At 54.8% G+C, this 57,671-nt stretch carries 40 protein-coding genes and 2 pseudogenes; 17 read left to right on the top strand and 25 right to left on the bottom strand.

The features are described from left to right. Positions 1-44: 44 nt before the first annotated feature. Positions 45-209, bottom strand: a complete 165-nt coding sequence (locus tag ACIQ2T_RS01500) for a hypothetical protein (protein ID WP_397589278.1) — start codon at positions 207-209, stop codon at positions 45-47. A gap of 129 nt (positions 210-338) precedes the next feature. Between ACIQ2T_RS01500 and ACIQ2T_RS01495 the strand changes: the two genes are divergently transcribed. Next, positions 339-2,297: a sialate O-acetylesterase gene (locus ACIQ2T_RS01495; protein WP_397589277.1), complete on the top strand. Its 1,959-nt coding sequence runs from the start codon at positions 339-341 to the stop codon at positions 2,295-2,297. A 267-nt stretch (positions 2,298-2,564) separates the two neighbouring features. Here ACIQ2T_RS01495 and xylA read toward each other — a convergent pair whose 3' ends face one another. Then, complete coding sequence (gene xylA, locus ACIQ2T_RS01490; RefSeq protein WP_397589276.1) at positions 2,565-3,881, bottom strand: xylose isomerase; 1,317 nt, start codon at positions 3,879-3,881, stop codon at positions 2,565-2,567. Between the two features lie 11 nt (positions 3,882-3,892). Further along, on the bottom strand, positions 3,893-5,338 hold the full coding sequence (xylB, locus tag ACIQ2T_RS01485; RefSeq protein ID WP_397589275.1) for a xylulokinase: 1,446 nt from the start codon (positions 5,336-5,338) through the stop codon (positions 3,893-3,895). 290 nt (positions 5,339-5,628) lie between these two features. Here xylB and ACIQ2T_RS01480 point away from each other — a divergent pair, with 290 nt between their 5' ends. Further along, the gene (locus tag ACIQ2T_RS01480; RefSeq protein ID WP_397589274.1) at positions 5,629-7,035 is read left to right on the top strand and encodes a sugar porter family MFS transporter; all 1,407 of its coding nucleotides are present in this window, start codon (positions 5,629-5,631) and stop codon (positions 7,033-7,035) included. Positions 7,036-7,554: 519 nt separating this feature from the next. Further along, positions 7,555-8,571, top strand: coding sequence for a LacI family DNA-binding transcriptional regulator (locus ACIQ2T_RS01475; RefSeq protein ID WP_397589273.1), 1,017 nt, complete (start codon positions 7,555-7,557; stop codon positions 8,569-8,571). A gap of 187 nt (positions 8,572-8,758) precedes the next feature. On the opposite strand, the gene ACIQ2T_RS01470 is transcribed toward ACIQ2T_RS01475, so the two are convergent. The 4 genes from ACIQ2T_RS01470 to ACIQ2T_RS01455 form a co-directional block, all read right to left on the bottom strand. Next, positions 8,759-10,015 (bottom strand): alginate lyase family protein, encoded by a 1,257-nt coding sequence (locus ACIQ2T_RS01470; RefSeq protein WP_397589272.1) that lies wholly within the window; start codon positions 10,013-10,015, stop codon positions 8,759-8,761. Positions 10,016-10,020: 5 nt separating this feature from the next. Then, a complete protein-coding gene (locus tag ACIQ2T_RS01465; protein WP_397589271.1) occupies positions 10,021-11,271 on the bottom strand; it encodes a glycoside hydrolase family 105 protein in 1,251 nt (416 codons plus the stop codon). A gap of 61 nt (positions 11,272-11,332) precedes the next feature. Continuing rightward, entirely contained in the window at positions 11,333-12,391 is a 1,059-nt protein-coding gene (gene mgrA / locus ACIQ2T_RS01460; RefSeq protein ID WP_397589270.1) for an L-glyceraldehyde 3-phosphate reductase, read from the bottom strand. 5 nt (positions 12,392-12,396) lie between these two features. Beyond that, the gene (locus ACIQ2T_RS01455) at positions 12,397-12,816 is read right to left on the bottom strand and encodes a heme-binding protein (protein WP_397589269.1); all 420 of its coding nucleotides are present in this window, start codon (positions 12,814-12,816) and stop codon (positions 12,397-12,399) included. 185 nt (positions 12,817-13,001) lie between these two features. Here ACIQ2T_RS01455 and ACIQ2T_RS01450 point away from each other — a divergent pair, with 185 nt between their 5' ends. From ACIQ2T_RS01450 to ACIQ2T_RS01430, 5 genes are all read left to right on the top strand, one after another. Beyond that, positions 13,002-15,503: a glycoside hydrolase family 3 N-terminal domain-containing protein gene (locus ACIQ2T_RS01450; protein ID WP_397589268.1), complete on the top strand. Its 2,502-nt coding sequence runs from the start codon at positions 13,002-13,004 to the stop codon at positions 15,501-15,503. Then, on the top strand, positions 15,488-16,147 hold the full coding sequence (locus ACIQ2T_RS01445; RefSeq protein ID WP_397589267.1) for a hypothetical protein: 660 nt from the start codon (positions 15,488-15,490) through the stop codon (positions 16,145-16,147). Before ACIQ2T_RS01450 ends, ACIQ2T_RS01445 begins: the two co-directional genes overlap by 16 nt. A gap of 148 nt (positions 16,148-16,295) precedes the next feature. Further along, the gene (locus tag ACIQ2T_RS01440; RefSeq protein WP_397589266.1) at positions 16,296-18,611 is read left to right on the top strand and encodes a glycoside hydrolase family 88 protein; all 2,316 of its coding nucleotides are present in this window, start codon (positions 16,296-16,298) and stop codon (positions 18,609-18,611) included. Between the two features lie 11 nt (positions 18,612-18,622). After that, positions 18,623-19,111 (top strand): (2Fe-2S)-binding protein, encoded by a 489-nt coding sequence (locus ACIQ2T_RS01435; RefSeq protein WP_397589265.1) that lies wholly within the window; start codon positions 18,623-18,625, stop codon positions 19,109-19,111. Between the two features lies 1 nt (position 19,112). Next, positions 19,113-21,299 carry a molybdopterin cofactor-binding domain-containing protein gene (locus tag ACIQ2T_RS01430; protein WP_397589264.1) on the top strand — a complete coding sequence of 729 codons (2,187 nt, stop codon included), beginning with the start codon at positions 19,113-19,115 and terminating at the stop codon, positions 21,297-21,299. Between the two features lie 309 nt (positions 21,300-21,608). On the opposite strand, the gene ACIQ2T_RS01425 is transcribed toward ACIQ2T_RS01430, so the two are convergent. Further along, complete coding sequence (locus ACIQ2T_RS01425) at positions 21,609-24,950, bottom strand: TonB-dependent receptor (protein WP_397589263.1); 3,342 nt, start codon at positions 24,948-24,950, stop codon at positions 21,609-21,611. Positions 24,951-25,103: 153 nt separating this feature from the next. Between ACIQ2T_RS01425 and ACIQ2T_RS01420 the strand changes: the two genes are divergently transcribed. Genes ACIQ2T_RS01420 through ACIQ2T_RS01410 form a run of 3 tightly spaced genes read left to right on the top strand, consistent with a single transcriptional unit; the run spans position 25,104 to position 29,175 of the window. Beyond that, positions 25,104-26,642 carry a tryptophan halogenase family protein gene (locus ACIQ2T_RS01420; protein ID WP_397589262.1) on the top strand — a complete coding sequence of 513 codons (1,539 nt, stop codon included), beginning with the start codon at positions 25,104-25,106 and terminating at the stop codon, positions 26,640-26,642. Next, positions 26,606-28,165: a tryptophan halogenase family protein gene (locus ACIQ2T_RS01415; protein ID WP_397589261.1), complete on the top strand. Its 1,560-nt coding sequence runs from the start codon at positions 26,606-26,608 to the stop codon at positions 28,163-28,165. Before ACIQ2T_RS01420 ends, ACIQ2T_RS01415 begins: the two co-directional genes overlap by 37 nt. Beyond that, positions 28,162-29,175 (top strand): cupin-like domain-containing protein, encoded by a 1,014-nt coding sequence (locus ACIQ2T_RS01410; protein WP_397589260.1) that lies wholly within the window; start codon positions 28,162-28,164, stop codon positions 29,173-29,175. The genes ACIQ2T_RS01415 and ACIQ2T_RS01410 overlap by 4 nt, the downstream gene beginning before the upstream one ends. Here ACIQ2T_RS01410 and ACIQ2T_RS01405 read toward each other — a convergent pair. From ACIQ2T_RS01405 to ACIQ2T_RS01390, 4 genes are all read right to left on the bottom strand, one after another. Then, on the bottom strand, positions 29,172-30,674 hold the full coding sequence (locus ACIQ2T_RS01405) for a tryptophan 7-halogenase (RefSeq protein ID WP_397589259.1): 1,503 nt from the start codon (positions 30,672-30,674) through the stop codon (positions 29,172-29,174). The two genes, ACIQ2T_RS01410 and ACIQ2T_RS01405, sit on opposite strands and share 4 nt — an antisense overlap. Then, positions 30,671-32,194: a tryptophan halogenase family protein gene (locus ACIQ2T_RS01400; RefSeq protein ID WP_397589258.1), complete on the bottom strand. Its 1,524-nt coding sequence runs from the start codon at positions 32,192-32,194 to the stop codon at positions 30,671-30,673. The genes ACIQ2T_RS01405 and ACIQ2T_RS01400 overlap by 4 nt, the downstream gene beginning before the upstream one ends. A gap of 76 nt (positions 32,195-32,270) precedes the next feature. Further along, positions 32,271-33,431: an endo-1,4-beta-xylanase gene (locus ACIQ2T_RS01395; RefSeq protein WP_397589257.1), complete on the bottom strand. Its 1,161-nt coding sequence runs from the start codon at positions 33,429-33,431 to the stop codon at positions 32,271-32,273. Positions 33,432-33,446: 15 nt separating this feature from the next. Beyond that, positions 33,447-35,828, bottom strand: a complete 2,382-nt coding sequence (locus ACIQ2T_RS01390; protein ID WP_397589256.1) for a glycoside hydrolase family 3 N-terminal domain-containing protein — start codon at positions 35,826-35,828, stop codon at positions 33,447-33,449. 157 nt (positions 35,829-35,985) lie between these two features. Here ACIQ2T_RS01390 and ACIQ2T_RS01385 point away from each other — a divergent pair, with 157 nt between their 5' ends. Next, positions 35,986-37,038 (top strand): LacI family DNA-binding transcriptional regulator, encoded by a 1,053-nt coding sequence (locus ACIQ2T_RS01385; protein WP_397589286.1) that lies wholly within the window; start codon positions 35,986-35,988, stop codon positions 37,036-37,038. On the opposite strand, the gene ACIQ2T_RS01380 is transcribed toward ACIQ2T_RS01385, so the two are convergent. From ACIQ2T_RS01380 to ACIQ2T_RS01360, 5 genes are read right to left on the bottom strand one after another with little or no spacing between them, the layout of a single operon-like run. Continuing rightward, positions 37,030-38,664: a glycoside hydrolase family 43 protein gene (locus ACIQ2T_RS01380; RefSeq protein ID WP_397589255.1), complete on the bottom strand. Its 1,635-nt coding sequence runs from the start codon at positions 38,662-38,664 to the stop codon at positions 37,030-37,032. The two genes, ACIQ2T_RS01385 and ACIQ2T_RS01380, sit on opposite strands and share 9 nt — an antisense overlap. Further along, the gene (locus ACIQ2T_RS01375) at positions 38,661-39,536 is read right to left on the bottom strand and encodes an aldose 1-epimerase (RefSeq protein WP_397589254.1); all 876 of its coding nucleotides are present in this window, start codon (positions 39,534-39,536) and stop codon (positions 38,661-38,663) included. The genes ACIQ2T_RS01380 and ACIQ2T_RS01375 overlap by 4 nt, the downstream gene beginning before the upstream one ends. Next, entirely contained in the window at positions 39,536-40,666 is a 1,131-nt protein-coding gene (locus tag ACIQ2T_RS01370; RefSeq protein ID WP_397589253.1) for a hypothetical protein, read from the bottom strand. Before ACIQ2T_RS01370 ends, ACIQ2T_RS01375 begins: the two co-directional genes overlap by 1 nt. A 15-nt stretch (positions 40,667-40,681) precedes the next feature. Continuing rightward, complete coding sequence (locus tag ACIQ2T_RS01365) at positions 40,682-41,677, bottom strand: glycoside hydrolase family 5 protein (RefSeq protein ID WP_397589252.1); 996 nt, start codon at positions 41,675-41,677, stop codon at positions 40,682-40,684. A gap of 2 nt (positions 41,678-41,679) precedes the next feature. Next, on the bottom strand, positions 41,680-42,558 hold the full coding sequence (locus ACIQ2T_RS01360) for a sugar phosphate isomerase/epimerase family protein (RefSeq protein ID WP_397589251.1): 879 nt from the start codon (positions 42,556-42,558) through the stop codon (positions 41,680-41,682). A gap of 102 nt (positions 42,559-42,660) precedes the next feature. Between ACIQ2T_RS01360 and ACIQ2T_RS01355 the strand changes: the two genes are divergently transcribed. After that, entirely contained in the window at positions 42,661-45,159 is a 2,499-nt protein-coding gene (locus ACIQ2T_RS01355; protein WP_397589250.1) for a glycoside hydrolase family 3 N-terminal domain-containing protein, read from the top strand. A 34-nt stretch (positions 45,160-45,193) separates the two neighbouring features. Here ACIQ2T_RS01355 and ACIQ2T_RS01350 read toward each other — a convergent pair whose 3' ends face one another. The 4 genes from ACIQ2T_RS01350 to ACIQ2T_RS01335 all read right to left on the bottom strand — a co-directional run bounded on the left by ACIQ2T_RS01350 (position 45,194) and on the right by ACIQ2T_RS01335 (position 48,753). After that, positions 45,194-45,346 (bottom strand): hypothetical protein, encoded by a 153-nt coding sequence (locus ACIQ2T_RS01350; protein WP_397589249.1) that lies wholly within the window; start codon positions 45,344-45,346, stop codon positions 45,194-45,196. Between the two features lie 176 nt (positions 45,347-45,522). After that, entirely contained in the window at positions 45,523-46,518 is a 996-nt protein-coding gene (locus ACIQ2T_RS01345; RefSeq protein WP_397589248.1) for a LacI family DNA-binding transcriptional regulator, read from the bottom strand. Between the two features lie 113 nt (positions 46,519-46,631). Next, on the bottom strand, positions 46,632-47,918 hold the full coding sequence (locus ACIQ2T_RS01340) for an MFS transporter (RefSeq protein ID WP_397589247.1): 1,287 nt from the start codon (positions 47,916-47,918) through the stop codon (positions 46,632-46,634). Between the two features lie 28 nt (positions 47,919-47,946). Next, complete coding sequence (locus ACIQ2T_RS01335) at positions 47,947-48,753, bottom strand: 2-keto-4-pentenoate hydratase (RefSeq protein WP_397589246.1); 807 nt, start codon at positions 48,751-48,753, stop codon at positions 47,947-47,949. 116 nt (positions 48,754-48,869) lie between these two features. Here ACIQ2T_RS01335 and ACIQ2T_RS01330 point away from each other — a divergent pair, with 116 nt between their 5' ends. From ACIQ2T_RS01330 to ACIQ2T_RS01315, 4 genes are all read left to right on the top strand, one after another. After that, positions 48,870-49,898 carry a LacI family DNA-binding transcriptional regulator gene (locus tag ACIQ2T_RS01330; protein ID WP_397589245.1) on the top strand — a complete coding sequence of 343 codons (1,029 nt, stop codon included), beginning with the start codon at positions 48,870-48,872 and terminating at the stop codon, positions 49,896-49,898. Between the two features lie 75 nt (positions 49,899-49,973). Beyond that, positions 49,974-50,612: an RpiB/LacA/LacB family sugar-phosphate isomerase gene (locus ACIQ2T_RS01325; RefSeq protein ID WP_397589244.1), complete on the top strand. Its 639-nt coding sequence runs from the start codon at positions 49,974-49,976 to the stop codon at positions 50,610-50,612. Between the two features lies 1 nt (position 50,613). Next, the gene (kduD, locus tag ACIQ2T_RS01320; protein ID WP_397589243.1) at positions 50,614-51,369 is read left to right on the top strand and encodes a 2-dehydro-3-deoxy-D-gluconate 5-dehydrogenase KduD; all 756 of its coding nucleotides are present in this window, start codon (positions 50,614-50,616) and stop codon (positions 51,367-51,369) included. 10 nt (positions 51,370-51,379) lie between these two features. After that, a complete protein-coding gene (locus ACIQ2T_RS01315) occupies positions 51,380-52,390 on the top strand; it encodes a PfkB family carbohydrate kinase (protein WP_397589242.1) in 1,011 nt (336 codons plus the stop codon). Positions 52,391-52,754: 364 nt separating this feature from the next. Here ACIQ2T_RS01315 and ACIQ2T_RS01310 read toward each other — a convergent pair whose 3' ends face one another. The 4 genes and pseudogenes from ACIQ2T_RS01310 to ACIQ2T_RS01295 all read right to left on the bottom strand — a co-directional run. Continuing rightward, entirely contained in the window at positions 52,755-55,541 is a 2,787-nt protein-coding gene (locus tag ACIQ2T_RS01310) for a phosphoenolpyruvate carboxylase (RefSeq protein ID WP_397589241.1), read from the bottom strand. Between the two features lie 359 nt (positions 55,542-55,900). Then, positions 55,901-57,277 carry a cation:proton antiporter gene (locus ACIQ2T_RS01305; protein WP_397589240.1) on the bottom strand — a complete coding sequence of 459 codons (1,377 nt, stop codon included), beginning with the start codon at positions 57,275-57,277 and terminating at the stop codon, positions 55,901-55,903. An 81-nt stretch (positions 57,278-57,358) separates the two neighbouring features. Then, a pseudogene (locus ACIQ2T_RS01300) lies at positions 57,359-57,490 on the bottom strand (IS481 family transposase); the annotation flags it as partial. 72 nt (positions 57,491-57,562) lie between these two features. Next, positions 57,563-57,671, bottom strand: a pseudogene (locus ACIQ2T_RS01295) (IS5/IS1182 family transposase); the annotation flags it as partial.

The raw sequence follows: 57,671 nt of genomic DNA, 5'->3' as shown, positions 1-57,671 counted from the left end.
ATTCTGCGCATCCAATTCGCCGCCCTCAATCATTGCCGCTGCGTTCAATAGGCTACGCGCAAGAATGTCCACGCCGCCGATATGGCCATTGTTCGGTTGTCTTTGTGGAAGGAAGGTAGGTCAGTTTCTAATCGTCGGTGACGGAAAATGGGGGGGACAAACACTTTACCACGCAGCAATACTTCATCTTCGAAAATCTGTTGCGTCATCTTGTTCTTTAGCGGAGCCCAGTTCTGTTTTGTTACCATCCTCGCATCTCGCTGCTATGTGAAATCGCTTAACAGTAAAAATCGAAGATGATAGCGTTACCATTCGAGTCGGAGTAGAGAGGTTTTCGAATGATAACGAAGCGACGCCGTCTGGCGATCTGTGCTGCAATTTGTTTTTCCGCATCAGCACCATCCGCGATCGCAAAGCCCGCACTGCACAGCATTTTCACAGATCATGCGGTTTTACAAAGGGACCAGAAGATTGAAATATGGGGCACCGCAGCTCCATCCGAAACCGTGATTGTCACCATTGGAGAGAATTCGGTCCGAACCACAGCAGGTGCCAAAGGCGAATGGCGGGTACCATTGTCGCCGATGAAAGCCGGTGGGCCCTATGCCCTTATCGTCAGCAATGACGGAGGGGCATCGCAACAGCTGAACGATATCTATTTCGGAGACGTTTTTCTGTGTTCGGGTCAGTCGAATATGGAAATGCAAGTGAAGGCATCCATGAATGCCGAAACGGAAACTCTGCGTGCGGATTATCCGCAAATCCGGGCTTATACTGTGGCTAGGGCGAGTTCGCCCGCGCCTGTAAGCGACCTGCCACAAGGCGGATCATGGAAGGTGGCCAATCCGGAAAATGCCGGCGACTTTTCGGCCGCATGCTATTATTTTGCCCGCGATTTGCAGCCGCATGTCGGCGTTCCCATTGGTCTCATCAGCGCGTCTTGGGGTGGCTCCGCGATTGAATCCTGGATCAGTATGGATGGCTTGGCAGCGCTCGGTAAGGATGCCGAGCTTGCGATGTTACGCACCTATGCGAAGGATGAGAAGCTTGCTCAATATAACTTCGGGAAAAGCTGGGAAACATGGTGGAAAGGCAGCTTTCCGCAAGAAGCCGGACCATGGGCCGCAAAAGATCGGTCAGGATGGGCTGCCGTTCCTTTACCGATGCGTGATTGGAAAAAATGGGGGGACAGCGATCTTGCGCAGCATAACGGGATGCTCTGGTATAGCAAATCCTTCACGCTGACGCCGGATCAAGCGAAGTCCGGGACCATCCTGCATCTCGGGCAGATCGATGAAATCGACATGACTTGGGTTAACGGCAAGCCGCTGGCACAGAGCTTTGGCTGGGGAACCAGCCGGGACTACGCCATTCCGGCCGAAAGGCTGAAAGCAGGCCAAAACGAAATCATGATTAACATCTACAGCGGCTGGGACATGGGTGGCATGTTCGGGCCAGCCAACGCCATTCGTTTGGAAATGAAGGATGGTCAGTCAGTTGCGCTTGGTAATGGCTGGATGTTCAAAAAGACTCCAAACGGCGCTGACGAACCGCCGCGGGCCCCTTGGTTGGCAATTGGCGGGCTGACCAATATCGGTAACGCGATGATTGCTCCGCTCGCGCCTTATGGCTTGCGTGGTGCGCTCTGGTATCAGGGCGAGTCGAACGCTGGCGATGCCAAAGCCTATCGATCGTTTTTGACTGCGCTGATGGGTGACTGGCGCGAGAAGTTTAAAAACCCTGAACTGCCCTTTCTGGTGGTGCAACTCCCCAATTTTGGTCAGCCGGTGACTAAGCCGGTAAACTCCGGCTGGTCCGACCTCCGGGAGGCGCAGCGACTGGCGGTGCTTGGTGACAAGGCTGCAGGTCTGGCGGTGACCATCGATGCGGGTGAGAATGATGATATCCATCCGCCGAACAAACAGATTATTGGGCTGCGGCTTGCGCGGCTTGCACGTAATTTGGTCTACAAACAGAATGTGACCCCTAATGGACCCATAATCATATCCGCCACTCGGTCTAATCGCGGAATTGTCATGAGATTTGGTGGTATAGACGGCCGATTGATTGCGCGAAGCGGAACGTCACCCATTGCATTTGAGACGTGCGCCTCGGATCAATCTTCATGTCGTTTTGTCGATACCGTTATTGAGGGCGACACCATAATCCTTCGCCCCGCCGATGCCGATGCCTCTGCTGTTCGGCGTGTGCGCTATTGCTGGGGAGATGCGCCGGTGTGCAATCTCTACGATGCCGCAGGACTTCCCGCAGGACCTTTCGACGTGGACATCCAATGATCATATGACATTTAGCACTGCCTTTGCTTAGCCCCCGGTAGCCTGCGCTCAGCACCTTTAGACTATGTTAGCTCACCGGGGACATGATGGGGGCGATGCAAATGAATGGGCTAAGGCCAAGGCTGACAATATTGGATTTTCGTCATGAAACAGCGGACAACGAAAGTCGAACCATACAGTATTCGCACCTGAGGATTTGCCCCCAGTGTCGTGATTCCAGGGATAATTGTAACGCACACGGAATTGCACGCTCGTAACTGGGGCCTGTCAGATGTAGCGGCTTACGATATTCTCGACATATTCCTGACGTCCCGAGCGCGGCTTGGGGTTGATTTTGTCACCAACCGCCGCGTCGGAGATGGCTTCAAGGTTCGAACTGGGCAAGAGCAAGGTCTTGCCAGCGTCGCTGTTCCAGCCAGCATACCTATCCGATACGAGCGCATCCAATTCGCCACCCTCAATCATTGCCGCTGCATTCAATAGGCTGCGCGCAAGAATGTCCACGGCGCCGATATGGCCGTGGAACAGATCTGCCGCATCGATGCTCTGACGGCGCACCTTCGCGTCGAAATTGTTGCCGCCATTATGGAAGCCACCGTTTTTGAGGATGTAATACATCGCCGTGGTAATCTCACGGATATCATTTGGAAACTGATCGGTATCCCAACCATTTTGAGGGTCACCGCGGTTCATGTCGATCGACCCGAAAACTCCGAGATTAATAGCGCTGGCGATTTCGTGTTCGAAGCTGTGCCCGGAAAGTGTCGCGTGGTTAGCCTCGATATTCATTTTGACTTCCTTTTCCAGCCCGTTGGCGAGAAGAAAGCCGTAGATGGTCTCGACATCAAAATCATATTGATGCTTTGTCGGCTCATGCGGCTTCGGCTCGATGAGGATATCGCCTTTGAATCCGATTTTGTGCTTGTGTTCCACCACCATTTGAAGGAACCGCCCAAATTGTACCTTTTCCTGTTTAAGGTCGGTATTGAGCAGACAGTCATAGCCTTCGCGTCCGCCCCACAGAACATAGTTCGCGCCGCCCAGACGATGCGTCGCCTCAATACAGTGACGCACCTGAGTTGCCGCAAAGCGGAATACATCTGGGTCGGGATTGGTCGATGCGCCCCCCATGTAGCGCGGGTGGCTGAACATGTTGGCGGTACCCCAAAGCAATTTCACTCCGGTTGCCGCCATTTTGGCTTCGATTTTGTCGACGATGATTGCAAAGTTCTTCACGTACTCATCAATGGTGTCGGCATTTGCCATGACGTCGACATCATGGAAGCAGAAATAAGGCAGGCCAAGACGCGTGAAGAACTCGAATGCCTCGTCCAGCTTATGATCCGCACGTGCCTGATCGATGGGGCCACCATGCCACGGCCGATTAAACGTGCCTGCGCCAAAGACGTCAAAGCCGTCCCAGCAGAATGTGTGCCAATAGCAAACAGCCATGCGCAGATGCTCGGCCATCGACTTTCCCATGACCACTCGGTTCTTGTCATAATAGCGATAGGCGAGCGGGTTGGTGGAATCGGTTCCTTCGAACTTGATGGGTTCGATGTCGGCAAAATAGCTGGCGGACATGATTTGTTCCTCTAAAATGATGCTTTGAGATTCTGGTAGAGCGAACGGAATTTCGGCATCCGTTCTGCGTAAAGATCTACCAGCCGGTGATCCGGAACTTCGACGTGAAGAATGGCGGGTGCGGTGCATATTTCCTCAATAGCGGCTCCAGTGTGAGCCAGTTGCCCCAGCCGCGCCGCGCCATAAGCCGGGCCGACTTCACCGCCGTCGCGATAAACAAGCGGTCTGCCAAGGACCGACGCCAAAGTTTTGCCCCAATAATGGGACTTTGCGCCACCGCCGATCACGGTGATGCTGTCGACATACGCGCCGCGGTTGGTCAAAGCGTCCATGCCGTCGCGCAAGGCAAACGCGACGCCTTCGAGCACAGACTGCCCGATGGTAGCCGCGTCGCTTTCATGGCTAAGGCCGAAAAGCACGCCCTTCGCATTGGGGTCGTTGTGCGGCGTGCGTTCACCTGAAAGGTAAGGAAGGAACATTTCGGTTGAAGCAGGTGCGCCGCGCGCCTCGATAGCTGCAAACATGGCGGTGGCATCAACCATCCCACACAAGTTGGCCGCCCAATCGACGCAGCTAGCCGCGCTTAGAATTACCGACATCTGGTGCCAGCGGCTTGGAAGTGCGTGGCAGAAGCTATGCACACCGGCTGCCGGAATTGGGCTGTAGCTGCCATTGGCAAGAAACAGTACGCCTGATGTTCCAAGCGACAGGAAAGCATCACCCGGACGGACGACGCCGACACCTACCGCGCCCGCTGCATTGTCGCCTCCACCTGCCGCCACCGGCACGCGGCCCATGCCCCATGCCTCGGCCACTTCGGCGCGAAGTTCCCCTGTAAACTCGTTGCCCTCAAACAACTTTGGCATGTGCACGCGGTTAAGCCCAGTTGCTGCCAGCATGACATCGGACCAGTCACGGTTGCCGACATCCATCCATAATGTGCCTGCACTATCCGACATGTCGGATGCCAGGTCACCCGTCATGTGCAGCCGGACATAATCCTTGGGTAACAGCACAGATTTGACCTGCTCGAAGATAACAGGCTCGTTCTCACGCACCCATTGTAGCTTTGGCGCTGTAAAGCCTGGCATGGCGCGGTTGCCGGTGATTTGGCCAAGATCGGGAATACTTGCCTCAAGCGCTGCACATTGTCCGTTGCTACGGCCGTCGTTCCACAGGATGGCGGGACGGAGCGCGCGGTTGTCGCTGCCGAGTAGGGTAGCTCCGTGCATTTGCCCCGACAGGCCAATTGCTTTTACAGCTTGGCGGCGCTGCAAATCGAGATCGCTGACCGCGTTATTGGCTGCCGCCCACCAGTCGGTTGGATCCTGTTCTGACCAGAGCGGATATGGGCGTGAAACCGACAGAGGGGAACTGGCACGTTCAACCACGGCACCACGCTCGTCCATGAGAATCGCCTTCACCGACGACGTCCCGATGTCGATCCCCAGATACATACACTCAAACCCTCGCCACCTGATGCATTTATCAATATCAGCAACTAAACGGTAGCGCTAACATTTTTCTGATATTTGGATCATAACATTGAATAAGTTGAGTTATCTTTAAAAACCCTTCTCACCGCTTTTTCGTTTGCGTTGTTATAGTGTAACTAGCATCCGTCACTTAGCCCCTCAGCGTTGACAGATGGGCAGTTTAACTGCAAACCGCTGACGATAGCGCTACCATCAGCGCAACATAAATGGGTTGCTGGACATCTATTCCGGCGCATGAGGAGGGAAATTTCATGACTGAGAAATCGGGAGAGCAGCTCAATATGCCGCTCATTGCCGCCATTGTGGGCGTTGCCACGATTGGCGGTTTCATGTTCGGGTATGATTCGGGCGCAATCAATGGAACGCAGGAAGGGCTAAAAACGACCTTTGGTTTGAGCGAAGGTGCGCTTGGCCTGACGGTCAGCGCGTTGCTGCCGGGCTGTGCCGTTGGCGCCTTCATGGCGGGGCGGCTTGCGGATAACATTGGCCGCAAAAAGGTCATGATGATCGCTGCGATCCTGTTCATCATCAGCGCCTTTGCATCGGGCGCGGCTAGTTCAGCGCTTATTCTTGCCGTTGCGCGTTTCTTTGCCGGGGCTGCCGTGGGCGCGGCCAGCGTATTGTCTCCGGCCTATATCAGCGAAGTGACGCCAGCAAATATTCGGGGACGACTGTCGAGTGTTCAACAGGTGATGATTATTGCCGGTCTGACAGGGGCCTTCCTAGCCAATTATTTTCTCGCACAATCAGCAGGGTCATCGCTTGGTGAGTTCTGGCTGGGCTATCCGGCATGGCGCTGGATGTTCTGGGTGCAGGCGGTTCCAGCCGTACTGTTTCTTGTCACGTTGCTTGTCATCCCGGAAAGCCCTCGCTTTCTAGTCGCGAAGGGCCGCCTTGCAGAGGCCGAACAAGTTATGACACGGCTGTTCGGGGCCGCCGTTGCAAAGACTAAGGTGCAGGAAATCAAAGCGTCGCTTGCGGGTGACCACGAACCCAAATTGTCCGATCTCAACGATCCTAAAACTGGTAAATGGAGGAAGATCGTCTGGGTTGGGATCGGCCTTGCCGTGTTCCAGCAACTTGTAGGCATCAACGTAGTGTTCTATTACGGAGCAGTGCTCTGGCAGGCGGTCGGCTTCAGTGAAGCAGACTCGCTCAAAATCAATATCCTCAGCGGAATGTTGTCAATTGCTGCGTGCTTGGTGTCGATTGGCCTTATCGACAAGATCGGACGTAAGCCTCTGTTGCTGATCGGTTCGATCGGCATGGCGGTGACCCTCGGGATATTGACCATCTGCTTCGCGAGCGGAACATTTGTCGATGGCCAGTTGGTTTTGCCCGGCGGTGTGGGAACGGTCGCTTTGATCGCTGCCAATGTCTATGTGAGCTTCTTCAACTTCAGTTGGGGGCCAGTGATGTGGGTGATGCTGGGAGAAATGTTCCCCAACCAGATACGTGGTTCAGGCTTAGCGGTAGCAGGGGCTGCGCAATGGACAGCGAACTTTGCGATTTCCATGAGCTTCCCGTGGCTCGCGGCGAATATCGGACTGCCGATCACTTATGGCTTTTATGCGGCGTTCGCTTTCATCTCGATAATGTTCGTGCTGAAATATGTTCATGAAACCAAAGGCACCGAGCTGGAAGATATGGTCGGCTGAACTGCCATCAAACTAACTTTGAAAGAGGCCGTTTTACGGCCTCTTTTTTTGCGGCACAGTGCCCGTTTATGAAATTGCGGCGTTATTCGCATTCGGTTGCGGCCGAAGCGCCTCGCGCACATGTGATCCTATCACTTTTTCAAGGTACGCATGATAGCTGCAAGTTCCTTTTGGTTTCGATCGAAGATGGCACCAGAACGGTTCACCTTGCTCTGCGGTCTAGCAGACGTTCGGAAAAATGCCTGAAATCTATCGCCAATGACGTGCAGCAGCGGCTAGCGGACATCGGCGTGAAGGCGGTCCACATCAATCCCGGCTGCTTATGAAAAAGCCGCTTTTATGGTGATTTGAATGGGTCAAGGTACGACGAACTGCTGAATGGCGAGATATTTTATACGCAAACCGAGGCTCAGATCCTGATCAAAGCTTGACGCTGGCACTGTAACGCGGAACAGCTTATTGGGTTATTGTTAATTGACGTGGCTCAGGTTGTCTGTCGTAAAAATTTAGGAGAGACTTTTGTCAAACTCTACAATCGTGGAAGTAGCCAAGCTTGCTGGGGTTTCGGTTACTACTGTCTCAAGGTGCCTGAATTCACCAGAAAAGGTGGGCAAAAAGACGCTTGCGAGGGTCCGTCGAGTAATTGAAGAGATTAACTTCAGCCCTAACATGCTGGCGCAAAACTTTCGCCGCGGTAAGACCAACATTATTCTAGTTGTTGTTCATGAAATTGGTAGCTGGCTGTTCGCTGAAATTTTAGAAGGCATTCGGGCAGTTCTCGGCACTCGTTATTCAATCATCCTGACAGAGTCGCGACCTGAGGTAAACGACAACAACTTTATTGAAATGTTGGTTGCCAAACAGGTTGAGGGCGTGATCCTCTTGTGCTCCACCTTGCCTTTCAGCAAGAAGTTGATTGAAAAAAACAAATCCAAATCGCTCCCGATAGTTATCGGTCTGGAGCCTATCAGCGCTGACCTTGGTCAGTTTCCGAGTGTGCATATCGACAATTATCAGGCTGCCTATGATGCAACGCAGTACCTTATCACCTCCGGTCATAAGGATATTGTATTTGTTTCAGGGCCAAAGCAATCCTTTGTCACGAAAGATCGAGAGTTAGGATTTTGTGCCGCAATTCAATCATCTAAACTACCCCTCGATGAAGTTAACATTGTTCATTCCGACCTGACGTCCAATGGAGGCGTCAATGCCGCCATAGAGATTTTCGCGCGATCAGTCATGCCGACGGCTATTTTTTGCGCCAACGATGACATGGCCCTTGGTGTTTTGGGTCTTGCCTCAAGGCGCGGCGTCAGGGTTCCAGAAGACTTGTCGATCATGGGCTTTGACGACACCCGATACGCAGCCATAGCTAACCCGCCGCTCTCGACGGTCCTTCAGCCCGCTAGGGACATTGGTATAGGCGCCGCGAAACGACTTCTGCGAGCGATCGATTCTCCTGAGGATAGTGCTGTAAAGGCGGAAATACTGCCTCACCGTCTGGTTATTCGAAGTTCGACGGGGCCGAGAGGTTGACCTCCATGGCTCCATAAAGCTCGTTGGTACAAGATGTAATTTGACGACGTCCGGGCTTGTCTTGATCAGTATTGTTTGGGAAGTTGTTGAAAAACGCCTCTTTTGATCGAATTGTTTAGATCATTGCCCTTTTTGGGCTTTCTTCCGTTGCCCAAGCGGCTCATATTTCTAAGAAAAATGTCGATAGTCACCGTTCGTGGCTCGACGTGATCATCGGCGCCTTTGAATGAGTCAGGGTTTCATGGAATATGTTCAATTCCGACATCCCATCAGGTTTCACACGCTCGGAAATGAGTCTTTCGGTAAATGGCAAGGGCAGTCCCATGCGGTGGCTGTAGTGGTTGAATCCTACTTCAAAAGTGTCAAATATATTGGCGGTCGCCATCGCACTCCTACAGGTCCCTTGCATGTTGCCTGTCAAAAGCTGACGAGCCATAAGCTCCATTGCCGCTGTGTACCGCCTCATATGAGGCGTGTATACATCGACACCTTGGTTCCACGCTATTTCGGCCGCGTGTAGGGCCGACGCTAACCCAAACTGGGCATGATGACCATTGTCGCGGCAGGTTTCCTGAGTTAGCCCATCGGCCCATTTAGTTGGGTGGAACCAAAACGCGGGACTATTGCCGCCATCACCTTCGATAGCGGCAGGGGTTAAATCCGACTCTAGAAAAATGTAGGCTTTACTTCGGACTTCTAGCCTTTGAAGGCCGCGTTTGAATTCGTCCTTGTCATCGTTGAATACCGCGATCGTCATCAGCGCGTCAATCTGAGTTAGGTCGACATTCCCATTCCAGCGACTGGGGGTTGAGAGCTTCGGGTAGAAAGCGCGCCGAAACATAGTTTGGAAAGCGGCTATGTCGTCAGCCTTCCAATCTGGTGATGTTCGCATGATCTCGGCGGCCTCGCCGAATAACACACCAATCCAGCCAGCGTGCAGCTTGTCTTGGTCGGTCGTCCCCACGAAACCTCGAAAGTCCGCCCACATTCTCAGTATGGCGCTAGATTGGCGCGAATATCTCCTTTTGCCGGTGAGGCGCCATGCCAGAGCGTTTGCATAGGCTTTAACAGCGTCTGATTTGGAGGCGGCTGCCTGAGCTTGGTCGCCGGCATCGATCACCGCAAGCGCTGCGCTGGCCGGCAGTGCTTTTTGTTCAACTTCTTGTAGGGTGCTGGTCCAAGGCTCCTTGCCTTCGTCGATCTTTGCCTTGACCCAGTCAAGACTGGCGGCTGTATTCATTGCCCCGGGGTGGCGAAATGCTGAACCGACGTCCGCGGAAATCGGTGAGGCGAGCCCCAAAGCCAGAAGGCTCATTACAGTCAACCATATCCCGGCGCGCAATTGTGTAAAAATTTGTGCTGAACCTAAAGTCATGGAAGATATGGATGCTAGTAATGATAGACTTAGAGGGATGTCGTTGGTTCTAAATTCGGCAATGATCATGCCTTTTACCGAGACTTCTGTCGATCATTCTTGGCTTCCGACAAGTCTGCAACCGCCGAGGCGGCGAGTAGGAAGGCGCCAACGCCATAGATTTGTGTGTCGTCAAAAGTGTTCATTTCCGGCCGATCACTGATGGGTTGAACCCATCCCAGTTTGCCATTTTTATGGACTGCACGCGTTAAGGCTTGCCAGCCACGCTCAACATTTGGTTGGTAGACCAACGGATCGAGCAGACCGGAATTTATGCCCCAAGCCAGACCGTAAACGTAAAACGCTGTGCCACTTGACTCAGGTAAGGTGTCTTTTGGAGCACCAAGAAGCGATGCGTTCCAATAGCCATCGGTCTTTTGTATGGAGGCAAGCTTGGCCGCCATGGTCTGGAAAAGCCCCTCGAACCTCGCCCGATCTGGATCGGATTTCGGCAGGTGCGTCAAAAGATTTGCTAGGCCAGCGAATACCCAGCCGTTGCCGCGGCTCCAGAATATCTTCTCACCGTCCTTGCCCCGCCGTTCGAAAAACCGGCTATCGCGAAAATACAGGCTGCTTTGTGCGTCCTGGAGATAGTCCGTCACGGCCCAGAACTCAGATTTGGCAAACGCCGCATAACGCGGGTCGCCGGTTGCCTTGCTAAGTTCAACCAAGGCTGGGGGCGACATGAACAGGGCATCGCACCAGCACCACCGATCAAAGCATAGCGGATCCCCCGCACCGGCGGGGCGCTCGACAAAGGCGAGGTCTGTTTGTGACGGATGAGCTAAGATCAGATCAAAAGCCTTCCGCATAGGCGCGATAGCTTCTTGTCCTGCTCCATTACGTGCAGCCCATAGATAAGCTTGCCCAACTGCATGGTCATCGGCATGATACAGACGACGTCCCAATTCCCAGCGATTGCTCTCGCCCCGCGCCATGAGGAATTCCCGATATTGCGGCTTGAGACTGCGATCGGCAAGATGCGTCAGACCGATGAAAAAAGCGCCTTGAACCCAACCTTTTGGGTCGGTAGAATCGGCAGCGTTCCTTGGATGCACCTGACCAGCTGCAAGCATTGCAATCTGATGATCTGCGACCTTTTCCGCTATGGTTAGGACGTTTTGTCTTTTTACTGAGTGCGGTAAGCCGGAACGCGCCATTCCTGTATTTGACTTTGATACAGGATCAGTTCCGACTGGCGCTTCGGGTAGGCCATTGTTTGTGAAGCCGAGGCTTGCGAATGAAACGATACTGGCGAGCAACAGCCGGACGAGATTTGATTTCATGATGCGTTCCTTCGCCTCATTCCCTGATAATGTGCTTTGAAGTGTTCTCTAAGCAAGGTGACTATAATTCGACGCAATCCGTTAGGTCGGACGAAACGCTCCAGATGTTGAGACCGCCATCGCCGGCGTAAGTATCAATGTCAGCGAGCTCATCTTTGCTAAATGCTAAGTTGCGCAGTGCTTTTAATGTGTCGGCAAGTTGGGCGACTGTGCGGGCACCAACCAATGCTGAGGTCACACGCGGGTCGCGAAGAACCCACGCTATAGCCATTTGCGCCAAGGTCTGCCCTCGCTGCTCCGCGATCGTATTCAAACCGTGTATTCGCTGCAAATTGGCTTCGGTCACCAAGTCGGGGCTAAAGGACCCAGCCTTGCCTGCACGAGCATCGGTAGGTACGCCATTAAGATACTTCTTAGTTAGAAGTCCCTGCGCTAGCGGCGAAAAAGCAATGCATCCAGTTCCCAAGTCATCCAGAGTTTCAAGGAGTTTGTCCTCGACCCAACGATTTAGCATCGAATAGGAGGGCTGGTGGATTAGGAGGGGAACATTATGACATGCTAGAATTTCTGCAGCACGAGCTGTAAGCTCCGGAGAGTAAGAAGAAATGCCAACGTACAAAGCCTTGCCTTGTTGATGCAATGTAGCAAGCGCCCCCATGGTTTCCTCCAGTGGAGTGTCGGCATCGACGCGATGTGAATAGAAGATGTCGACATAGTCAACGCCCATGCGCCTCAAACTCTGATCGCAAGAAGCAATCAAGTATTTGCGCGACCCGCCAACATCACCATAGGGCCCAGGCCACATATCCCAGCCAGCCTTTGTCGAGATGATCAGTTCGTCGCGGTGCGACTTGAAATCAGTCGCCAGAACGCGGCCAAAATTCTCCTCAGTTGAGCCGTATGGCGGGCCATAGTTGTTTGCGAGGTCGAAATGAGTGATCCCGTTATCGAATGCATAACGCAAGATCGACCTGCCTGTTTCAAAAACATCATCGCCGCCAAAATTTTGCCAAAGGCCCAGCGAGATGGCAGGCAGCTTCAGTCCACTGCGGCCGCAACGACGATAAGGCATGGTATCGTATCTAGTGGAGGCAGCGGAATAAGGAACGGGAAAGGCCATTGAAATCAATCCAAAGAAGCAAGAATTGCAGCTACGCCCATTTGCGCGATTTCGAAGTCTTCTTCACCGGTCAGGCCACTGACACCGACGGACCCAATGCAAGCCCCTTGGAAAAAGACCGGTGCTCCACCTTCCCACCCGAGATATCGGGAATCGCCATGATAATGAACGTCCCAACCGCCTTCCGCTGCGGCCTTGCCGAGATCACCACTGGGTTGGCGCAAGCGCGACGATGTGAATACCTTGTTGGTCGCGATGGTTGCCGTAGCGAAACCCGCGCCATTCATTCGTAATAGACCAACCAGCTCACCGTGACTGTCTGCAACAGCAACGCTTCCCGTTTTCTTGCGCGTCTTCAATTCGGCTATACACCGGTCAATAGCAATTCGCGCTTCGTCATCGCCTAACTGGAAATAGGAATTCATCAATAATGTCCCTGGTTGCGCTATCATTAGTTTGACTAACCAAAACATGAAAACGATGTCAATACTGCCGAGCTTCTTTATACCAAATCCATTGATAATCCCTTGCACTCGCTTTCAATATGGGGATATGTAGGATGGAAACGTTACCATATAAATATCAATAGGTGCTGTGTGAGAGGGCAAACATGCGTACTAAAAGTTTGAAAATCCGCTTGTGGATTATCGTGTCATCTCTTGCCCTAGTCGCGAGCACCTCTGCCGCAGAGTCCCGTCCTCGGTCCACGGCAACCGGCGCGACAGTCCATCCAAAGCTTTGGCCAGAAGCGAAGTCGCCCATTGGGCTCAGCGCATCGAAAGAGGCCAGGATCGGGCGCATGCTCGCCCAGATGAGCATTGAGGAAAAGGTCGGTCAGGTCATTCAACCAGAGTGGAAGACTATTAAGCCCGAGGAAGTGACCAAATATCACATAGGCTCGATTGAGAACGGCGGCGGCGCTGTGCCGGGCGGTAACAAGCATTCAACGGTCAAAGATTGGCTTGACTTGATAGAGCCCTATTATCAGGCGTCGGTTGTGCCAGGTAAGAAGGTCACTATACCCCTGATCTGGGCATCCGATGCAGTGCACGGTCATAATAATGTTTACGGCGCCACTCTCTTTCCGCACAATATCGGTCTCGGCGCTGCCCATGACCCTGAACTCTTGCGCCGCATAGGCGAAGTAACGGCTGCCGAAGTTCGATCAACGGGCATGGATTGGACGTTCGCTCCCACCATTGCTGTCGCGCGTGATGACCGCTGGGGGCGCAGCTACGAGAGCTATTCGGAAGACCCGAATATCGTTTCGCAGTATGCGGCCGCGATGGTTGCGGGCATACAGGGCACGGGGTCTGACTTCCTGGGGCCTGATCACGTTATTGCAACGGCCAAGCACTTCCTCGGCGACGGCTCTACGGATGGGGGCAGGGACCAAGGCGACTCCACAGTTTCGGAAGCGGACCTCTCCCGTCTGCATGGGGCGCCTTATGTTCAGGCCATCAATACCGGCACGCAATCTGTCATGGCCTCGTTCAATTCGTGGCACGGGGTCAAGTTGCACGCCAACAAGGCACTCCTGACTGACGTATTGAAGGGCAGGATGGGGTTTGACGGTTTTATCATGGGCGACTGGTTGGCTCACGGCCAGATACCCGGGTGCAGCAATTCTGATTGTTCGGTAGCTTTCAATGCTGGGCTGGACATATTTAACCAACCACAAGACTGGAAGGCTCTTTACGACAACTTAGTACGCCAGGTGAAGTCCGGTGAAATACCGAAGAGCCGTCTAGATGATGCGGTCCGGCGAATTCTGCGCGTTAAGTTTCGCATGGGCGTGTTTGATGCGCCGTCACCGGCCAATCGTGCGACGAGCCTCCAGCCCATTGGGACGCCGGCGCATCGCGCTGTTGCTCGTGAAGCGGTTCGGAAATCCTTGGTCTTGCTCAAAAACAATGGTGTCCTTCCGATACGTCCGAACGCAACCGTTCTTGTCGCTGGCGACGGTGCCAACAGCATCGCCATGCAATCCGGAGGCTGGACGTTGAGCTGGCAGGGTGCAGACAACGGTCCGAATGATTTTCCAGGTGCAACATCGATATATGAAGGCTTGAAGGCGCAGATCGAAGCTTCCGGCGGTCAAGCGCTACTAAGTCCGGATGGCACATCGCCTCAAAAGCCAGATGTTGCCATCGTCGTTTTCGGTGAAAAGCCTTACGCGGAGTTCATGGGCGATCAGAGCGACGTGGCTTTGCATCACAATAACGTCGAAAGTCTGGAACTTATCCGCAATCTCAAGAAGCAGGGTATACCAGTCGTCGCCGTCATGATGTCGGGGCGACCTCTGTACGTGAACCCCCAAATAAATGCAGCCGATGCGTTTGTGGAAGCGTGGCTGCCGGGCTCGGAGGGTGCTGGCGTTGCAGATGTTCTCTTGTCACGCCCTGACGGAACTCCCCAATATGATTTTCAAGGGCGGTTAAGCTTTTCGTGGCCCAAGCGCCCTGATCAAACGCCTCTGAACATCGGTGACGCAGCCTATGATCCTCAATTCGCTTATGGCTTTGGACTTTCTTACGCAACGCGGGTAGTAACGCCCATCTTGCCCGAGGTCGCCGACACGACGCGGTACGGCGAAAGGAACGTCTATTACACCAAAGGAGAAGTCTGGAACGGCTATAGGCTGTGGCTCGGCGACAGCAATGCGCCTCGCATGGACTATGTTGGAACCAAGACGACATTGTACGGTTCGGCAGGGTTAATGGCGGAGCCTCAAAGCGACGGGGCTGTGCACTTGGCTTGGAACGGCAAGTCCAAGGCTTGGGCAGAGATGGGGGCCAATAAACCATCAGACATTGCAAGAGAGGCCAACGGCGCCATGCTGCTTTCTCTCAACCTACGCATCAACGTGCCGCCGACGAGCGATGTCAGGCTCGGTGTGGGAAGCGCATCGGTACCAATTACTAGAGTTCTGAAAAGCCTTGCTCCTGGTGCTTACGCGACCATCGCGGTTCCATTGTCATGCTTCAAGGGGCAGGATTTGGCGGCCACTCCAACAATCTTGCACCTGGAAACAGGCGGTTCGCTTGACCTTTCTCTTGCTGACGTCAGGCTAACTGAAACCAAGGCGGGTGCCGCATGCCCCACGGAGTGAAAATCGCAGGCCGCGCGGCCCCACCGATGCTTGCCCTGGCTCTGCTTGTTGGTCATGCGATCGCCGCAAACCCGGCCGCCGCCAAAAACCCGCAGGCGTCAAAGAATTCCTCTGGCCAACACCGCGTCGTGGTCTGGAATGGCGAAACCGCAAATGTGGGTGGCGGTTGGGTGAACCCGACGCGATCGACCTTTGGTCCACAAACAATAGAAGCGCATAGCGGATCTTCGGCGCTCGAATTCAAATTCTCGGGCGACAACGAGTGGATTGGCGCAGGCTGGAACTGGTTCAACTTCAAGACCGGTGACGACATAGGTACCGATGTTTCGGGGCTAGAAACCTTTAGCTTCTGGATAAAGGTTCGGGGCAAGCCCGTTCAGTTCCGGCTCAATCTGCAATGCAACGGGGCGGTGCTTGATACGCCCGAACAACATTCCACGCGTATCGACGTCCTAACTTACGCGCCTGACATTTTTGACGGCAATTGGCATGAAGTGCGAGTTCCACTTCGAGATTTAGTTGAGTCCAAAGGCTTCAACCCACACAACGTAAGTCAGATACAACTTGATTTGACTGTTGGTGCTGACACGCAGAACAGCTTTTTCATCGACGACATCTCGTTCGACAATCGCCCATCCACGTAATCAACAACTGCGCATGAAAGGCGTCAACATATTCGTTTTCATATTTGCACGGATCATTCACATGATCCGCCACATTGGAAAGATTGCCGGGCCGAGCAAGTTTGCCTGTCCACCCGGCGCGCTTGACGGTCCTTTCTGGGAGAAATGAATGGCCATCTTTCGTAAAGCCGTTTCACTGGCATGCTGCGTATTGGCAGTCTGCGTGATGACCTCTGAGGTCCATTCGCGGGAACTTAGGCCCGCAAGCGCATCTGTGATTTCAGCGCCTTCAGCAATCCCTTGGAATCGACAAGAAGTTGTTGCACTGGCTGAAAAGGTCGGGAACTATCAATTGGCTACCATGGCAGCAGGCTTAAAGCCGAACCCCTCTGCCGCCTACCCCGACCCAAGAGGCTGGGAGCAGGGTGCACTGTTTGTCGGCCTCATGTCTTTGGCGGATCATTCGTCCCGGCCGGAATTCGCCGCAGTTATTCGCGCCCGAGGACAAGCCAACGGCTGGCGACTTGGTGACATGATCAATGACGCCGACGACCACATCATCGGATCGAGCTATTTCTGGGCATCGCGGCACGGTGCCGGTGACGCCGCGATTGTGCCGATGCGCGCGCGCCTCGACGAAATCCTGGCGAAGCCTCCGGTCAATGATCTAAACTTTGTTGGCAACGGTTTGACCTGCCGAGATCGCTGGTGCTGGAGTGATGCGCTATTCATGGCACCCCCTGTTTGGCTGGAAATGAGCAAGGTCACCGGCGATCTGCGTTACGCCAACTATGCAAAGAGAGAATTTCGCGCGACAACTGGCAAGCTCTATGACCCGGCATCGCACCTCTATTTCCGGGACAGCCGCTTTTTCGAGCGGCGCGGCATCAATGGAAAAAAGATATTCTGGAGCCGAGGCAACGGCTGGGTTTTCGCTGGTCTGGCGCGGATGATTTCGCTGCTTCCTGAAGGCGATGCGGACCGCACCTATATGGAACGCATCTTCAAAGAGATGGCAGTCGCGCTCATTGCTCTTCAAAAGCCTGATGGTTTCTGGTCTCCGTCCTTGCTCGGCGATGCTGCGGTCAGTCCGCCCGAGTCAAGTGGTACAGGCTTCTTCACGTACGGACTTGCGTGGGGTGTAAAAACTGGGTTGCTGGATCGATCCACGTACGAGCCCCATGTCCGCAAAGGATGGGCAGCTCTTGTGCGTTCCGTTCAAAAGGATGGTAGGCTCGGCTACGTTCAGTCGATAAGCGACCGGCCCGAAGCTGTAGTTTACGATGATACCCAGCTATACGGTGTTGGCGCATTTTTGCTCGCTGCTGGTGAGGTGGCCGACCTTGACCTTCCGGCACCGTCTGTCGTAGCAAGCCTTGAAGTCTATAACCCTTCTCGCTTTGATCAGGGGGCGGCCATTGCCCAGATCGCCATGGGGCTCCCAGAAAGTCGTGCTGGCGGATGGTCGGTGGAAACAGGCGGCGCCGTCTACCCGGCGCAATATGAACGCGGCATCCTAAGCTTTGTCATGCCGATCAAGCAGCATCAAACGTTGCAGGTCAGCGTTCGGCCGCAACCCGCACCTTTGCCCGAACTTGTGCACGCAATATTGAATGTACAAGACGGCGGGAAAATGGAAGACGGATTGCTTAAGGGCGGTACTTTTCACCTGCGCAAGTCCTACCAAGTCCCCGCTGAACATTTTATCCATGATGGCCTGATCGCCTTTGAAGGCATAGGTTGGGAGTCGGACAAGGTTGCCTACAGGCTTTACTTGGATGAACGTAGCGTCACCGACATTTACGGCAAGAAATTACCTAGACCCATCCTGCCGTCCATAGGACAAAACGAAGGCGACTATCATGTAATGAATGATTGGGGGCAGGACATTTTTCAGGTCGACAAGAGCCTGGGGAGTGGTGGCATCGGCATCGTGAAAAACGGCAAGGCCGAACAAATCGGTCCATCGACTATTGCGGCCGAAGTTGCTAATACCGCAATTACAGGTCATGCAATCGTAACGCATTCCGACTTCGATTCCGGCGGAGGTTCGTTGCGTGCCCACTACAAGATTTCATACGGGCAGGCTCTTACCTTTGTCGATGCTGCAGCAACCGGATCAGTTTCTCCCTTTGCCGCCGGCTTCCGCCATCATCCAGGGGTTCTGCTACTGAAGGGTGAGAAGTCAGAAGCATGGAGCTATTTTGCTTCATGGGGCGAGCAGGCTCTTACGAATGACAATCTGGGCCTAGCCATTTTCTTCAAGCCAAAGGACACAACGGGAGACGTGCGAGACGATGGGCGAACCTATTTCGTGACATTTAAGGATCCAGGTCATGTGCGCTATGCTTTTGGCGCGACTTGGGTGCAGGACTTGAGCGGCGTGCGCGATCTGAACGGATTCAACGCCTGGCTTGACTCAACGGTCGACGGGCTAAATCATCCGGTTGTCGTAAAGTTACTCTCGAAACACGACAAGGATTAAGGAAGAGTAGGATGATCACACTTTCGGTTAATGGCCAACCTCGACAACTTAAAGTACCAGACGAAATGCCCCTCCTTTGGGTGTTGCGGGACGAGCTGGATGTAAAGGGGACCAAATTCGGTTGCGGTGTTGCTCAGTGCGGTGCCTGTACGGTCCATATCGACGGAGAACCCGTGCGAGCGTGCATCACCCCGGTCGGCGGCATCGGTGACGGCAAAGTCGTGACTATAGAAGGCATAGCTGGCAGCCGCCAGGGACGCGCCATTCAGGAAGCTTGGCTCGAACTCGACGTTATTCAGTGCGGCTATTGCCAGGCCGGTCAGATTATGACCGCGACGGCTCTGTTGACCCAGAACCCCACACCTGACGACGCAGCCATTGACGTGGCGATGGAAGGCAATCTGTGTCGGTGCGCTACGTACAAGCGCATAAGGGCAGCGATCAAATCAGCATCGGGACAGCCCGTAGACGACACTCGCAACCGCGGCACGGAGGCCTGAAATGGAAACAACACGTCGGCTTTTTCTGAAATCTGGCGTCTTGGCCGGAGGAGGGCTTTTGCTTGGTTTCGGCTTGTCGGCCTGCACAGAAAAGGACGATCCAGGTCCAGTGACAGCAGTAACCGATTATGTCGCTATCTCGTCTGACGGCATAGTGACCCTCATAGCCAAAAATCCTGAAATTGGCCAAGGGGTCATGACCAGCCTTCCCATGCTTATTGCCGAAGAACTAGATGTCCTTTGGGCCAATGTGAGGATAGAAACCGCCGCCTCCGATGACAAGCGCTTCGGCGCTCAGTTTGCTGGCGGCAGTATGGCGACCGCTCTGGAATACATGCCGATGCGCCAGGTCGGGGCTGCAGCGCGTTGGCTTCTGATCGAGGCGGCTGCAAGACGTATGAAAGCCACGCATGACGCCTTCACAACAAAGGCTGGCAAAGTAAGGCACAAGGACGGCGCAACGTTTGACTATGGTGAATTGGCCGCCGAAGCCGCGCTTCTGGCTCCACCCGATCCTACTAAGCTTACGCTAAAGGACCCTAAAAACTTTTTGCTAATTGGCAAGACACAGAAAGGATATGACAATCCAAAAATCGTTAGGGGCGAACCGATTTTTGGCATCGACGTGAGCTTGCCCGGCATGTTGTACGCGGTTTATTTGAAGTCACCAGTTTATGGCGCGCGGCTCATCTCGTGCGATCTTTCCGCTGCGAAGGCCGCCAACGGCGTCAAAGACGTATTTGTGCTTAAGGGCACGGATCTGCATGGGCTGAAGGATGGTATTGCAATTGTCGCCACTAGTTGGTGGTACGCGCAGGCTGCGCGCGCCCTGCTTTCACCGGTATGGGATGAAGCCGTCGGTAAATTGCACGACAGTGAAATCTATTCCCAAACCGCCAAGACGCTGTTGCTAGGCGAGGGCGAGGTCAAAGAAAAACGCGGCAATGCTGACGCTGCTTTGAGATCGGCTACCCACACTTTTGACGCCGAATACAACGTGCCATTTTTGGCCCACGTCCCGATGGAACCGCAAAACTGTACAGCCGTGGTAAAAGCTGAGGGCGTCGAAATTTGGGCGCCGACGCAGCAACCTAATGACGGCAAGGCGCTCATTGCAAAGACGCTTTCCATCGATCCGGCCATCGTCACCGTCCATATGCGACGATGTGGGGGAGGCTTTGGTCGTCGGCTCGAGAACGACTACATGGCAGAAGCCGTCGCTATTGCGCAAAAGGCAGGTGCACCAGTCAAACTGGTCTGGGCGCGCGAGGATGATGTCGCTCACGATTTCTTTCGCCCCGGAGGTTACTACCGTGTCCGTGCCGGCGTTGATGCATCAGGTAAGTTGGCAGCTTATATTAGCCACAGTGTGAACTTCACCCGTGAAGGCAAGATTGTACAAGGCGATGAGGTCGCAGGTAACGCATTCGCTTTGACCGTCGCTCCACACACCCGTGTTGAGTTCTCCAAGATTGAAACCACCATACCAACAGGTTACCTGCGTGCACCTGTTTCTAACGCGCTTGCTTTTGTGCACGAGACTTTTTGCGACGAGATCGCTCATGGTGCGGGCCAGGATCCGATTGCCTTCCGTCTGGCCCATCTCAATGCCCACATTGATGATTACAACGGAGATCGGTTCGGGGGATACAATCCGGCGCGAATGCGCGCTGTCTTGAAGACTGTCGAGGAGCGTTCGGGCTGGAGAAGTAGGGCCTCCGGCAAAGGCGAGGGCATGGGCGTGGCAACCTATTTTAGCCACCATGGATATTTTGCTGAAGTTGCGAAGGTCAGAGTGACGGACGATGGCAAATGGCGCGTTCTCAAGGTCTGGGCGGTAGGGGATGTCGGAAACCAGATCGTCAATCCAAGCGCAGCCAAAAACCAAGTTGAGGGTGCCGTGATGGATGGTATTGGTTCTATGTCGGCAGAAATTACGTTCTCAAAGGGCCGAGCGGTTCAGACGAACTTTCAAGATATTCCGATGATGCGTATGCCTCAAGCGCCTGAGGTTGACGTGCAGTTTGTGCTTAGTGAATTTCCGCCAACGGGCCTAGGTGAACCTGCCCTGCCGCCTGTCATTCCAGCCGTTGCCAACGCGATCTTCGCTGCATGTGGCGTGCGCCTGCGTCAACTTCCTTTGACAGAACAAGACTTAAGGGCGGCCATTGACACGGCACGTACTTGATCAAGTTCCTGTCGCCATCTACCGCGAATTTTTCCTTAGCGATGTTGCCGCGTACGCCCGCCCTCGGCAGTTCGCGCGAGGCGTCCGAATTGGTGTGATTGGCGATGGCTTATGGCCTTGAGGTTGCGGTGCAGACCCCGGGGAACGAACTATTGTTTACCCTTCTCTTAAAACCTTGTTCGTTTCATAATCGGCCACTCCCTTAAGCTAGACGCTAATCGTGCTTGGAGGAGAGCCAGGTGGTTACAACGGCGCCGCCTGAGCGGGTCAGACGGCGCCATTATATTGCGATATTGTCACCAATCCGGCTTAGAAATTCGCCCGAGCGATGAACGAGAAGCGGCGGTCGTTCATGAAGTAGGAACGCGGTGCCAGTAGACTGGGGTTACCGGTATAGGCCTGCGAAGTCTTGGTCACCTCATTAAGCAGGTTAACGCCTTGGACCCCGATCTTAATGTTATCAGTCACGCTAAAGAATGCAGACGCATCCAACTGTCCAGTCGCCTCGTTGTAGATCGAATAATATGGGAAAATCACATCCGATGCAGTCAGCAAGAAGCGTGAGCGCCAGTTATAAGCCGCACGGAGCGAAACTGGTCCCTTTTCATAGAAGACAGTTGCGTTCACATTATGCTTCGATAGCTGTTCAAGCGGCAGATTGCCGGGAGCTACTGTGGAGTTAGCGGCCAGATTGCCGCCGTTTAGGAACGTATTCGGAAGCCCCTTGCTCTTGATGTAAGTATAGTTGGCCGACGTACCAAGACCATCCAGAAATCCGGGGAGGAAATCATAGGTCTGCTGATGGGCAATTTCGAAACCTTTTACTTTACCCTTCCCGTCAAAGTTGGCCGGGCCACGCACAAGGACGTTCTGCGTAACGCCGTTGTTGGTAATAGAACGATCGGTGACTGCCTGATAAAAGAAGTCACGGATATCTTTGTAGAAGACATCGAAGGTCAGCGAACCAACCCGAGCAAAGTACCATTCCGCCGTCAGGTCGAACTGCCATGCGGTTGCGGGCGTTAGGTAAGGATTGCCAGTTTGTGCCGTCAGATTTCCTGCACCATCTAGGCCGGTGTTCAAGAAGTTCCGAAGATAGGCATTATCAGGCCTGGTAAGTACCTTCGACGCCGCAAATCGGAAATTCACATCGTCTGAAACACCAAGTTTGGCATTAAAGCTCGGTAGGAAATAATCATAATTGCTCTGAGCAGAGTCAAATAGGTTCGATCCATTGGCAAATGTCTGAAGCGCAGCATATTGCGTCGCGTTCAACGTGCTGCATAAACCGCCAGCAGGAATTGTGCCCCCAATCCCGGGACGGGTAACCGGTGCGCAGCGTACACTATAGGGCTGCGAGATGCCAAGCTGCTGCTGCGTCCCAACACTAATTTGGCCATCAGACCTAATGTCCGATGAAACATACCGCACGCCGATATTTCCAGATAGCCGCATCCCGCCAAAGTCCTCGGAACCGAATTTCGCCTGTAGGTACAAGGCCGTGTCCTGCTGGCTGACCGGTTGGATATCTGAGGGCAGGAATGCTGTGCCAGCTGTCACACCACCGCGCTCCGCAAGCGGAACCCAACCGGCATTGCCGCCATTGGCAACCCAAGCAGCGTTGACCGATTTAGCAAAGGTCGAAGATCCGGCATAATCGCCAATCAGATCGCCATTATAGTAGTACGCGCCAGCTGGCCCAGGTGACTGTCCGCGAAAGAAGTCCGGAAAGGCGTAGAAGTCAGCATTGCCGCTGCCGACCTGGCTTACCGAAACCGGACTGTTGCCCGCCCACACTTCGCTCAGCACGCCCCAATTATAGGTGGTGTAGCGAACAGTCTGATCGCGGTCCGCATATCGAGCACCAAACTTGAGCTGACGTAGGAAAGAAGTTTCGTCAAAGTCATAGGCTAGATCACCGCGGAACTGAAATTCCGATCCGGTACTATTTTCGATATGGTCCATTGCCGAGCGCCAGAATTGAACGCGCTTGTCAGCAAAATATTGCGCATCTGACATTGCCCCAAGCGTCGGGTTTGGTCCCGCCCAGCTGTACCCAAGATAGTTCGGTTTGTGCGGGATCACCACTGGTAGGTCGCCGGTCAGATCCAGCTCCTGATCCGCCCAAGTTGAACCCATGATGCTGACGTCAAGATTTTTCTTTACCGACTTTGTGTAGTCCCCGTCGAGGCTAAGGCTCAGTCTGTCCGTCAACTTCGTTTGCAAGTTCAGAGCATAATCGGTGTTGGTGCTTTCTTCGTCAACTTCGCGACGTACAGCAACCTGCTGCAATCCACCAATTGGGACGAACGTATTTGGATTGCCGCGCCAGCCGTCACTTGGATTAGTTATATATCCCTTTTGGAACAGATTATTCTCGTCATAGGTGTAGTTCTGGAAACTGGCGCCAATCGGGCATTCTGCCCGGGTCGTGCCGTCGCCAAATGTCCCATCGGTCCTCAGTTCAGCTGGCCCCCGATTGTTTTGCAAGCAGCCGATTGGCTGGGTACCATATTCCGAGAGATCCGAGCCTGTTTCGAAAGTACGCTCACCCCATTTGTTGGTCGTGTGCGACCGAAGGAATTGCGCGGTCAGCACAGTATTGCGATCAATTGATTCGAACTGGAAGGCAAGCGCCTGACCGTCACGTGTACGGTCGAATTCCTGTGTGCGGAATTGACCACCAAGGGGAGCATAAGCCACCGAACGCAGATCTGCAAAACCATCTGCGCCGGTTGTTTGCGCTGCATTACAGTTGTTGGACTGAGCGGGTAAAAGTGTTGTGTTGTTGCTGCTAGGCAGACGATTTCGGCAGACTTGTGTGCCGCCTGCATTTGCCTTCAAGACATAAGCGCCGTCTCTTGTCTGGAAATTCGAAATCTGCAGGCCATCAGCTCGGCTTTTGATGCGCGAGTAGGAAAGATTGCCCAAGAGTCCAAAGGTACCAATGCCGGTTTCCCAGGTGTTGCTCAGTAGAAGGGAACCTGTAGGCGTCCATTCCTTCCGGAAATCGCCATAATTGCCCTCAAGGTTCAAACCAATATGAAAGCCCTTGTTATCGAAGGGTTTACGGGTGTTGAGGTTGACCGTTCCGGCAAGTCCGCCTTCAATCATGTCAGCCGTCGCATTTTTGCTGACTATGACTGAGCCTAACAACTCGGATGGAACATCCGCAAAGTTCAAGGCCTGTCCGCCAACACCTGCTGCAAACGAATCGCGCCCGTTGAATTCCGAGCGCACAAAGTTCAGGCCGCGAATAACGACACCCGATCCCTCTACTGAGAAGTGGTCTGGATCATTCGAACCAGCAAAGCGGTTAATCGCTACACCAGGAATCCGTTGGAGTGCCTCAGTTACGGAACGGTCGGGTAGAGCGCCGATGTCTTCCGCGGTAATGGCATCCACAATTGTGTCTGAATTCTTTTTGATGCTCTGCGCGTTTGCAAGGCTCGCGCGGATACCTGTGACAACAATGGCGTCTCCATTGTCTTCCGTCTCAGCCGCTGCTGCATCTTGTGCGTAGGACGGAGCGCTGGTCAGCAGCACACAAACCGCAAGCATTGATACACTGGACTTCAAAGGCAAAATCGGCACCGACCCACCCCCCAGTGCACGGATCGACTCAAACAAATTCAATGATTGCTTTTCCATGGCGTAACCTCTCCCAATTGATAGCGCTATCATTTTTACACATTGCGCTTCTGGTAGCGCTACCTATATTTCTATTTGGCGGTTGGCAAGGCCTGAATTAACGTACAAAAAGCGATCGAGAGAATTGTTTGGAAATGGGTGCAAAAAAGTCACATGAGCAATGAAAATCATGCAATCCGCGATATTGTAATCGTTGGCGGCGGCACCGCTGGCTGGATGGCCGCCGCGGCTTTTGGTCGTTTTTTGGATAATGGCCAACGCAAAATAACTGTTATCGAATCAGATGAAATTGGCACTGTTGGCGTGGGTGAGGCGACCATTCCGGCGATCCTGAATTTCAACCGCATGCTCGATATCGATGAAAATGAATTTTTACGAGAAACGCAGGGTACATTCAAACTGGGCATCGAGTTTGTAAATTGGGGTAGGCTGGGCGAAAGCTATTTTCACCCGTTTGGGCATTATGGTCAGGACCTACATGGCATCAATTTCCATCAGCTATATCTGCGCGAATATGCCCGCGGCGACCACCGGTCGATATCCGAATATTGCATGTCGGCCATGGCGGCAAAGCTGGGGAAGTTTGGACGGGCCAATGCGACCGCACGTTCGCCGGTTTCCGAGTTATTCTACGCCTTTCATTTTGACGCATCCCTTTATGCGAAGTTTTTGCGCCGTCACGCTGAGGCCAATCGGGTTGTTCGGCAGGAGGGCAAGATTGTCCGCGTTCATCGCCGCGACAGCGACGGTTTTGTCGAATCCGTAGAGTTGGCCGACGGAACGAAAATCACAGGTGAGTTGTTCATCGACTGCTCTGGCTTTCGCGGTCTGTTGATCGGCGACACGCTGGGTGTAGGTTATGAGGACTGGAGCCACTGGCTGCCGATGGATCGCGCGATTGCCGTTCCGACCGCCAATATCGGCCCACCTGACCCGTTCACCCGGTCAACCGCGCGGACTGCAGGTTGGCAATGGCGTATTCCGCTGCAGCACCGCAGCGGCAACGGGCATGTTTATTCGAGCCAATATCTCGACGATGACGCGGCCGAGGCGGTGCTGATGGCCAACCTCGAGGGCGAAGCTTTGGCGGATCCGCGCCGGCTGCGTTTCACCACCGGAAGGCGTGATCTCAGCTGGAGTCATAATGTCGTGGCGCTTGGCCTTTCTGGTGGCTTTCTCGAACCGCTGGAATCAACCAGCATCCATCTGATCCAGAACGGCATTGCGCGGCTATTTGCTTTGTTTCCAGACAAAAACTTCAATCCGCTCGAACGCGACGAATATAATCGCGGGATGCGCGATCTTTATGAGGATATCCGCGATTTCATCATCCTGCATTACAAGGCGACGCAGCGCGATGACACTCCGTTCTGGCGCTATGTCCGCGATATGGACATACCCGAGCCGCTAGCGCGCAAAATGGAATTGTTCAAAACACGGGGGCGAGTGTTCCGCGAGAATGCAGAACTGTTTAGCATGCCGAGTTGGGTTGCGGTGATGTTGGGGCAGAACATCTGGCCCGAGCACTGGGACACGCTGACCGATGCGCTCGATGAAAAGCGCGTAAGCGAAGCGATGGCGCAGATGCGTCGAGGCTATACAGCGACCGCCGATGCGCTGCCCACGCACGAGGAATTTTTGCGAAAGGCCGGGGCATGGGCCGCATCGGACGTCCGGATCGTGCAGCCATGAATGACTATGCCATTCGCAAAATGGTGATCGTCGGCGGTGGTACCGCCGGATGGATGACGGCGGCGGCATTTTCTCGAGTGTTCAGCGCGCTGCCGGGGCTGCACATTGAGCTTGTCGAATCCGATGCCATTGGCACTGTCGGTGTTGGCGAAGCAAGCATCCCTGATATCTGCCTGTTCAACAACTTGCTTGGCATCGATGAAAATGAGTTCGTGCGCCAAACCGGGGCGACCTATAAGCTCGGCATTGAGTTTGTCGACTGGACGCGGTTGGGGCATCGTTACGTTCACCCCTTTGGCCATTACGGCATCGATATGATGGGTATCGAATTCCAACATTTCTGGCTTAAGGGCAAAGGGCTTGGCGACAACAGCCTGCTCGACGCCTATTCGATGGCGGCGGTGGCGGGCAAAGCAGGCCGGTTCATGCGGCCGCATTCGGACCAGCCCAATTCGCCGCTCTCCAAATTCAGCTATGCCTTTCAGTTCGATGCGGGCCGTTATGCGAAATATCTGCGCGCTCGCGCAGAGGCGCAGGGCGTCAAGCGGACAGAAGGCAAAATCACAAAGGTCGAGCAGGATAATGAGAGCGGTTTTGTCACTGCGGTCGTTCTTGAAAACGGCACGCATATCACGGGCGACCTGTTCATCGACTGCTCGGGCTTTCGCAGCCTGTTGATTGGTGAAACGCTCGGCGTCGGGTTCGAGGACTGGACGCCGTGGTTGCCCTGCGACCGAGCGGTCGCCATTCCCTGCACGCATCCGGAAGGCGAATTGAGCGAACCGCTTACCCGCAGCACTGCGCGGCCCGCTGGCTGGCAATGGCGTATTCCGTTGCAGCACCGGATCGGCAATGGCCATGTTTATTCAAGCATGCATATGTCTTCTGACGAGGCAACTTCCTTATTACTTGCCCATCTTGACGGCGAGCCGCTGGCCGACCCCAACTATATCCGTTTCACTGCCGGACATCGGCACAAGGCGTGGGAGAAGAATGTGGTTGCGTTGGGCTTGGCAGGTGGCTTTTTGGAGCCGCTTGAATCGACTGCGATCCATCTGGTTCAGGCAGGCATTGCCCGACTGATGACGCTGTTCCCAACTCGCGAATTTCGCCGCGAGGAAATCGACCGCTTTAACCGCGAGTCGATTGAAGATTATTCGGAAATTCGCGATTTCCTTGTGCTGCACTACAAAGCAACCGAGCGCAACGATTCCGCCTTTTGGGACTATTGCCGCACGCTGGAGCCGCCGCCTGGGCTGGCGGACAAGCTAGCAATGTTCCGTTCGTCGGGCAGGGTGTTCCGCGAGAATAACGAGCTGTTTACTGAGACGAGTTGGCTGTCGGTGATGGTGGGGCAAGGCATGGAGGCAGACGGCTATCACCCCGCAGCCGATTTACTGCCAGATAATGAAACGATGAACCGTCTCGCGCATATCCGTAGCGTTGTTCAAGGCACGGCGGATGCGATGCCAACGCAGTCCGAATTTCTCATCCAACAGGGTAGTGTGATGGTGAAGGGGTGACGTGGCTGTCCGAGCCATTAGCGATTGCCGAAACCGGTAAAGCTGGTTTTACTGAATTTCACGAACATATCCGTCCCGCGGCAAAGCCCTTGGTGATGCGCGGTTTGGTCGCCGACTGGCCATGTGTAGCTGCCGGACAACGAGGCGATAGAGCGATGGTCGCCTATCTGAACGAATGTGGCACGACCCGCCCGGTAACCGCGCTCGCGGCGGCTCCGTCCGAGCAGGGGCGGCTTTTCTACAACCCGCAATTGACCGGATTTAACTTCATCAAGGGGCAGGGCCAACTGGCCAAATTCTTAGGCGACCTGATGGATGAAAATGCCAAAGACATGCCGCACGCAATGTCCGTCCAGTCGGAAGTCCTGCGCATCGTATCGCCGCGCTTTGCGCAAGCGAACCGGCTTGATCTGTTGCCCGATGTTGAAGGCCGCATCTGGCTCGGCAATCGCGTTCGGACGGCAACGCATTACGACCTGAGCGAAAATGTCGCCTGCAATGTAGCGGGCCGCCGCCGCTTCATATTGTTTCCGCCCGAGCAGATTTCTAACCTATATCTGGGGCCGCTCGAACTTACCCCTGCGGGAACGCCGACCAGCCTCGTTGACCCAATAAATCCTGACTTGGAGATCTATCCGCGTTTTGCAGAAGCATGGAAATATTCGCAAACCGCAACGCTCGAACCCGGCGATGCGATCTACATTCCCTATGGCTGGTGGCATGCGGTAGATAGCCTAGATACACTGAACATCCTCGTCAATTACTGGTGGAACAACCCGCATGAGGTTATGGCTCCGCCTTATGATGCGCTACTTCACATGATTGCGGCCTTCCGGCATCTGAACCCCGAACAGCGAGAGGTCTGGCGCAATATCGCCGAGTATTTTGCCTTTGGCGAGCATGATCCAGGCGCGCATTTGCCAGACGGATCGAAGGGCATGCTTGGGCCGTTTTCGCCGAAGCTAATCAGCAAGATGATGGCCTACATCAGAGCCTCGATGCAGCGTTAAACACCAGGCTGCGGCAATACAGACTCCAGCCATTCGCCATAAGGCGGCGCTGCATCTACCACTGCGCGCGCCGCATTTTCCGCCTGCTGCGTCAACGAGCGGTTCCGTTCAGCCGACTGGGCTAGCGCGTGGGCTGAGGGTGCCGAGGATATGCCCAGCGCCAGCAGCATAGCGCTCCACTCCGATGGCAGCACCGGCGCTTCTTCGAAAAAGGGCATCCGACCATGTCGCCGGTGCATGTCGATCAGCAGGTTGAACGACGGCGAATATGTGAGTTGCGACACACGCGCCGTAAACGGCGTGCCGGGCATTCCGAGCGCGGCATAATGGCTAGTCAACCAATCACGCAGCGACGAAGCCATCAGCTCCGCGCGGCGGTTATACTCTTCGCGTTCGCGTGGTTCGACGTTGCGCCCTGGGAGCAGTTCGAGCAACAAAGACAACTGTCGGTGGGCGAGATCCAGATTTGTACCGCCAATTGGTTCGAAACTCGCCGCTGCGTCGCCCAAGGCAACGACATTGCCGACAAAGGGCCGGACGAGTGCGCCGGGATGAATTGCCGCGGCGATGGCAGCGGAAGCGCCTGCCCTTATTAGATGCGCTTCCGCGTCGGCACTGCCCAGCGATGCGGGGAATGCAAATATCCGCTGCACCCCGTCACGCCCGCCAATCTCGTTCAACCAGCCATGCGGGGTCAGGGTCATCCGATCTTCGAGCGCCAAAACCGGTTCACCCGGCGCGGCGATCAACACTCGATCGCAGGGCAGATTTTCCCTCCAGCTGTCAAGCGTCGCGCCGTCCATCCTGCTCATCAACCAGCGCATAGGACCGCTACAATCGATAAACAGGTCGGCGGCAATCGCTCCAGCATTGTCGTCAAGAATGACTGCAGCGATATCGCCCCGTTCGCTATATTGCACATCAGCGGGAAATTTTGGTGCATATTGAATGCCAAGCTGCATCGCCTTTGCAATCAGCAGATTGCGATAGGCCGCGACATTCCATCGGAGCGCGTAATCAATAGTGGCGAGCGGTGAGTTGGGGTCGCCATCGGGTGGGCAAAAACGGCCCGTAGCGGCAAGCGCCGCGGCGGGTGTTAAAATCCTTGCTTCGGCTGCCTGACCGGGACTGCGGACGGCCTCAAAATGTCCCGTAAACGCGTTGCCAAGCGCCGGGTTACCACTGCCATAGCCGCTGATGCCCTCATGGGTCTCACTTGCCCAGCCGCGATAGCGAGTAACTAACCGGTGGCTCGCTCCAGCCCTTTGCACCAAATCCATTTCGGATATGCCGAGCCGGTCATGCAGCCGGTTGGTAAAGGGCATTGCTGTGCCAATACGGTCGGCAAAAGCAGCGTGATCTGCCGGACTCGGGATTACAGTTACCGTCGTGGTCGGTAGTGCCTGGCGCAGGGCGATGGCGGTCAGTACGCCTACCTGTCCGTCGCCAACCACCAGAATGGCGTGCGGCAGTTCGCGGGGCTGAGCAGCATGATTCATAGCTGCGGTGCCAATCGCTCGCTGCGCGAATGCAGATAGGCGCGATGGTCCGGCATGGTCGCGACTTCCATGTCAATTGCATGCTTCAGCGAAGACAGTGCGCGTGCCATACCGCCTGGGTCGGGAACCGAAACGCGCGGGTCGATGCCGTTGGGAAGGATGTTCTGCCCCAGAAAGACCGCTATCCAACTGGCGTCGTAAAACAACCCTTCGGAATATTTGGCAATGCGTCCTGTCCGTTTCCAAAGTTCCATCTTGCCCGCCAGACTGTCTGGCACCTGCATCGTGCGAACATGATCCCAAAATGGCGAATCATCCCGCGTTGTAGCGTGGTAATGCAGGATCAGGAAATCGCGGATGCGGTCATATTCCATGTCAACGAGCCGGTTGAACTCGGTGCGGTCCGCGTTCTCAATCTTGCCGTCCTTGGGGAATAATTCGATCAAATAGGTGATAGCCATTTGTGCTAGATAGATACTGGTCGATTCGAGTGGCTCAAGAAACCCGCTAGCCAGCCCGACGCCGATGACGTTTTTGACAAAGCTGTTCTTGCGCCGCCCGGCCCGGAATTTCAGGATGCGGGGATCCGCTAGCGAAGCGCCTTCGACCGCAGCGACAATCGCATCCGCCGCTTTGTCGTCGTCGACGAAGCTGCTCGCATAGACATAGCCGTTGCCGACACGGTGCTGCAACGGAATGCGCCAACGCCAGCCAGCGGGCATGGCTATCGCGCGGGTGTAGGGCTCGATTATCTCGCTAGCCGCGGCGCAGGGCATGGCTACCGCGCGGTCGCAAGGTAGCCAGTGCGACCAGTCCTCCCACTCCGCGCCGACAGCTTCTCCTAGCAACATGCTGCGGAAACCAGAACAATCGACAAACAGGTCGCCATTGACGCGCTGTCCGTTGTCTAAGAGCAGCGTGGTGACATTGCCCGTTTCACTGTCTTTCTGGACCTCAATAACTTTGCCTTCGATTCGTTCAACGCCTTTGCTGAGGGCGAATGTGCGCATATACGGACCGAACAAAGTCGCATCGAACTGATAGGCGTAGCCATAGGTTGAACCAAGCGTTTGATCGTTTGCGGGTGGACGAAACCGGTTTGCGAGCGCTGCTGCAACGCCCATTGAATAGTCGCTAATCGGACCAGCATCACCCCTTTGCTGCGCGGCGAGCCAATAATGGTGGAATGATATCCCCGCCAGCTCTTCACCGAAGCTACCGAATGGGTGGATATAGCTGTCGCCAATCTTACCGAAATCGCGGAAATCGATGCCCAGCTTGTAGGTAGCGTGCGTCTCCCGCATGAAGTCGGATTCGTTAATACCAAGGCTTTCGACAAAGCTGCGTAGGTGCGGCAACGTAGCCTCTCCAACACCGACAATGCCGATATCTTCGGATTCAACGAGGGTCACGCGAACTTGTTCCCCAAGCATGACCGCAACGCCGGTTGCCGCCATCCAGCCCGCTGTGCCGCCGCCAAGTACTATGACATGGATGGGTTTTGCGCCACCGTTACTCATAAAAGTATCCTTCCCCAATGGTCGTACTTAGGTCACTCCGCTATACTGCCGTTAGCTAACGGCCGCGCCAGTTTATTTATCGTGCCGATGCCGTCTGAAGTGCCGCAGCAAGTTTCGAGTGCAGTGGTTTGGGTGCAAAATCGGCACTATAAGGGCAGGCACGTTTAGCAAGTCCATCAGTGCGGAGCGGTTTGAACTCCTGCAACCATGAATATGAATCACACATGCCCCATGCAAGCACATCCTTGAGTTGCGGATAGTCCAACATGACTTCGAAATAGGCTTTAGCGTAGTCCGCAACCGACCGGTCCCGCGCCGAAATATCCCCGGGCAAAGCCTGATCGTTTACGTCGAATTCGGTGATCAATATATCGTAATTCATAGCCACCACCTCATCGAGAAATTTACGCCATTCCCGTTCCTGCCTCGGCCCAGTTCCTGTGGAGGGATCATATGTATCGATTCTGATATGCGATTGGATGCCTAGCGCATCGACTGGCACACCGCGCGCCCTGAACCCTTCGAGCAGCTTGAGCACGCCCGCTCGGTGTTTTTCATTGCCTGGTTCCCAACTCATGTAGTCATTGTAAACGAGCTGGGCATCTGGCAGTTGTGCGCGTGCGGTTTGGAAGGCGAGATCGACCAGCGCCTCGGTGCCGCCAATGGCCCGGGAAATTGCGGTTTGTGCCAGCGTTGAATCTTCCATTACTGTCTCATTGACAACATCATAGCTCAAGATGCGGCCGCGATAACGGTCGGTAACTGTCGTAATGTGCGTGGTCAGCAAGCGTGCTGCTTCAGTTGCCGGGTTGGTACCAAAGTCATAGGCCTCCAACCAGCTCGGCTGCCATTGCGGACGATGCCACATTAATGTGTGACCGCGCATTGCCATATTATTTTTCTCGGCAAAGGCCAGTATTTCGTCAAATGGCGCAAAGTTGAAAGACAATGGGTCGGGGCGTAACGACTGCCACTTCATTTCATTCTCGGCGACCAATATGCCGCAGTCGCGTTTCAGCAGCGACGCATAGCCTGTGTTTCGGAACGAGCCTGAACCGCTATGCCCCGCCCCAACCGCTGAGCCGAAGCGCATACCTTTGGCCTTCGCAAGCTTATGCAGACTGTCGATTGCGGACGCAGTGCCAACAGAATTGACAGGCGAGCTGTAGTTTCCTGAGCAAGCCGTTGTCGCCAGCGCCAGCACCGCCGCCAGACCCTCACGCCGTGTCATTTCCATTTGGATTCTCCCCGATCAAGGCGTGACGGTAAGCGTGACCGTTTTTAAATTGGCAGAGTCTGGACCCGCCATAATGTCGAACTCGCCCGGCTCCACGACGCGCTGCATCTTGTCATTCCACATCTGGAAAGTTTCGGGCGTGAGCGTGAAAATGACATTTTTGCTCTCGCTCGCTGCCAAAGTTACCCGTTTGAATGCCTTCAAGTCTTTGACTGAACGTGTGACTGAGCTAACTTTGTCGCGGACATAGATTTGCACGGTTTCGTCACCTGCGCGGTCGCTGGTGTTCTTAACCGGAACAGTTACGGTGACTGTGCCGTTTGCCGCAATTGTCGCCGATGAAAGCGTCGGTGCGCCAAGCTCAAATGTTGAATAGCTCATGCCAAAACCGAACGGGTAAAGCGGGGCCTTTTCATCAAACAGATAGCCGCGCCGTGCGGTTGGTTTATGGTTGTAATAGAATGGCAATTGCCCAGCGTTGCGCGGGAACGTGACGGGAAGTTTTCCGCCAGGATTGACGTCGCCAAACAGCACATCGGCTAAGGCATTGCCGCCCTGCTCGCCCAGATACCAGCCTTCAATTATTGCATTGGCTTCAGAGGCAATCTTGCCGATCGAAGCTGGTCGGCCATTTATCAGTATCACCGTAATTGGTTTTCCAGTCGCCTTCAGCGCATCGAACAAGTCCTGTTGCTCGCCCACCAGATCAAGGCTGCTGCGATCACCCAAATGGCTTTCTGCCCACCCCTCGCGGCTGGTCTGTTCGGTATCGCCCAACGTCAGAATGATCTGGTCGGCATTCTTTGCGGTTTCAACTGCTTCGGCAATCAGCTTGCGGTTAGCTGCCGGATCGGCAAGCTTGACCTCATCACCCCACCAATCGTCATCTTCGGTGATCTTCACACCTTGCGCAAAAACGACATTGGCGTGTTTGCCGGCCTTGGCCTTGATACCGTCGAGAATTGAGACGGTCACCGCCGGCTGGCCGTAATAGCCACCAAGCCGCGCCACGGCGGCACTTGGGCCGATGACTGCAATTGTTGCAGCCTTCGATGTTAGGCTCAAAGGCAGCATACCGTCATTCTTGAGTAGCGTGATCGAACGCTGCGCCGCTTTCAATGCCAGCGCCTTTGCCGCCGCGTTGTTGGTAATCTTGACCGCAGCATCGGCATCGGCATAGGGATTTTCAAACAGCCCGGCGCGGAACTTCATCGCCAGTATCCGGCCTACAGCCTGATTTATAGCCGCTTCGGAAACCTTTCCTTCGCGCACCGATGTAATCAATGTCGAGTAGGCCGCTCCTGTTGGCAAATCAGAATCCACGCCGGCCGCAAGCGCGAGTATCGCAGCCTCGGCTTTGTCCTTTGCAATGCTATGCCGACCGGCCAACTCATCAATCGCATAATAGTCACTGACCACGGCGCCTTTGAAACCCCATTCCCCGCGCAGTACATCGCCCAGCAGCCATTTGCTGGCATGGCTAGGGACGCCGTCGATTTCGTTATAGGAAGCCATCACCGCTTGAATGCCAGTACGCTTGACCACCTGCTCAAAAGGTGGGAAAAAATATTCGCGCAGCACGCGTTCGGAGATGGAAGCAGGGCCGATATTGGTTCCGCTTTCTGGCTGGCCGTGGCCCGTCAGGTGCTTCAGTGTTGCAAACACTTTGCCTGGAGCAAGCGTCGTGACCCTGCCCGTGCCTTGCAAGCCTTCGACGGCTGCCACGCCCAATTCGGCTGTGAGATAGGGGTCTTCGCCAAAAGTTTCCTCGATCCGGCCCCAGCGTGGGTCGCGGGCAATATCGACTACCGGTGACAATGCGAGGCTAACGCCGCGAGCGCGGATTTCGCGGCCAATGACGACGTTGATCTCTCGTATCAAGCCGGGGTCCCACGACGAAGCTAGGGCAATAGCCTGCGGGAAGCTCGTAGCGTCTAGTGCTGCGTATCCGTGCAAGCCTTCTTCGTGCATCAATATAGGAATGCCCAGTCGGGTTTGTGTCATCGCATGCTTTTGCAGCGCATTCACAAGGCGCACGGTGCCACGTACATCACGCCCCTTGACCTTGCGGGGTGACACTGGACCTGATGCGTCAGACGGACGAGCAAACTGACCGATGCCATAGGGGAATTTGGCTGACATTTTCACAGCGTCAAACTCGCCTTTGGCATCGAAGACTTCGGCCTTTGCATCCCAAACAGTCATGGTTTGGGCGACTTTTTCTTCCAATGTCATTTTCGCCAGCAGGTCATTTACTCGCGCGTCGATCGGCGCTTTGGCGTCTTTGTAAAGCGCTTCCGCTTCAACGGCCTCTGTGGCAGAAGCATGCACGGGGTAGATTGCGGTTGCCGCGATCTCAGCGGTACATAGCAATAATGCGGCGGCACCAGATTTCATCGTCGCTGTCTTCCCTGGCGCTTGAAATGATAACGCTACCATGAAACAAGCCGAAGGCGTCGTCAATCTCTGACATGGTGTTCACATCGCACTTGAAAAGTATTGCGGAGCTTGGCATTATAGCGTTAGAGTTCTCTCCGTGAAAATCGGCAACGTCATAAATCAGAAATCACAACGTGGGCATCAAGGGGGAGCCACGATAGCCGATGTCGCTTGCGAATCTGGGTTCTCGCCTATGACTGTATCACGTGTCATCAATGGTGAGAAAAATGTTAAGGATTCAACCCGCGAAGCAGTTCTAGCCGCCCTGAAAAAATTGCAATATTCTCCTAACCTTGCAGCCAGATCACTTGCTGGAGCCGAACCCATCCGGATTGTGATGCTCTACGGAAACCCAAGCTTCGCCTATCTCAGCCGCTTGCTCGTCGGCACTTTGGAGCAAGCCAGAAAAAGCCACGTCCAGTTGATCATTGAGCAATGCGATAGCGAGAAGGGCATCCGCGACGTTTTCAATGACCTTGTCGAAGGCGCCGTTGACGGTATTGTCTTGTCCGCCCCGCTGTCCGACTCGGCGACCGTTCAGGAATTGCTGGAAAAAACGGACATTCCATGCGTCGCGGTCAACAGCTGGTCCCCGCTCGATAAAATGTCGGTGGTCCATATCGACGATGTTGAAGCAGCTGCCACGATGACGCGGCACCTTACGTCGCTGGGGCATAAACGCATCGGCTTTGTCAAAGGGAACCCCGAACATAACGCCAGCCTGCAGCGCCTGAAAGGCTTCGAAGTGGCGATGGCAGAGGCAGGATTGCCCGTTGACCCCGCATTGGTGGTCGATGGCCTGTTTACATACAGGTCCGGATTGCAAGCAGCTGAGCAACTGCTAGATCTTCCTGACCCGCCGTCAGCCATTTTTGCGAGTAATGACGACATGGCAGCGGCCGTCATAACGGTTGCTCATCGGCGGCATTTGGATGTTCCACGAGACCTGACGGTTTGTGGATTTGATGACACCGACTTTGCATTGTCGATTTGGCCGGAACTCACCACGATACATCAGCCGATTGCTGAGATGTCGCGGGCAGCAGTAGAAATACTGGTTGAACGTATTCGCGAAAAGCGGTCAGGACGGAAACCAAAACGCGAGCAGAGGTTGCTCGATTTCACGTTCGTTCGGCGTGAATCGGATGGTGCACCACCTTCAAAGTGATGGTGGGCCAGCATAAGGGCCGATAATCGTTCCGGTGAATAGCAATCCGTTGAACTCAGTCGCAAGAACACGCCCGTCGGCGTCGGCAAGCAAAGTCTGCCATTCGCCGTCATTGACGGAATAGGTAAAGTCATAAGCGGCACCTTTGGCCGTGATGCGCAGCCGAAGACTTGTCCCGCCCTCGAACGATGTCTCAGCAAGAACGCGGTCCTTTCCCGCATCGTGATGGCCGCTGCGGACTGCAATGATTAATCGCGTGCCGTCTAATCCAAAGAAATATTGGTGCTGTTCATCGGCAATGGCAGCCAAGCCTGCGCGCTCGCCATCCTTGAGCCATCTCGAACGTAACCCCGTTTCAATTGTCGCATAAGCATGCTGTTGGCGCCGTCCGACAAAAGACGGTTTGCCGTCGGCGCCTATCGTCAAGGCACCTGGCGTTGAACTCAGGTCGATCCATTCGTCGGTCGGACCGCGCCGCATAAGCCAATCATGGCCAAGCGATTTACCGGTAAATTCATCGCGCCATTGCGACCAATTTGAATTCTTGGGCGCCGCTCCTAACTTAGGTCGCCGTGTGACGTGGGGCACCGCTTGGCCTTGGGCTAATATCACCGGCCACTCGCCGCTCCAATCGACCGGTAGCAGGAAGGTTTCGCGCCCCAAATTGGTAAGCCAACCTTCATATGGCCGGTTGCCGAGGAATACAGACCACCACTCACCGTTTGGCAGTTGCACAAAGTCAGCGTGGCCGGTTGCTGTAACAGGGAATGGTCGTTTGGGGTCAAGGTCGCGCTGAGTGAGGATTGGGTTGTTCGGTCCCGCCACATATGGTCCGGTTACCGATTTGCTGCGGAACACCGTCTGTGAATGTTCGCCCGACGTCCCGCCTTCCGCCGCGATCAGGTAATACCAGCCACCTTTCTTGATGATGTGCGGCCCTTCGGTCCAAATCGGCTTTTCCGCGGGAGATACACCCTTATCGACGAGGACGCGGCGTGGCGGGATTAGCCGCTTCGCCACGAGGTCATATTCTTGGATCCACAAGGCGCGGTGACCTTCATAGTCTGGGGCGCTCTCGGGCGGACCGTTGTAAGTAATCCACACCCGGCCATCGCCGTCAAAAAAGATATCCGGGTCGATGCCATCAATCTCCTTTAGCCAGACCGGGTCGGACCAAGGCCCTTTTGGATCTCGCGCGGTGATGATGAAATTGGACCCGCAATCGATGCAGGTGTTGATGATATAGAAAAGCCCCATGTGCCAGCGGATTGTCGGCGCAAACAAACCGCGATTTATGCCAACGCTTTCGATGTCAACCATGCCAGGCCGGTTAATTGCATTGCCGATCTGCTGCCAAGTGACGAGATCGCGGCTATGGTAGATTGGCAGACTAGGAAACCAGCCGAACGTTGAATTGACCAGATAATAGTCTTTGCCGACCCGGACGAGGCTGGGGTCGGGATGGAATCCAGGTATAATTGGATTGCGGTAATCCCCGGATGTGACGGGAATGGCGTCCTCGACTGGATCTCGGCCCTGATAGGACACATAGTCGAACATGGCTTGCGCGTGTCCGCGGGACGCAACTAGCAGCGCGGCTAAGCCGACTATCGAACGTTTAATCATGCGTTGACTGCCTTCAAGAGGATGGTCGCTGTGAAGTATTCACCGGGCGCCACGATCGGCATTGTGGGTAGTTCTCCGGGTAGATTGAGTGCGTTGTTGACATGCGGCACAGGCTCGAAACAAAAGGCACTACCGTCCTTTGGCACATAGACGACTGCTGCTTCCATATCTGCTGTGATCTCTAGTGCGAGCTGTCGTCCCGTCCAATGAATGCGGGTTTTGTCATCCCAACCGGCATAGCAATGGTCGATACTGCGTCCCGCAACTTTGCCGTCAGTGCTGAAATCGAACTCGCCATTGGGTGTTATGGCCTCGTATGGCATGGCGTCTTCGCCCGACATAAGCACGCGCGCGGCGGTGAAAGTTAAGTGTGCGCCATCCATATCAAAATAGGGATGATGGCCAAATGCGAGCGGGGCAGGTTCATCCGATAGATTGGTTGCGATAAGTTTCAATTCCAACATACCGGCACTTAGCGTGAATCTCTGTGTAGCTTCAAAAGGCCAAGGCCAGCGGGCGTCCGCATCGTGTTGCAGCTTGAGCACGCAATATGCATCGCTTCGCTCGGCTATCGTCCAAGCTTGTTTCCACCCCGTGCCATGGATCGCATGCGGTTCAGGCGCGAAATTGGGGGTTATTTGGATTTCGCGCCCTTTCCAAATAAACTGCGCATTGCCGATCCGGTTCGAGAACGGCACGAGCGGAAACGAGGCCATTGCAAGTGGATCGCCCGATGCGATGGCGTCGGCATCTGCGCGCCTTAACATTTCTTGTTCACCGACTGACCAGCCGATGATGCTCCCCCCGAGAGCAGGGCAAATGGTGGAGATATTGTCGCCGCAGACGATGCTGACTAGTTCAGGCAGAACCATTATTGGTTGCTGCTAGGTGTCAGCTGCGATGTGTTAATGACAAACACTTGGCCGACTTCGATCGCCTGCGCCGCTGCACCGAAATGCAATGCTAGTACACCCTTGCCCGCGTCAATTGCCGTTTTTGCCTGGGTCTTGACTTGTAGCAGTCGCCAAGTAGGCCCCAGCGTCAGGACATTTTCGCCAAAACCCGGGTAGGGCGGATCATTCGCCTGCACCCGGATGCCGAGTTTGCTCGTGCCATCGGGTGAGCCACCAGGTGCGGTGCGGGCGAGTATACCGATCAGTATGACGTCGCCTTCGGCAATTGAATCGGTAATCGGAACGATCGCGCCAATCTCAAAAGCATTTGCGGCAGCTGCGGCGGTCCGAACTAGCAATGCAGTGCCGCCGGTTCCTGGAATGTTAGGTGACGGAACCGTCTGATGCGTTGCGCCCGGACCGTAGACCGCCCAATCCTTGTTCGCTGGGTTGCTGATCAATTTACCTTTGCCTTGCAGTTGAGGCAAGATGTCGGTGGTTGCCGATTGTTCTGTCTTGCCCGACTTGGTTGTGAGGGACGTTGTGCCGGATGCAACAATCGTCTGGCCAATTTCGATCACCTGTTTGGCTCCCGACAATTGGAAACCAACAACTGCCTGACCCCTGGGAATGCTAATGTTGGCCTTCGCTGCGACCTGATAAAGCTTCCAGTCTTTTTCGATCAATATCGTGGTGTCGCCAAAGCCGGAATAAGGCGGGACATTTTGATTGAAACGCAGGCCTATCCGGCCTCTGCCGTCGCTCGTTTCGGCAGAAACCGTCCGAGCATAAAATGCGACAACGACGTCGGTGCCGGACTTTATTCCCGCAGTTATTGGTGCGTTGGCGCCCGCTTCAAACAAAGTTGCTCCAGCCTTTGCAATCGTGATCTGCGTTGCGGCTTTGCCGCCCGGAATGCTCTCACCCTTTACCGGCTTGCTGGTTTGGTCTGCGCCAAATATCTGCCAGTCGAGCCGCGTTGGGTCGTTAATGAGTGTTCCTGGAAGCGCGTCATCTAGTGCCTGCAATTCCGCCGTTGGTTGATCGGCCAAAACCGGGGCAGAAACCGAAACGACTGCCGCGACAGCCCAAAGTGCAAATTTATGCATCTCGAACACTTTCCTTTACTCCTTCAACCCCATCGCATCGCGCATTCCGGGCACCCATGCCTTCTTTTCCTGATCCCACAACGGGAAGGTGTTGGTATATGCCCATGCGCACATTCCGATGCCTATCTGGTCGAACGCGACGCGTATCGTTTTCTGATAATTCACACGATCTTCAATAGACACTGTGCTGTAGGCGCCGAATTCGCCCATGAAAGGCGTCTTGCCAGTGCGCGCTACGTAATCGCGGACTTTCTGCAGATCATTTTGCAGCAGTTTCTGGTCTTCAGGCCCACCATATTTGCGACCCAGGGGTGGCGAAGGGTCGACCCAGGTTGCGCCCTGATGCGTGAAATTGAACGGGTCATAATAATGGAAGGTCGGCACGATGTTGGGATCATCGGGCAGCTTCAATGTCTTGAGCGAATTGACCCCGCTCCAGAACTCGCCGCCGATGATAACAGGCCGGGTCGGATTGCTCTTGCGGATTTCGGCGAGCGCCGGGTTGAGCACTTTCAGCAGGTTGCTGTCGTTGAACTTGTCATGCGGTTCGTTTTCGATTTCGAACCACAAATTGGACTCAGGTTGGTCGGCGAACGCGGTAGCTATTTGGGTCCACATGCCTGCAAGCTTTGCAATATTGGCGTCGCTTGGGTCTTTGTGGATTTCTTCGAAATGATGGCTGTTGAGGATGACGTTAAGTCCAACTTTACGGGCGTCATCGACAACTGTCTTCACCCGGGCCATGAACGCTGGATCAATTGAATACGGCGCAGTATCGCTCGCCCGTGTTGGCCAGCGCACTGGCAGCCTAATCGTATTAAATCCGGCGTCGGCTATCCGCTTGAAATCGGCTGCATCGATTTTCTTTCCCCCCCATGCTCCTTCAGTCGGTGTTTCTAGGCTGTTGCCCATATTTACGCAGCGGCCAATGGGAAGGCTATCGGTTTTGGCGAGTGCTGGAGCCGCGACGCCCGATATTAATAGGGCTGCGAGAATATATTTTGGCTTCATGGTCAGGGCTTCCTTTCGATTGATTGAATGTATTCTAAACCAAGGCGCAACGTCTCAAATGGCTCGCTCGCCTCGTCGCGCTCGACAAATTTGTGAAGAAAATCTCGCTTTCCGGCCGAGGCAAAAATGGAAGGAAAATCGATCCGGCCATCGCCAACATCCGCCATATCTGTGCTCGTTCTTTGCATGTCTTTTAAATGCGCCAGAGGAAAGCGGCCGGGATGCTGGCGAAGCAACGCGATAGGATCGCCGCCGCCTTTGACTGTCCAGTAAACATCCATTTCGAAATTCACGAATCTGGGGTCGAGCTGTTCAAGCAGTAAATCGATCGGTCGTACGCCGCCGATCGCTCGATACTCGAAATCATGTGCATGGTAGAGTAATACAACGTCTTCGGCCGCGGCAGTCGCGCCAACTTTGTTTAGCTGCGCAACCCACCAGCGCCATTGCTCAATCGTTTGACGTTCTTCGCGCGGTAGCCATGCCAGCACCAGATATTTTGTCCCCAAAGACTTTGCATCTCGGATCGCCATTTCTGGGTCATCACGCAACTGTCGCCAATCAGCATGCGTTGCAACAGCGTCCAATTGATATCGGTCCAGCAACGCGCGAACCTCGCTCGGGTCGTGGCCATAAAGTCCGGCAAACTCAACTTCGCGATATCCGATTTGCGCAATACGGCATAAGCTGCCCTCGAAATCCTGCTCCATCGCAACGCGGATAGTATAGAGTTGCGCGCCGTAGGGCTTCCCCAGCGGGGCATCGGGTGTCCGGCAGTCCAAAGCGGTGTTCTTATCGCTGGCCTGAACTACGCCCAAAGGAATGGCGGATACCAAAAGGCAGGCGGCAAAATATAAGCCAGTCCGGACAAGCAGCGACATCCAACCCTCCTTCGGAATCAATTTGAACCCTACAACATGCGCTAGCGTCTTGACGCGTCCTTCAATTATGATAGCGCTACCACAATAACGAGGAGAGATTCAATGCGCAAATTTGTGGTGGCAGCATTGCTGTGTACGGCAGCATTTTCAGTAGCTGCGAACGGCAAAAGTGAACGTTCACGAAGTGGTGCGGCCAATCCCGCAATCTGGCCGGGGGTAAAAAATCCGGTTGCAGTGGACCCTGTTATCGAAGCGCGAATCACTGACTTTTTGCGCCGAATGTCGCTTGAGCAAAAAGTAGGGCAAGTGATTCAGGCCGACCTTGGCAGCGTTACGCCGGAGGACGTCTATACATACCATCTCGGTTCGGTATTGAATGGCGGCAATAGTGCGCCGGGTGGTAAACAATGGGCGCCCGCTGCCGAATGGCTTGCCGATGCCGACCGCTTTTACGATGCCTCAGTAAGGCCTCACGGCAATCTGCCGATCATCCCGATTACTTGGGGAAGTGATGCCGTCCACGGGCACAACAATGTCACCGGCGCGACCCTGTTTCCGCATAACATCGGGCTGGGCGCGATGCGTAATCCCGAATTGATGCTAAAAATCGGTGCGGTAACCGCAGTCGAGATGCGGGTGACTGGTCTCGACTGGACCTTTGCACCGACGCTAGCGGTCGCGCGCGATGATCGCTGGGGACGGACCTATGAAAGCTACTCTGAAAATCCGGAAGTGGTTGCAGCCTATGCAGGGCCCTTGGTTGAGGGCTTGCAAGGCAAAGTCGGTTCGAAGGACTGGCTGAGAGGTGCACATATAGTCGCTACCGCGAAGCATTTTGTAGGTGACGGGGGAACCGACGGCGGCAAGGATCAGGGTGACAATGTTTCTAGCGAAGAGGATCTTCGCGACATTCAGGCCGCGGGATATCGACCCGCTATCGAGGCTGGTATCCAATCGGTCATGGCAAGCTACAACAGCTGGCATGGCGAGAAAATGCACGGCAACAAGTCGCTCTTGACAGATATATTGCGCGGACGGATGAACTTTACCGGCTATACTGTCGGCGACTGGAACGGCCACGGCCAAGTTGCGGGTTGCAAAGCCACCAGTTGTGCCGCTGCCTTCAATGCCGGGCTCGACCTCTTCATGGCGCCCGACAGCTGGAAAGGGCTCTATGAGAATACCCTTGCGCAAGTGAAGGACGGCACCATTTCGGTAGTCCGTCTCGATGAAGCCGTCGCGCGTATCCTGCGGGTAAAATTGCGTGCCGGTCTATTTGAATCCGGCCGGCCTTCTTCACGCCCGCTGGCTGGAGATTTTCGTAAAATAGGGTCGCCGGAGCACCGAGCAGTTGCCCGACAGGCGGTGAGAGAATCGCTTGTATTATTAAAAAACGAGGGAACTGTGCTGCCTTTGAAGGCTGGCCAAAGGCTACTAATCGCAGGCGATGGCGCAACCAGTTATATGAAACAGTCAGGCGGCTGGACCCTGTCGTGGCAGGGTACGGGGTTGGCTGATTCCGAATTTCCAGGTGCGACGACGATTGGCAATGCGCTGTTCGAAGCAGCTGGGGGGAATGCTGTAATCACCAGAGACGGCAAATACGTCCAAAAGCCAGATGTTGCGGTGGTAGTGTTTGGCGAAGATCCCTATGCCGAATTTCAGGGTGATGTCCCCGACCTGATCTTTCGCGATAAATCTGACAATCTCGCCTTACTCAAAAAATATAAAGCAGAAGGGATAAAGACCGTGTCGGTATTTCTGTCGGGCAGACCGATGTGGGTCAATAGCCATCTAAATGCGTCTGACGCATTTGTAGCGGCATGGCTGCCGGGTTCCGAAGGCGGAGGCGTTGCCGATCTTTTGTTCGGTAAAGCTGATTTCAAAGGAAAGTTGCCTTTCAGTTGGCCGAAACTAGCGACGCAATATGTGCTGAATATAGGCGATACAGATTACCACCCGCTTTTCGCTTATGGCTATGGGCTGAGTTATGCGCGACCAGGCAAGGTCGGCATGCTGAGCGAAGAAAGCGGACTGCCACCGGGATCCGACCTCCCCGCCGGAACATGGTTCGACCGCGGTAAAACCGGACAGTCGCTCGATTTCTACCTGACATCGAGTGGCAGTCTAGAAAAGCTCCGCACTGGAATTGGCACAAACAGTGACTTGGTGCGCGCCTTTTCAGTCGATCGTAACCGTCAGGAAGATGCGCGACGATTCATTTGGCTCGGCGGTGGCAATGCTACCGTCGCCTTGGCCGCAAACGTGCCGCTCGATTTGAGCCGCGAGACCAACGGCGCGGTGGCGGTCGAAATCGATTATCGCGTAGATGCGCTAGGGGTGGGGGCTGTAAAACTGCTTGCTTTTAACGAAGGTCTGAAGCCTGCAGGCACGGGGCTGGATGTAACGGCCCTGTTTAAAGCCGCAAAAGGCAAAGGCTGGCAGATGATGTCGGTTCCGCTGTCCTGTTTCGCCAAGGCTGGTCTCGACATGACAAAGGCACAGGTGCCGGTAAGCATAAACACATCCGTCAATCTTGATCTTTCAATCTCTAGGATTGCCCTAGGTACGTCGGCTGCGGGAATGGTCACCTGTCCATGAAATTTTCCGCCGACATGCCAGAAATCGGGGATATTCAGGAACTGACGGCAACGGTCTTGCTAGACGGCATGGCTTCATCGAGATGACGCGTTAGATTTGTGCCCTGACACATGGCCTTTTCTGTGGCAAAGTCGGTGAGACTTAGAACCCACGGGTTCGGGTAGAGGCGAAGCGCGGACGGCTTCATGGCCGCCAATCCCAATGGGAACTAACACCGGCAATACCCGTTTTACCTGGCGTGCATTCTGACCAACACCAAACTCCATTATAAGCCATCACAGGCTGGAAAAACTCTGGGTCATCCGGCACGGCCATAGCGAGGGCAGTGTCGCGCGATATGCTGGTCCACTGATGCCCGACTGATCAGCGCGCGGCGGTAGACTCCCGCACTATAAGCTCATGCGGCAACAGTCTTTGTTCAACTTTGTCGGGCAATTGGAATAACAGGTCCGCCGCGGCATACCCTAATGCCTGCACCGGTTGGCGAATGGTCGTGAGCGGTGGCCAGACGACCTGCGCAAGATCGGTATTGTCAAAGCCTGCAACCGAAAGCTGTGCAGGGATAGATACGCTCAACCGGTGCGCCGCCGCCAAAACGCCCGCGGCCATGTCATCATTGCTGGCAAATATAGCAGTCGGCGGATCTTTGAGGGCGAGCAAATCAGTAGGGGCCGCAGAACCCGATTCAAAATCGCATTGACCCGGGCGAACGAAAGTTGCGTCATAGTCTAACCCAGCTTTATAAAGCGCTTTGCGGTATCCTGCCTTCCGCTGGCCGCTTGCGGCATAGCGAGTATCTCCCTCGATAAAGCCGATCCGGCGGTGGCCAAGGCTGACCAGATAAGTTGTCATATCTTCCGCCGCTTGCACATTATCGATAAAGGCCGCAGCCACGGCACCATCCAGCGTTGCGGGTGACAAGGTGACAAAGGAAATTTCACGCCTTGCGAGTTCGGTACGGATTGCCGGATTATCGGCAAAGGGTGGTGTCAGGATGATGCCATCCAGCATTGTTTGATCAATCAGCCTGCACAGCTCATTGAGCAACGTCGTGGACCCCGCATCCGAGGGTTGGGAAATCATCCGGTACCCCCCCTCTATGCATCGCGCCTTGACGCCTGCCTGCACGTTTTGTGCATTATAGGGACTGGGATTATCATATATGAGCGCTATTTGAAAAGAACGGCGCCCGGCCAGTGCCCGCGCCGCGAAATTGGGATGATAGCCTAGCTTCGCTGCGGCCGCCTCAACCCGTGCGCGTGTATCCTTCGCGACATATTTTTCCTTGTTAAGCACTCGCGAAACGGTCTTGATCGACACGCCTGCTGCTTCAGAAACGTCACGAATTTTTATGCTCATGCGCTGCCTTCATATGCAGCGCATTCAGCGATGTTGCTCCCAGCCTCTAGGCCGACCAAGGCGATGGTAACGGCGCCGTTAGGATGGGCAAGGAGCGATTCCGCAGCCATGGATTAGATCGTTTCGACCCGCGCGAGCTTTGGCGAGAGCAGGTGGATGGCGAGCACAGCAATGAAATAGGTCACGGTGCAGGCGGAAAAGATCAGCGTATAATTGCCGCCGGTCGCATCAAGCACAAGCCCTGTCGACTTGGCCATGATCATCCCGCCAACGCCACCACAAAAGCCACCAAGGCCAATAACAGACGCAACCGCCCGCTTTGGGAACATATCGGGTGGGATCGAAAGCAGGTTGGATGAAAAGGCCTGATGTCCGGCGAGTGCAATGCCGATGAGTGCAACGGCCAGCCACATATTCTCCAGCCCCGACACAAACAGCAATGGCAGTACGCCCAGTCCGGCGATGATCGCCGTCGTCTTGCGCGCGAAATTGACGCTTTTACCGCGCTGGATTAGCTTGGAGGACAGCCAGCCTCCTGCAATGCTGCCGACATCGGAAATAAGGTAAATGATGATCATCGGCAGCAGCACGACTTTCAGATCGACATTATAGGTCGATGCAAAATACTTCGGCAGCCAGAATAGCATCAGGAACCAGACCGGATCAGTCAAAAATTTGGCTGTGGCAAATGCCCAGGCTTCGCGGGTTGAAACAACTTTTACCCATCCGATCTTTTCGACTGCTTCGGGGGGATCATGTTCGATCCACGCCAGTTCCGCTTCGCTGACCTTGCCGCTTTCGCGCGGGTTGCTGTAGAGCCAAAGCCACAGTATGAGCAGCAGCGCGCCAAACAGGCCGGTGACGAAAAATGTCTCCCGCCAATTGAAGCCGAATGTGACCGTGAACAACGCAACCGTCGGTGCGGTCAGGATCACGCCGATTGTTGTGGCGCTGTTGACCCAGCCGATAGCATAGGCGCGTTCCTTTTGCGGAAACCATTCGCTGCTGGCGCGGACGACCGAAGGAAAATGCCCAGCTTCGCCTACACCAAGCATCACCCGTGCGGCCATGAACGAGGCTACCGAGCCTGCAAAACCATGGGCGACATGGCCGATGGTCCAGATGCAGATCGCGATCGTATAGCCGATTTTTGGTCCAAACTTGTCAATCAGCCAGCCCATGAGAAGGAAACCGCAGGCATAAGCCGCCTGAAACGCGGTGACAATGTTGCCATAGTCATTTTCGTTCCAGCTCAGTTCCTTGCCCAAATCCGGCGCGAGCAGGCCGAGCATGGTCCGATCAATATAGTTGACGGTGGTAGCTACGAACAGCAGCGCGACAATCGCCCAGCGATAGCGGCCTGTTTTGGGGACGGCGCTTGCCGTTTCACGCGCTGCCATTTTCGCCCTCCTCGTTCAGCACGACCGTTCAGGCCGTCGCATATTTTATCGTGCATTCTATCCGGCCAAAATTGTCAAAGTGCACTTCAAAATGCTGGCCATCGGTGATTTCATGGACGCCGGATACCGCTCCCGTTGAAACCAGCATGCCCGGCGTAATCGTAATCCCCCGGGCGATCAAATTTTCGAGCAGAAACTGCACCGAGCCCAACGGCCCATCGGGAAAGGCGCTGGCCTGTCCTTGGCCGACCGATTGCCCGTCGATTTGTGCTTCGACCAACCAGCTTTCTAACCCACTTTCGCGCCAATCGGGAATTTCTTTACCGATGATCAGGCCGTTATTGTCGCCGAAATCTGAAATGGTAACGAGTGGACCGAGCGCGTTGATCCCGGGAAATGGGGAACTAGCGACTTCAATGCCGATAAACACCGAATCGATCAGGTCAGCCGCTTCGGTCAAGGAGAAGCTGGTTTTGCCGGCTTCTGGGGTGCGGCCAATGCGGAATAGAAACTCCGCCTCTACCGCGCCAAAGCCATCGCGAAAGATATTGCCTGTGACCGGGCTGTCAGCAACGCCGTTTTTCACATGGCTGGCAAAGATCGGCCCTGCGAGGCGGTTCACGCTCAGCCGTTCGAGCCAAGGGGTGTTGATCCGTCCGACCTTCCAGCCAACAGGCGCTCCACCACGCAATGCGATGGCGGCGTCCTGAATGACGTAAGCCTGGTCCAGATCGCTGGGCAACTTGCCGGGATAGGAAGCAAATCCAAGCGCCTTTTGGCGAGCCGCAACAAATGCCTCGGCAATGCTTTGTGCATCGGCAAAAGTCGTTAACACACATTCTCCCCTTCATCATGCGGTTTGGTTCTGGTATGGGATACCGGTGTCATTTGCAAGAATGCTAGGGTGCTGGACGTAAATTTATCGCTATGCATCCCGAAAATAGGGGGTTAATGCCAGCCACGATGAAGCCGACAATCAACGATATTGCCCGCTTGGCCGGTGTTTCGAAGAAGACGGTAAGCCGCGTAATCAATGATTCGCCGCTGCTGACTGAAGAGACGCGGGATAAGGTCAAGCTGGTGATTGCTGAGCATGGCTATGTCCCAAATCCGCAGGCACGGGCGTTGGCACTGGGGCGTAATTTCCTGATCGCGTTGCTCCACGACAACCCCAATGCGCAGATGATCCTCAACATGCAGCAGGGCATATTGGAAGGATTGCGCGACACTGAATTCGCCATGGTGGTGCAACCTGTTAACCGCAGCTCGCCGACACTGATCGAGGATATGCGGGAGTTTATCGTACGGCAGCGGCTCTATGGCATAGTCATTTTGCCGCCGATTTCTGAGAATGATGCGGTTGCCAAAATGTGCCAGGAGGCTGGATGTCGCTATGTCCGCATGGGATCGGCAGTGCTTGATGATACGGCGCATATGGTGGCATCGAACGACCGAGACGCCGTGCGCGACGCGACGGAATATCTTATAGAGCAAGGGCATAGTCGCATAGCGATTGTAACTGGGCCGCAAGGATTCCGTTCAGCTGCGGAAAGGCTCGCGGGTTTTGAGGAAGCGCTGGCTGAGGCTAAAATCAAACTGCCACGCAGCTTTCGCGCACAGGGGGAATATACGTTCGATTCCGGTCTGGCAGCAACCGAGAAGCTGCTTGATCTGTCGCCGCGCCCGACCGCGATCTTTGCGTCGAACGATGAAATGGCGGCGGCGGTGCTCTATGCTGCGCGTCTGCGGGGCCTCAAGGTGCCGGAAGAATTGTCGATCATTGGCTTCGACGATACACCGATTGCTTCGCGCGTCTGGCCTCCGCTCACCACTGTGCGCTGGCCGATCGTCGCGATGGGCCGGTCCGCCGCGCACAAGTTGATTGCCGGTGCCATTGCAGAGGTGGATACCGAAAATGAGCCATCGGAATTCCTTTCCACGCTCATTCGACGCGGGTCTGTTGCCCCACCCAAGCAATGAGCCTTGCATCGCGTAATGACACCGGTTACCTAGATCAATGATTTTTGAGCTTCAAACATTCATCGAGAGGTATTTATGAAGGTCGCACTGATCATTGAAAACAGCCAGGCTGCTAAAAACGGCATCATCCATGACGCATTGAAAGCGGTTGCCGAGCCGCTCGGCCATCAAGTTTCCAACTATGGCATGTATTCAGCGGAAGATGCCGCTTCGCTCACTTATGTCATGAACGGTTTGCTGGCCGGCATCTTGCTCAATTCAAAGGCGGCGGATTTCGTAGTGACGGGTTGTGGCACCGGTATGGGTTCAATGCTCGCTTGCAACGCGATGCCGGGCGTATTTTGCGGCCTCGTCATAGACCCTACCGATGCATTTCTTTTTAACCAAATCAACGACGGCAATGCAATGTCGATGCCCTATGCCAAGGGCTTTGGTTGGGCGGCAGAGCTCAACCTGCAGGATTGTTACCGCAAAATTTTCGAAAATGAAGGTGGTGCGGGCTATCCCAAGGAACGGGCGCACTTTATGGCCGCCAACCGCAGCATCCTGAAGGATGTGAAGGCCGCGTCGTGCCGCGATATGCTGACCGTGATCAAGACAGTGGATCAGGATTTGCTGAAGGCCGCGGTTGCGGGCGAACATTTCGCCGAGTATTTCTATGTAAATTGTCAGGACGATGAGATCGCAGCCTATCTGCGGGGCGTCACGGGCTGATATGGCGATATCCTTTGATCTGACAGGCAAGGCGGCGCTCGTTACAGGCGCTAATACCGGCATCGGGCAGGCGATAGCGTTGGCGCTGTCCGAAGCCGGTGCGGACGTTGCGGTTGCGGGACGGAGCGAACCAAGCGAGACGCTTGCCGCCATCGCCGCGACCGGGCGTAAAGCTGTGAACATCAAGGCTGATCTGGGTTCGACCGAGCCGGTACAACGTTTAGTGGATGAGGCGCTCGCAGGACTGCGGCGGATAGATATTCTCGTCAATAATGCCGGGATCATCCGCCGCGACGATTTGCTCGATTTCAGCGAGGCAGATTGGGATGCGGTGATTGATACCAATCTGAAGGTGCTATTTTTCCTGAGCCAAGCAGCAGCGCGGCATATGGCAGAGCGTGGCTCTGGCAAGATCATCAACATTGCCTCTTTGCTTACGTTTCAGGGCGGCATTCGCGTGCCAAGTTATGCGGCGGCGAAATCGGGCGTGGGTGGGGTGACCAAGGCGATGGCCAATGAACTCGCGCCCAAAGGCGTGCAGGTCAACGCGATTGCGCCGGGCTATATCAGCACTAACAACACCGCCGCTTTACAAAGCGATGAAACGCGCAACCGGCAGATATTGGAACGCATCCCGTCCGGATGCTGGGGCAAGCCAGAGGATATTGCTGGGGCGGCTGTGTTCCTTGCCGCGCCCGCATCAGACTATGTGACAGGGCAAATCTTGGCAGTCGACGGCGGCTGGCTGGCGCGCTAGCCTTAGCCCGATGACCAAGCCCATTGTCTTTTTCGGTGAACTGCTGATCCGCCTGTCTGCACCCAGCAATGAATTGCTGATGCAGTCGTCCAGCCTGAACCTGCATGTCGGTGGGGCGGAGGCCAATGTCGCCATCGGGCTTGCCAATCTAGGCTATGAATGCCGGATGGTGAGTGTCGTTCCAGACAATGCGCTGGGTCGCGGAGCGGTGTCAGCGGTGCTGAAGCATGGGGTGGACTGTTCGGGCGTTGCCAAGGTTCCGGGGCGGATGGGGCTCTATTTCCTTGCAGTTGGTGCCGGGTTGCGCGCGTCTGAGATTGTGTATGACCGCGCGGGCTCGAGCTTTGCGCAGGCACGTGCAGATGATTTTGATTGGGATACACATTTGGCCGGTGCTGGGTTGCTGCATTTGTCGGGCATTACGCCAGCACTCGGGATGCAATCGTCCGAGGCTGCTCTGGCGGCGGCGCAGGCGGCGAAGCGGTTGGGCGTGCCAATCAGTTTTGATGGCAATTACCGTGCTATGCTGTGGGAAGCATGGGATAGTGATCCACGCGCGGTGCTGTCCAAACTCATTGGCATGACAGACATACTTTTCGGCAATCATAGTGATTTGTCGCTCGTGCTGGGCAAGAATTTCTTGGGCGAAGGCGCAGAGCGGCGGCGCGAGGCGGCGGAGGCTGGCCTTGCGGCCTTCCCTGGTTTGAAACTCATCGCTTCCACCGCGCGGCATACTGTGAGCGCAGACTATCACCGCATTGCGGCGCGAGTTGACCTGCGTGATAGCGGGCATCAGACTGACGAGATCGACGTTAGCGGCATTGTCGACCGGATCGGAGCAGGCGATGCCTTTGCGGCGGGCGTGCTTCACGCGCATCTAGGAGGCGGCGATGCCAAGGCGATGGCGCAGACGGGCCTCGCGCTCGCCTGTCTCAAACATTCGCTCCCGGGGGATGCGAGCCTTTTCCAGCAAGTCGATATCGACGCCTTCAACACAGGCGGGTTAGATGTCCGGCGCTAACATTTGTGAGTGGCGGTCCGCCGGAGCGGCAGGCTTCGGCATTTCTTCAGCGTTATATAAAGCAGGGGGCAGCGCTGAGACTGTTTCTGCAAAAGCGGACGCATTCTGCGCTTTGCTAAAATGCAATCAGTCTAATCTTGAGTTGCTTCCAAATGGCTCAGCTTTGACAAACTAGAGCTGCTTTGGGCAGCAAGCGATTGCCATTCTTTCGGCGCGACTGAGTGTAGGATCTCGATGATTAGTCGATCGGTGAGCTGGGATACCTGTTTTAAGTCTTTGTGAAATGGCGCATTGCTCAAACTAGCCCGGCGCGCTCCTTCTCCCAAACGGTTTTTGCTCTGACAACGCCTTCATTCGTGATCTGCTACCCATGTGCGCCAAAATGATTGGCGATAGCTGTCCCGATGCGCAAAACTAGCGCATAGGCATGTTCTATGGGAGCGACGTAAAGCGTTTCTATCTCGGCATAGGCTTGGGTTTCGCCATCGGGATAATCAGTGGGCGCTAAGACTTGGTAATCGGCAACGTCAGGCAAGGAAACCGGAAAGGCCCGGCGCAGTTGGGTGAGGGCATCCTCAATTCTGAGTGTGAAGACCATTTCCAGCACGTCGTCCCGACTAATATCATTGGAGCGCGCAAAGGCTGGAACCTGCACGGCCTTTAAAAACATATGCTGGAGGAGTGCCAGGCGCAACGCGTGGAGTGCTCCAAGCGAGCGGCGCAAATCTTCCCTGTCAGATGGCGGCGTCGCTTCCTGCGGAATGTGATCAAGGAGGCGATGGAGGTGCAGCCCATCCACGCGAAGGCGGGACGCGAGCCTTCGAAACACACCCGCCCTGTCATCCTTCGTGAGGTGCTCCGCCAGCGCAAGGCAGGCGTTTGCGAGATGGTTTTCCGTTCCCCGATAGGGACGGCTTGCCCAATAGGCAGAGTTGAACAACTCCCCATAGGCGGCGACCGTTTTGATGCTGGCCAACCGATCCGCCGCGCGGATCATACGGACAAGAGACTGGCCGCGCCGTGAGGCGGTAAGGACCTCTGCCACGCTCTCCAAATCCTCACTGGCCGCCGATCCGACACCTGCAAGGATATTCACGGGATAGCCGAGCTGCTGAAGGATTGCGTTGTGGGGAATTGCGCGGATCTGCCGCAGGTTCATATCCCGGTCCGCCGTTAGGTCTGACTGCCTACGCGACCTTCGAGAGCCCGTTTCATTGAGCAGGCCAAGACCAAAGGCCGTGACGGCTCTGGGATAGGTTTTGGAACTGAGATGCTCCCGCTGCACACGTCGGATACCGCGATAGAAATCGAGACTAATGTCAGTGCGCGCATAAAACGGGTCATTTTCGGAGCAGGGCGGGACGATTTCAACCTCGGCAATGCGGGTAAGTGTTGCCAAGGCCAGTGCGTCGTTGCGGAAGAAAAGATAGCCATCACCGCCCTGAAAGCTGGCTTCGAGTTCCAACTTTATGCCGCTTTGAGAAAATTGGGCCCGTGCCCAGCTGCTCATGGGATAATGCATCCGATCTTCAATTGAGGTCGGGTGCGCCCCTCTGCCCATAGACTCGCCATGCGTATTAAAGATCAGCGCCGAGATGTCTGTCAGGCCATGCCGCGCCATGATGCGGGCCAGGCTGCCGTGCAGCCGCTCAATGGCAAGGGCGGCGGGAAGCTGTCCCACAAACCGGCCCGCGTCGGAAAAGCCAGTCTGTATTGAGACTCGTCCGCGCACCCGAGCATAGGCTTGGTACATCGGCTCACGCAGCAGGGCCTCAAGAAACCGCGCCCCGTGCTCCATTGCTGTCTCTGTCTCAAATAGGGGCGAGACATCAACTTTCCCGTCAATGCCGAAGAGCTTTGCAAAATAGAGTGCCGAAAGAACCGTCTGCGGCTGCTCACATTCGGCAATGAGCATACGGATGGGCGTATCGGAATCTACATGATGCAGAATTTGCGCCATCGCGATGAACTGCCGAAGCGCAGTTGTGCTCTCGCTTGCCAGCGCGGCGAAGTTGGACCGCAATGGCCGTACATCTGAAAGCAATTCTCTAAGCCGCTTGAGCGCTGTGCGACTTCCAAGGTCCAGGGTGTTGTCCGGGTCGATCCGGCGCCGAATGGCATTGTGCAATTGTGATGCGTTGACCCGAAAGTGGACCCATCCCATACCCAGCCCATCGCTCTGCATCGCAGACGCAAGGGTGATCAACGCCTGTGCCTGATCCGGGTTCTCGCAGTTTTTTGCCTCCGCTCTCAGCGCTTCAATAATAGGGGCAAGCGACAAAAGCTTTGCGGGATGATCTGCTGTCAAGTGATTGGCCGCGGCAGAGACATCCTCAGGCTCTGACACATCTCCCGCGAACAAAGAGGCCATGTGCTGGCTGTGCTCTTCTGCCGCCCGGAGCTGACCGATCAGGGGGTGCTTCGGGGCGGCTGCCTCCAGCATATCTGCATAGAGGCCTAAGCGCTGGGCTTTTTCGGCGAGCCGATATCTTAAACTTGTTGCCCAACCAATATCGGTGCGGCCATCCATGTCATAGCCAACCCAAGTCGCGAGCCGATATAGCTGCGGCAACAAGTTCCTCCACAAGTCCGGCCAACGACATGCCGCTGCTTCCAGTGCCGTGTTAACTAAGCGGTCGCGCGCGCCCTGTGCGCGTCGCATCGCGGCCATTGCCTCTTCATGCTCCCAATCGAGCGTGACGGCCTGCCGAGGTGTTTCCGCGCATATATCCACTGTGCCGTCTGACATGTTGCTAGCCGCCTGAGCAACGGCGTCACTCTGTGCGCCAGAGAGTAAAAAAGTGGGATGCGCGGTGAAGACAATGTGAAGCAGTGGACGCCCGACACGATCGGCAAAATGATCAAAACCACCCTCAGACTGATCCAATATTGCTCGCCATCTGAGAAGGTTATCTGCATCCTCTACGGGGCTCAACAGCTGCTGCAGCCGACGTGACCGGCTGTTCAGCGCCTCGTGATAGAGGTCGCTGACCAGGGACCCAATATCCCCCAATGTCAGCACACCATTCTCAAGCTCCCGGGAAATGTCATGGCCCAATTGGAATACGGGGTTGAAGAGCGGCGTCTCTGCGGTCTGCTGATGCAGTTGCTGGAGCCGGGCGCGCAGGTCACTTGTCGTGTTTAATTCCATGTTGCCACTACTTCCCAACACTGTTTTCCGACCTAACGTTGGTAGGCTTTTCCGCCTGTTAATCAATGGTTGTGCATACCAATTCAGAACCACGGACGTCAGCCAAGCCGATGCGGGTCAGTAACTAGAATTCAGACGCTAGCGTTTTCATTTTGGCCAGCATTCACTTGTCTGAACTTCGAAAAGGATGGCAGCGCCACTTCGGCTCGCCTCAAAAAAATCGAACAGCGGATCAATGCGCCGAGTAATGGCCTGACAACGGTGTGATATCGAAAGCCCGCTCCGACGCAGCACTCCTTATTAGCGTTAGAACCCATATAGACGCGACTTCAATATTCAGTTCATAGAAAGGCGGCGGTTCAATCGGCGAGAACCACATCCTTTTTACCCAGTGCCCCTAGTTCACCTGATTTACGTGCTTTTCGGCCGTATACCAACTCGAACAAGGGGCTTGCCATCATGGTGGTGACAATAGCCATAAGTACCAGCATTGAGAACAACGTCGGTCCGATTATCCCTTTTTGCAGGCCGATGTTGATGATGATGAGTTCCATTAAACCACGCGAGTTCATCAGAGCGCCGATACCCAATGCGGTGCGATTGTCTTCGCCAGCGACCCGCGCCGCGACATAGCACGCACCAAATTTGGCGACGATTGACCCTGCCAGAATTACCAGTGCGATCAACAGCAATGGAACCGTGTTGACCATATCCATGCGCGTATTGAGCCCAGAATAAGTGAAGAACATCGGCAGCAATAGAACGACTGCAAGCGGTTCAACCTTCTTTTTAAGTTCTTCAACAAATAGTCCGCGGGGCATAACAACCCCAAGAATGAAGCCGCCGAAAATTGCATGGATACCAACTGCGTCCATGATGAACGCCGAAAGACAGAATGAAGCGAGGGTGATGCCAAGCACTGTCATGCTCATTTCGCCCTCGCGCTCCACCATCCGCCCGAGCGGCGCCAGGAGTCTGCGGCCAAACAGGATTATGAACGTGGCGTAGAGCAGCCCACCACCGATCGCGAGAACAGCAATTCCAGGACCTGCGCCGAATGTTGCCAGCACGATTGCCAGCACACACCAAGATACAGCGTCGTCAAAGGCACCAGCGGCAAGCGACAATGTGCCGAGCGAAGTTTTTGCCAATCCGCGTTCATTGATAATGCGCGCTAACATCGGAAATGCGGTAAGCGCGATGCAGGCTCCCATGAACAAAGTCGCGCTTGATTGCGAAATTCCTGGTGCAAACAGGCCTGGAACAGTCAGCAGCCATGGGGTTAGCAATGCTGCAATCAAAAACGGTGCCGCAATACCAGCGAACGATACGCTTATCGCGCTCTTTGCTTTAGATTTGAACTGGTCAAGTTGCAGCGTTGTGCCGACCAAAAACATGTACAGACCGACGCCTAATTGCGCGCCCGAATACAGCACGTTTTTAGTTGGTCCCGGGAAAACCGCTGCCTGTGCATCAGCGAAAAAATAGCCAAATAATGATGGCCCGAGGATAACGCCCGCGATCATTTCACCAACAACCTGAGGTTGGCCGAAAAACTTTTGGCCCAGTTTGCCCACGATCCGGCAAGTTAGTACGATGATGGCTAACTGCAGAAAGAAGTGGACGCTAAAATCTGTTGGCGTGAAGCTACTAGTAGTCGCGGCCTGAGCAGGACCATTGGGATCCAGCACTTTGAAAAGCGTATCTATTGCACTTGCTAACATTTCAGAAAACATACCCTTCCACCTCCATGGATCTGAGACATTCATAGGTAAAACTGTAACATCGAGTGAGGGCGAGACATTCACAGAGTGCGATTATAGCCTTTCTCTGAGTTCTTCATAGGGTGCTTTTCCTTTGAAGGCTCCGTGTGGTCTGTTGAAGTTGTAGAAGGTTTCCCATTCGCTGAGCTTGGCTTCGAGATCGACGGCGCCTTTATAGCTGAGCAGTGTCCGTCGTCAGATCATTTGGCACTAATGGCTGCGTAAACTATCGGAGTGTTGGCCTAGGGTCAGGACTCATTAACTAAGCCAAAAGATGACTGTAGCTGCGATTGCGATGGCAGACAAGAAGGTGTGGGCGCATCGGTCATAACGGGTGTGGATGCGTCGCCAGTCTTTGAGTTTCCCA

It is taken from the genome of Sphingorhabdus sp. (assembly GCF_044357595.1).
Taxonomy (GTDB): Bacteria; Pseudomonadota; Alphaproteobacteria; order Sphingomonadales; family Sphingomonadaceae; genus Sphingorhabdus_B.
This window is presented reverse-complemented; position numbering and strand designations above follow the sequence as displayed.

Coding starts and splice junctions, on each gene's coding strand:
- ACIQ2T_RS01350 (WP_397589249.1), bottom strand. CDS start 45,346: ATGAAGCCGTCCGCGCTTCGCCTCTACCCGAACCCGTGGGTTCTAAGT.
- ACIQ2T_RS01415 (WP_397589261.1), top strand. CDS start 26,606: ATGGGCCGCATCGGACGTCCGGATCGTGCAGCCATGAATGACTATGCC.
- ACIQ2T_RS01370 (WP_397589253.1), bottom strand. CDS start 40,666: ATGCATAAATTTGCACTTTGGGCTGTCGCGGCAGTCGTTTCGGTTTCT.
- xylB (WP_397589275.1), bottom strand. CDS start 5,338: ATGTATCTGGGGATCGACATCGGGACGTCGTCGGTGAAGGCGATTCTC.
- ACIQ2T_RS01400 (WP_397589258.1), bottom strand. CDS start 32,194: ATGAGTAACGGTGGCGCAAAACCCATCCATGTCATAGTACTTGGCGGC.
- ACIQ2T_RS01445 (WP_397589267.1), top strand. CDS start 15,488: ATGCCCCACGGAGTGAAAATCGCAGGCCGCGCGGCCCCACCGATGCTT.
- ACIQ2T_RS01405 (WP_397589259.1), bottom strand. CDS start 30,674: ATGAATCATGCTGCTCAGCCCCGCGAACTGCCGCACGCCATTCTGGTG.
- ACIQ2T_RS01345 (WP_397589248.1), bottom strand. CDS start 46,518: ATGAGCATAAAAATTCGTGACGTTTCTGAAGCAGCAGGCGTGTCGATC.
- ACIQ2T_RS01375 (WP_397589254.1), bottom strand. CDS start 39,536: ATGGTTCTGCCTGAACTAGTCAGCATCGTCTGCGGCGACAATATCTCC.
- ACIQ2T_RS01465 (WP_397589271.1), bottom strand. CDS start 11,271: ATGAAATCAAATCTCGTCCGGCTGTTGCTCGCCAGTATCGTTTCATTC.
- ACIQ2T_RS01500 (WP_397589278.1), bottom strand. CDS start 209: ATGACGCAACAGATTTTCGAAGATGAAGTATTGCTGCGTGGTAAAGTG.
- ACIQ2T_RS01380 (WP_397589255.1), bottom strand. CDS start 38,664: ATGATTAAACGTTCGATAGTCGGCTTAGCCGCGCTGCTAGTTGCGTCC.
- ACIQ2T_RS01450 (WP_397589268.1), top strand. CDS start 13,002: ATGCGTACTAAAAGTTTGAAAATCCGCTTGTGGATTATCGTGTCATCT.
- ACIQ2T_RS01420 (WP_397589262.1), top strand. CDS start 25,104: ATGAGCAATGAAAATCATGCAATCCGCGATATTGTAATCGTTGGCGGC.
- kduD (WP_397589243.1), top strand. CDS start 50,614: ATGGCGATATCCTTTGATCTGACAGGCAAGGCGGCGCTCGTTACAGGC.
- ACIQ2T_RS01305 (WP_397589240.1), bottom strand. CDS start 57,277: ATGTTTTCTGAAATGTTAGCAAGTGCAATAGATACGCTTTTCAAAGTG.
- mgrA (WP_397589270.1), bottom strand. CDS start 12,391: ATGGCCTTTCCCGTTCCTTATTCCGCTGCCTCCACTAGATACGATACC.
- ACIQ2T_RS01365 (WP_397589252.1), bottom strand. CDS start 41,677: ATGAAGCCAAAATATATTCTCGCAGCCCTATTAATATCGGGCGTCGCG.
- ACIQ2T_RS01430 (WP_397589264.1), top strand. CDS start 19,113: ATGGAAACAACACGTCGGCTTTTTCTGAAATCTGGCGTCTTGGCCGGA.
- xylA (WP_397589276.1), bottom strand. CDS start 3,881: ATGTCCGCCAGCTATTTTGCCGACATCGAACCCATCAAGTTCGAAGGA.
- ACIQ2T_RS01390 (WP_397589256.1), bottom strand. CDS start 35,828: ATGAAATCTGGTGCCGCCGCATTATTGCTATGTACCGCTGAGATCGCG.
- ACIQ2T_RS01310 (WP_397589241.1), bottom strand. CDS start 55,541: ATGGAATTAAACACGACAAGTGACCTGCGCGCCCGGCTCCAGCAACTG.
- ACIQ2T_RS01470 (WP_397589272.1), bottom strand. CDS start 10,015: ATGATCATTGCCGAATTTAGAACCAACGACATCCCTCTAAGTCTATCA.
- ACIQ2T_RS01315 (WP_397589242.1), top strand. CDS start 51,380: ATGACCAAGCCCATTGTCTTTTTCGGTGAACTGCTGATCCGCCTGTCT.
- ACIQ2T_RS01340 (WP_397589247.1), bottom strand. CDS start 47,918: ATGGCAGCGCGTGAAACGGCAAGCGCCGTCCCCAAAACAGGCCGCTAT.
- ACIQ2T_RS01495 (WP_397589277.1), top strand. CDS start 339: ATGATAACGAAGCGACGCCGTCTGGCGATCTGTGCTGCAATTTGTTTT.
- ACIQ2T_RS01435 (WP_397589265.1), top strand. CDS start 18,623: ATGATCACACTTTCGGTTAATGGCCAACCTCGACAACTTAAAGTACCA.
- ACIQ2T_RS01455 (WP_397589269.1), bottom strand. CDS start 12,816: ATGAATTCCTATTTCCAGTTAGGCGATGACGAAGCGCGAATTGCTATT.
- ACIQ2T_RS01480 (WP_397589274.1), top strand. CDS start 5,629: ATGACTGAGAAATCGGGAGAGCAGCTCAATATGCCGCTCATTGCCGCC.
- ACIQ2T_RS01425 (WP_397589263.1), bottom strand. CDS start 24,950: ATGGAAAAGCAATCATTGAATTTGTTTGAGTCGATCCGTGCACTGGGG.
- ACIQ2T_RS01440 (WP_397589266.1), top strand. CDS start 16,296: ATGGCCATCTTTCGTAAAGCCGTTTCACTGGCATGCTGCGTATTGGCA.
- ACIQ2T_RS01325 (WP_397589244.1), top strand. CDS start 49,974: ATGAAGGTCGCACTGATCATTGAAAACAGCCAGGCTGCTAAAAACGGC.
- ACIQ2T_RS01395 (WP_397589257.1), bottom strand. CDS start 33,431: ATGGAAATGACACGGCGTGAGGGTCTGGCGGCGGTGCTGGCGCTGGCG.
- ACIQ2T_RS01360 (WP_397589251.1), bottom strand. CDS start 42,558: ATGTCGCTGCTTGTCCGGACTGGCTTATATTTTGCCGCCTGCCTTTTG.
- ACIQ2T_RS01355 (WP_397589250.1), top strand. CDS start 42,661: ATGCGCAAATTTGTGGTGGCAGCATTGCTGTGTACGGCAGCATTTTCA.
- ACIQ2T_RS01330 (WP_397589245.1), top strand. CDS start 48,870: ATGCCAGCCACGATGAAGCCGACAATCAACGATATTGCCCGCTTGGCC.